The sequence below is a fragment of the Perlucidibaca aquatica genome, from assembly GCF_001676655.1.
In the GTDB taxonomy this organism is placed as follows: domain Bacteria; phylum Pseudomonadota; class Gammaproteobacteria; order Pseudomonadales; family Moraxellaceae; genus Perlucidibaca; species Perlucidibaca aquatica.
In genome coordinates this window covers 282524-338220 of sequence record NZ_LZDB01000001.1, presented here as the reverse complement: position 1 = coordinate 338220, position 55697 = coordinate 282524, and the positions used below count along the sequence as shown (strand labels likewise).

Here is a 55697-nt window from a genome sequence, read left to right as displayed (position 1 = left end):
CCCGGCTTTTGCTAGACCCTCAGTGACGCTGTCCTGTAAGGCCGTTGCCAGCGTTAGCAGTGATTTCGGTGGCAGTTCTTCGCCACCAATTTCAAACAGAAAATCTTGCGCGCTCATGCTTGCGCCTCCTTCTGAGCGGCCGATGCAGCCAACTGAGCTAAAACTTCATCGCGCAAGGCGGGTGTGGCCAGTGGGAAACCGAGTGCCGCACGGGCATCTAAATAGCTTTGTGCGATAGCGCGAGCCAAGGTGCGAACACGGAGGATGTAGCGCTGGCGCTCGGTCACCGATATCGCCCGACGGGCATCAAGCAAGTTAAAGGTGTGCGAGGCTTTCAAGACAAATTCATAGGCCGGCAGAGGAAGCTTCAACGCCATAATGCGATTGGACTCGGCTTCAAATAAATCAAACAGCTTAAAGAGCTCCGGCACATTGGCGTGCTCGAAGTTATAGGTCGATTGCTCCACTTCGTTTTGATGGAAGACGTCGCCGTAGGTCACTTTACCGAAGGGTCCATCTGTCCAGACCAAATCGTAAACCGAGTCGACGCCTTGCAGGTACATCGCCAAACGCTCAAGGCCGTAGGTGATTTCGCCGGTGACGGGGTAGCACTCAATGCCGCCTACTTGCTGGAAATACGTGAACTGAGTGACTTCCATGCCATTCAGCCAAACCTCCCAGCCCAGACCCCAGGCGCCCAGCGTAGGCGATTCCCAGTTGTCTTCAACGAAGCGAATGTCATGCACCGTGGGGTCCACGCCAATGCGACGTAAGGACTCCAAATACAGCTCTTGGATGTTGCTGGGGTTAGGTTTTAACACCACCTGAAACTGATAGTAGTGCTGCAGGCGGTTGGGGTTCTCACCGTAACGGCCATCCGCAGGACGACGAGAAGGCTGAACATAAGCAGCATTCCACGTTTCAGGGCCGAGGGCGCGCAGAAACGTCGCCGTGTGAAACGTGCCCGCACCCATTTCCATGTCATAGGGTTGCAGCAGTACGCAGCCTTGTTCGGCCCAAAAACTCTGCAGAGCCAAAATCAAACCTTGAAAGGTTTGGATGGGTTGTGATGTTTCACTCATGTTGTTAACCCTAAGCCGCCAGCTCTGGCTAGCATCCGCTGAGGCGCGGACACGTCTGCCAGCGCTTTAAAATTGAACGCTGGAGTATAGCTGAGCCTTAACATGAAAAAAGCCAGCAAAAGCTGGCTTCTTTCAAAACAAGTGTTCGCCGCGTAAGCGCCGCGATACCCGATTAGATGCTGGAAACGTCCAGCACAACGCGAGTCTTGCTGTCTAAGCGAACAACGCGGTCGCCGACCTTAACCAGTTCAGTGCCCTTGGGCTGCGCGCTCAGCTCTTTCACGAGGCTGGCATCGATTGCAGTAGCCTTGGTGGCGAGTTTGGCGTCTAGCTTAGCGCCAATCACGAGCTGCTTTTCATAGCCCTTAGGCAGGTCATTGCTGTTGGCACTGGCACCGAAAATAGCACCGAAGGCTTTGTTCGTGGCTTTGCTCACGCCAAAGTGCTTGCCCAAGGCAACGCGGTCTTTCAGCGAGATTTTCTGTTCAGCGGTTTGCTTGTAGCCGGCAACAGTGGCTTGAGTCGTGCCCATGCGAGCGGCGGCGTCTGCTTGTGCCTTTTCGGCAGCCGCTTTCGCTTCGGTTGTAGCAGCGGCGCTAGCGGTTTTGGCAGCTTCAGCGCTGGACTTGCCGCTGACCATGGCGCCTACACCTGCAGAAATTGCTGCATCACGGGAACTGGCAGCGGCTTTTGCAGCGGCCTCTTTGCTGGCCTTGAGGTCAAGTGCAGTATTCGCGGAAGCACCCGCATTGACGTTAACACCGGGTACAGAAACAGCCGCATTGGCCTGAACGTCTGCGGCTTGGGCAGTGGCGGCGAAAGAGGTTGCGAGAACGGCGGCAGTAATAAGGGAAATACGGGTCATGTGAGTCATCCTTTGATAAAAACTAAGTGGCGATGAAAACGCGCCTTATGTGTGGCGGTTTACGCAGCAATCAAACTTTTCTGCTTAAGGGCTCTGCGTCAAACACTATACCGCTCCAGCCATGGCGCTGGAACTGGCGGATATTGGCATGACTGCTCCCCTGTGGGTCGTTTAAGACATCGCGTAAATGCCGGCCAAAAAGGCAGAGCGTGTCTTCAGGGCTAAGTTGCTCGAGCATCCCGAGAGCGAACACGCGACACGCACCTTCGTTCTGCCCGGCGGCATTCGACACCGCGTGAGCATCCAGACCATTTTTGAAGGCGCTGGGTTGATACACATAATGTTCAGCAATAAAGGCCAGCGTATCTTCAAAGTCTAAAGTCTCGGCGCGTAAGCCGGTCAGTAATTCAGCCAATGTCATGGTGATGTCTCTGCGTAGGGTCGGTGTATTGCCGATAGCACGCGATGCCACCGGCTAAAATTGGATGACATTTGTTCTATCGGTTAAGACAGTCTCTGTCATAAAATACGATTTTACCCGCACATACGCTTATAAGAGGGATATCCATGTCTATTGATCACGCCGAACTCGAACTTTTCCGCGATAACGTCAAGCGCTTTCTCGAAAACGAAATTGCCCCTCACTATGTTCAGTGGGAAAAAGACAGTTGGATGCCTCGCGAATTCTGGAACAAGCTCGGTGAGAATGGCCTGCTCTGCGTTGACCAGCCGGAGCAATACGGTGGCGTAGGCGTGCCATTCCAATACTCCATGGTGATCCTCAACGAAATGGCCAAGTTGGGCCTGGCTTCGCTGGCCACCGGCGTCAGCGTGCATTCCGATATTTGCGCGCCGTACGTAGAGCATCTGGGTACACAAGCCATTAAAGACTATTGGTTGCCGCGCATGGCGTCCGGTGAGGCCGTATGTGCCATTGGTATGTCGGAGCCGGGCGCAGGCTCGGACTTGGCCGCAATCCGCACCACCGCTGTTCGTGATGGCGATCACTATGTGGTGAATGGCTCCAAGACGTTTATTTCCAACGGCCAACATGCCGACATCGTGGTTATGGCAGTGAAAACCGATCCCGCCAGTGGCGCAAAAGGTGTGTCTTTGCTGCTGATGGATACCAGCCTGCCCGGCTTCAATAAGGGTAAGAAATTGGAAAAGATGGGCCTGCATTCGCAAGACACCTCTGAGTTGTTCATGGATAACGTTCGCGTACCCGTCGACTGCCTGCTGGGTCAGGAAGGCAAGGGTTTTGCTTACATGATGAATGAGCTGCCACGTGAGCGTTTGAACATTGCCGTGATTGCGGTTGCCGCATCAGAAGGCACGCTGGAAGAAACCATCAAGTACGTTCAAGAGCGCAAAGCGTTCGGCAAACCTTTGGCTCAGCTCCAGAACACCCGTTTCACGCTGGCCACCTGCAAGACCGATATTCTGGCTGCCCGTGCCTTTGTTGATAACTGTGTTGATCTGCACGCTGAAGGCAAGTTGGACATCCCAACCGGTGCGGCCGTTAAGCTCTACACCACTGAGCTGCAAGGTCGCGTCGCCGACGCTTGCTTACAGATGCACGGTGGCTATGGCTACATGTTGGAGTACGGTGTTGCCCGTGCTTACGTAGATGCGCGAATTCAGCGCATCTACGGTGGCGCCAGCGAGATCATGAAGGAAGTGGTAGCGCGCGAGATTCTGGGCCGCTAATCCGCAGTTGTGATGCATAAAAAACCGGGCTCGTTAGCCCGGTTTTTTTATGGCGACTTAGCGCTGTGGCACTTTCATCAGCATGGCGAAATAAAAGCCGTCGTAACCATCGGGCTCGGGCAGTAGCTGCCGACCTTGCGGACGCCATTGGCCCGGCATGTCGCCACCTGGCAGTTGCAGCGGAATGCATTGCGCATCGGGCGTGCGTGCGAGGAAGCCGATGATCTGATCTTCGTTTTCGGCCTTGAGCAATGAGCAGGTGGCATACAGCAAACGACCACCCGGCTTCAGCGTGAGCCAAAGTCGTTGCAGCAGCTCGGCCTGAATGGCCACGGTTTGCGCAATATCAGTGGAGCGACGCAGCAGCTTGATGTCTGGGTGACGACGAATCACGCCCGTGGCGCTGCAGGGGGCATCGAGCAGAATGGCATCGAATTTTTCGCCATCCCACCAGCTGTCCAGATCAGCTGCTTCAGCGCAGGCTACGCGAATATTCACGCCGGATGTTGGGTGGTCGGTTGCAAAGCCAGCACGCGCTAAGTTCTCTTCCACCCGCACCAGACGCTGCGGGTCATTGTCGAGCGCGATTAGGCTATGCAGGGCCGGCTGAATTTCCAGCAGGTGCGCGGTTTTTCCGCCGGGTGCCGCACAGGCATCCAGGACACGCTCACCGGCCGCCGGCGCGAGAAAGCAGGCTGCGAGTTGGGCGGCTTCGTCTTGAACGGACAAATCGCCACTGGCCAGACCCGGAAGGCTATGGATGGGCACGGGTTCGGTTAGGCGCAAACCATCTGGCGAGAAATGCGTTGCCACGACGGGCAAGCCATCATCCACCAGATGTGCGAGCGCTGCCTCGCGGGTTTGACGACCCCGGTGCACACGCAGCGTGGTCGAGGCTGGGCTGTTGTTGGCGGCGATGATGTTGTCCATCTGTGCCGGCCAGTCTTTTTCCAGCGCGCGTAGCAGCCAGGCTGGGTGGGCATGGGTCATCAGCTTGGCGGCATGCACCAGCTCCGCTTCGCGACGCTGAAGGTTACGCAAAACGCCATTAATAAAGCCAGTGAGCTTATCCATGCCCAGTTGCCGGGCAGCTTCCACGGTTTCAGCCAGCGCAGCGTGATCCGGAATGCGCATGCCCAATAACTGGTGAGCGCCAAGCAGCAACAGCGCCTCAACCGTATGATCTTTGGTGGCGCGCTCGAGCAGCGGTTTAATCAGCGTGCGGTAATAAATGGCGTGGCGAGCGGTGCCCTGAACCAATTCTTGCAGCAAGCCCACATCTTCGCTGCGGCAGGCTTTCTGCGCCGGCGGCAAGGTGCTGCTCAACGAGCGCTCACCCGCGAGCGTCGGCGCTAAAGCTTGAGCGGCAAGCGCACGTACGCCCAATGAGCGCGGTTTAGCAGGAGCACGCGAGCGTGTGTTGGAGTAGTGACGCGGAGCGGTCATGAGCCAAAGCCTTTGCCGGGCTGTAAAGCGGCCGGTCGAGAGTTAAGTAGCAAGGATGCCGACATGGCTTTGCCACCCGCCATCTGTAAAGTATCGATGAGTAATACGGTGCCCTGGCCTGCAGCCACCGCCAATCCGGTTTTGTCGGCGCGCAAAATCATGCCGGGCGGGGCTGTGGTGGTTTCTTCTTTGCTCGCATGCGCCAACCAAATGCGCACGGTTTGACCCGCTAAGGTGCTGTGCGCGACGGGGACGGCGTTGAACGCCCGCGTGCGCCGAGCAATGTCTTGTGCCGGTAGCTGCCAATCAATCAGGGCTTCTTCCTTGCTGAGCTTAGCAGCGTAGGTCGCCAATGATGCATCTTGCGATTCCGCCGTTAGTGGCTCGCCATCGCGCAGGGCATCGGCTACAGCAAGTAAAGCATCGCCACCCAGCAGGGCCAAGCGATCATGCAGGCTGGCGCCGGTATCGCTGGAGGAAATCGGGCAAATGGCTTTGTAGAGCATGTTGCCCGTGTCTAGGCCGGCGTCCATTTGCATAATGGTAATGCCCGTTTCGCGATCACCCGCAAGGATAGCGCGCTGAATGGGCGCCGCCCCACGCCAGCGGGGTAGCAAAGAGGCATGAACATTGATGCAGCCCAAGCGCGGTGTGTCTAGCACGCGCTGCGGCAAAATCAGACCATACGCCGCAACAACCATTAGGTCGGCCTGCCACTCGGCCAGCTCCGCTTGCGCATCGGTATCTTTCAGCGAGCTGGGCTGGCGCACCGGTAAGTCATGGTCCAGCGCGAGCTGCTTTACGGGGCTGGCTTTTAGCTCACGGCCGCGACCGGCGGGGCGATCGGGCTGGGTGTAAACCGCCACAACCTCATGCTGGCCTTGCAGCAGCGCTCGCAGACTTTCGGCAGCGAAATCAGGCGTACCGGCGAAGATGATACGTAAGGAACTATCCAAAGCGATAAACCTGCTGGGAGATGCTCAAGCGTTGGCTCGATGCAGTTTCTCAAGTTTAGTTTTGATGCGATTGCGCTTTAACGACGACAAATAGTCGACAAACAATTTGCCATCTAAGTGGTCGACTTCATGCTGAATGCAAACCGACAGCAGGCCATCGGCCTCTAATGTAAAGGGCTTGCCTTGAAGGTCCTGCGCCGTGACACGAATGACGTCGGTGCGCTCAACCGTTTCGTAAAATCCGGGCACGGATAAACAGCCTTCATCGTAGGTTTTGGTTTCGGCACTGACTTTTTCAATCTGTGGATTAATCAGAATCTGCGGCGCCGACTGATCTTCGCTTAAATCCAACACCAGCATACGAATGTGGTGATTGACTTGTGACGCGGCCAGCCCAATGCCGGGCGCTGCGTACATGGTTTCCAGCATGTCTTTAGCCAGTTGCGCCAGCGCGTCATCAAATACGGTAACGGGCTTAGCCACCGTGCGTAAGCGTGTATCGGGAAACTCTAAGATGGGGAGCAGTGCCATTATTTTCCTCCGGCTGCTAGCGAAAACCGCGAACCGGTACTAGACCTATAGCAGGGCCATTTTGGCCGTTGACCACATTATAGCCATGGATGCCTCTGCCCGCTAACGCAGCGCAAGGGTTTCGTTGTGTCACAGGAGGTGACGGGTATGGAAGCTGCGGATGAAATCGCGCTGTATTTGTTGGTAGAGCAGCAGCCTGGCGCGTATCGAAAACTTGTGTCGGAGTTCGGATCAGCGGCCTTGGCATTGGCAGCCAGTGCACGGGCTTGGCGAGCGCTGGGCATAAACCCTAAGCACTGTGATGCTCGTGCTGCCTGGCCTCAGGGCATGGCTTGCGAAGCTATACGCCATCAGTGGCGCAAGAGTTTGAGCTGGTTAGAAGGTGAGCATCGCGGTGTGTGGCTGGATTCCGAGCGCAATCAGTTGCCTGAAGTCGCTTGGCCAAGGGCTTTTGCCGAAGTGCCTAAACGTCCTCCCCTGTTGTTCTGGCAGGGTGATGAAACAGTAATGGGCCTGCCACAAATTGCCGTGGTCGGCAGCCGCGCAGCCACGCGCACAGGATTGGCGACCGCACAGGCTATTGCCGCTGAGCTCGCACAAACAGGCTTGGTGGTAACCAGTGGTCTAGCCAGCGGCATCGATGGAGCCGCCCACGCTGGGGCACTGTCGGTACAAGGAAAAACCATCGCCGTGTTGGGCTGCGGCTTGGATCGCGTGTATCCAGCACGACATCAATCGCTTGCCGAGCGCATCACGGAAAGTGGCTTGTTGGTGTCTGAGTTTGCGCCCGGCAGTGCGCCCGAGCCGTGGTGCTTCCCACGGCGTAATGAAGTGATTGCGCTCTTGAGTATGGGTGTTGCAGTGATTGAGGCGGGACCGGCGAGTGGGTCCTTCATTACGGCGCAGGCAGCGAATCAGCTCAGTCGCTGTGTATGGGCAGTCCCAGGCCCTATCACCAGTTTGCAGTCGCGCGGTTGTCATCGGCTCATTCGTGACGAGCAGGCTCGTTTGGTCGAGTCTGCGCAAGACATCTTGCAAGATGCCCTGCCCGTTCTGCGCGACTGGTATGGGCATGCGCCAGAGCAGATTCAGCCTAAGTCACTAACGGGCAGCGTCAAACCGCCTGCGCCCAGTACCTTTGGCCAGCAAATACTGGCGGCAATGGAGTGGCAGGTCATGACGGTCGATAGCCTAATGGCTGAATCCGCTCAGCCTGCCGATCACGTCCTAATGGCACTCGGGGAATTAGAGATGATGGGTTGGATTGCGGCTGTACCCGGGGGATATCAGCGTTTGGCCTCCTGACCATCTTTACACTGCGTGATAGACTGAAAACGTCCTTATTAAACGGTGAATTATGGTCAGCTCGCCTTCAGCTATTCATCTTCAACAAGCCGTTAATGCCGTCCGCGCAGGCGGTGTTATTGCGTATGCCACGGAAGCCGTATGGGGTTTGGGGTGTGACCCGTGGAGCGCCGAGGCGGTCGCGAAAATATGGCAAATTAAACGTCGTGACCCAGGCAAGGGCCTCATTTTAATTGCTTCTCAATGGCAGCACGTAGCGCCGTTGCTCTCTCAGCTCAGTGCTGAACAGCTAAAGCACTTGCAGGCCAGTTGGCCGGGCCCGGTGACCTGGTTGGTGCCGGTTTCGGATAGCTTTCCGGTCTGGCTGAGAGGTAAGCATGAATCAGTGGCTCTGCGGGTGAGTGCACACCCTGGCGTGAAAGCCCTGTGTGATCAATTTGGCGGCCCGCTGGTGTCTACCAGTGCCAATCGTGCAGGCGCTCCGGCTGCCCGCAGCTTGTTTGATGTGCGTCAAAGACTCGGCGCCGAACTGGATTATATTTTGCCGAGCACCACCGGCAAGTTGGCGCGCCCCACTGAAATTCGAGACTTAGCCACCCTGCGGGTTATTCGTGCAGGCTGAAGGAACGTAAATGAACGCCACACATATTGAGGCTGTAAAAAGCTACTTGATGGAATTGCAGGATCGTATTTGTGCTGCGTTAGCCGAGGTAGATGGCGGAGCTTTTCGTGAGGACACGTGGCTTCGTGCAGAAGGCGGTGGTGGCCGCAGTCGCGTGCTCGAAAACGGCGCAGTCATTGAGAAGGGTGGCGTAAATTTTTCACACGTCATGGGTGAAAAAATGCCCGCCTCTGCCACAGCGCATCGGCCGGAATTGGCGGGTCGTAGCTTTCAAGCGATGGGCGTGTCATTGGTGATTCATCCACGCAATCCGTTTGTGCCGACCTCGCATGCCAATGTGCGATTTTTTATTGCCGAAGCTGAGGGCCAGGAACCGGTCTGGTGGTTCGGTGGCGGTTTCGATTTAACGCCGTATTACGGCAATGACAGTGATTGCCAACATTGGCATGAAACGGCCGCCATGGCGTGTCAGCCGTTTGGCGAAGATGTTTACCCGCGTTTAAAGCAATGGTGCGATGAGTACTTCTACATCAAGCACCGGCAGGAGCCGCGCGGTGTGGGCGGACTCTTTTTTGATGATTGGCAGCGCGGCGGGTTCGACTCCGCGTTTGCTTTTATGCGTAGCATCGGCGACGCCTACGTGCCCGCTTACCTGCCCATTTTGAAACGTTGCAAAGACCAGCCCTATGGTGAGCGCGAGCGCGAGTTTCAGCTCATTCGTCGCGGTCGCTATGTGGAGTTCAATTTGGTGTATGACCGTGGCACCTTATTCGGCCTGCAAACTGGTGGTCGTACAGAGTCTATTTTGATGTCGTTGCCGTCGGCAGTGAGCTGGCGTTATGACTGGCAGCCTGAGCCGGACTCGGCGGAAGCCATGCTGTATTCACGTTATTTGAAGCCGCGCCCGTGGTGGCCAGCCATTGGATTGGCATTGGATGGCTCAGAGGCCAATGCCCATGACTGATCGTTATGTCGTCATCGGTCACCCGATTGCCCACAGTAAATCGCCCGCGATCCATCAGGCCTTCGCTGCGCAGACGGGGCAGGATCTTCGTTATGACACTCTTTTGTCGCCGTTAGATGACTTCGCTGGCACATGGCAGGCCTTTCGTGCGGCAGGTGGTCGCGGTGCGAATGTCACGGTGCCATTTAAAGAAGAAGCGTGGGCGCTGTGTCAGCAGTTGAGTCATCGCGCAAGGTTGGCGGGCGCGGTCAACACCCTGAGTGTGACGGCAACGGGCGAGCTGTTGGGTGATAACACCGATGGCCTGGGTTTAGTTCAAGATATCTGTGTCAATGCTGGCTGGCCCTTAGCGAATAAACGCGTCCTGCTGTTGGGCGCGGGCGGCGCGGCGCGTGGCGTTATTCAGCCATTGCTGGCAGCGGGCGTTTCGATGTTGTGGGTCGCCAATCGCAGTGTGGAAAAGGCACAGACACTGGCCGCACTATTTGCTCAAGAAGGTGCTGTGCAGGCCCTCGCCCTCAGGGATTTATCGCAAGTACATGAGCCGGTGGATGTCATTATTAACGCCACCAGTGCCAGTTTGCACGGCGAGCGATTAGCGTTGCCCAGCTCGCTGGTTCATGCCGACACCGTGGCCTACGACATGATGTATGGTCGTGACACGGCATTTTTACAGTGGGCGCGAGAGCACGGTGTGCAGCACCGCCGCGATGGCCTCGGCATGTTGGTTGAGCAAGCGGCGGAAGCATTTTTTATTTGGCGAGGCATAAGGCCTCATACCCAAGAGATTTTACGGGCGTTGCGTCTGGAGCTGAAATGAATATGTTGTTGAATCCACCGCTGCTTCCGGTCTTTGCCGGGCTCACACCAGACTTGGTTGAGCCGGCATTAGATCAGCTATTAGCAGCGCATCGCGAGGCGATTGTGACGTTGGCAGATCAGGCCGCACCGACGTGGCAGTCGCTGGCGGTGCCGCTCGAAGCCTTAGACGACAAGCTCAATGCAGCGTGGTCGCCGGTATCGCAGCTTAATGCGGTGATGAACAGCGAGGCCTGGCGCGAGGCTTACAATGCCTGCATCCCCAAGCTTTCAGCTTTTGCAACCGAAGTCGGTCAGAACGAAACTTTGTTCCGTGCCTGGCAGGCCTTGCACGACGCTCCTGCGTTCGCTGAGCTTACGGTAGCCCAGCAGCGCGCAGTGAAGAATGCCCTGCGTGATTTCCGCATGAGTGGCATTGGTCTGCCAGCAGAGAAAAAACAGCGCTTTGCTGAGGTCACCGAAGCTCTATCGCGCCTGACCGCTAAGTTTGCCGATCAGGTATTGGATGCCACGCAGGCGTGGTCACTGAATGTCACAGAGGCCGAGCAGTTAGCCGGTCTGCCCGACAATGCGATGGCCCTGCTGCAATCCTTGGCGGAAGCTGCCGGCGAATCCGGCTGGCGCGTGACCTTAGACATGCCTAGCTATATCGCGGTGATGACGCATGCCCGCAACCGCGAGCTGCGCGAGCAGGTTTATACTGCCTATGCTACCCGAGCCTCCGAGCAAGGCCCGCATGCCGGCCAGTTTGATAACGGCCCGTTGATCACAGAGATTCTGGCCTTGCGTCAGGAGCAGGCGGAGCTGCTTGGCTTTGCCCATTACGCCGCGCTCTCGCTGGAGCCGAAAATGGCGGAATCGGTCGAGCAAGTGCTGGCCTTCCTACACGATCTGGCTGTGAAGGCAAAGCCCGGCGCTGAGCGTGATCTCGCGCAGTTGCGTGAATTTGCCCGCAGCGAGCTGGATATTACCGATCTGCAACCCTGGGACATGACCTACGCCAGCGACCAGCTCAAGCAACAGCGCTACGCCCTATCGCAAGAAGATTTGAAACCCTATTTCCCCGCGCCAAAAGTGATAGACGGTCTGTTTGCTGTGGCGCAGCGTCTGTTCGGCATCAACATCGTGCCGGCCCCGGAGCTGGAGAGCTATCACGCCGATGTCAGCACCTGGGCGCTGGTCGAGCATGGCGAAGTGCGTGCCTATTTCTATCTCGACCTTTATGCCCGTGCACACAAGCGTGGCGGTGCGTGGATGGCCGATGCTCGTGTCCGTCGCCGTCACGCCGATGGTACGCTGCAAAAGCCTATCGCCTTCCTCACCGGCAACTTCAATCCGCCCGTTGCCGGTCGCCCGGCCCTGCTCAGCCACGATGAAGTCACCACGCTGTTCCACGAATTCGGCCACGGCATCCATCACATGCTCACGGAAGTCGAAGTTGCGGCTGTGTCCGGCATCAACGGCGTGGCCTGGGATGCCGTCGAGCTGCCCAGCCAGTTCATGGAAAATTGGTGCTGGACGCCGGAAGGTCTGGCGCTGATCTCCAGCCATGTCGACACCGGCGAGCCCTTGCCGCAGCTCCTGCTCGACCGCCTGTTTGCCGCGCGCAACTTCCAGTCCGGCCTGATGACGCTACGCCAGCTCGAATTCTCGATCTTCGATCTGGAAATTCATCGTCAGCCCGGCATTGATTTCAGCGGCATGCTGCGCGTGCTGGAGCAGGTACGCGATATCACCAGCGTGCTGCGTCCGCCGCAGTGGAATCGTTTCCCGTGCAGCTTCACGCACATTTTTGCCGGCGGTTATGCGGCGGGCTATTACAGCTACAAATGGGCGGAAGTACTGTCGGCGGACGCCTTCTCTGCTTTTGAAGCAGAAGGCGTGTTTAATGCTGACACTGGTCGTCGCTTCCGTCAGGCCATTCTCGCGCAAGGCGGCAGCCGACCGGCGGCCGAGCTATTCCGCGAGTTCATGGGGCGTGATCCGTCCGCCGAGGCGCTGCTTCGTCACACCGGGCTGAGCGAAGCCGTGGAGGCCGCATGAGCATTCGCAAGCTCTTTATTGCCGGGGCTAAATGCCCTGGCTGCGAGCTCGAAGACAAACTTCAGCTCTGCACTGAGGACGGTCGCGAGTGGATTCAGTGCGTGCGCTGCGGATATACCGACACGCGCCCGCTCACCGTCACCATGAAGGAGCCGGATGAGCCGGATACGAATGGGGTTGTGCGCTTTACGCCCTGAGCCGTTGCCAAATCATCAGCACTAACAAAGCGCACAGGGCGGCCAGTACGATGGATGGTGCTAAAGGCAGGTGCGCGGGCATGCCCAGCCCAATCCCTACGGCGACGCTGAACATGCCGATGGCGCTGGCACGCAGGGCCATGGCGCCGGGGCTGCGGGCAATAAAGCGCGCTGCCGCCGCCGGAATCACTAGTAGTGCACTGATCAGCAACACACCCATGACCTTCGCCCCAGCGGCCACTACGCCCGCTAGCAGCAGCATGAGTAGAGGTCGCAGACGTTGCACCGGCCAGCCGTCGACTTGTGCCGTATCTTCATGGATGGCCAGTGCCACCAAGCCGGACCAATAGCGTGCCAAGATCAACATGACCAGCAGCAAGCCAGCAGCGATCGCCAGCAGCTGGTTGCCGGTTAAGTTGAGCAAGTTGCCGAACAGATAATCTTCCAGACTGTGACCGTGGCCATCGTCGCCGACTGCGGCAGTGAGCACGAGTGCCAGGCTGAGGCCGGCATAGGCCATGATCGCCAGCCAGGTATCGGCACCGTGCTCGGGCAAGGTCATCAGTCGGCTTAGTAGCAACGCCACCAGCAAACATACCGCCGTCACAGCAAGACCGATCGGCAGATCCAGCATCAGCGCTATGGCCACACCGAGCAGCGAGGCATGCGCTAGGCTATCGCCAAAATAGGCCATACGACGCCAGAGCAGGAGTGAGCCTAAGGGGCCCGCCGCCGCCGCCGTTAATAAGCCCCCAAGCAAGGGCCAGAGCCAATCAGTCATGTTGGCAGCTCTCGTTGCAGCGCGTGGCGTCGCCATGCAGGGTGTGATGGTGGTCGTGGTGGTGCGTATAAATCGCAAGGTCGCGACTTTCTCTCACGCCAAACAGGCGCTGGTATTCCGGATGACGGCTCACGGCTTCGGGGTGACCGGTACAGCAAACATGGCCATTCAGGCAAAGCACGCGATCGGTGGCGGCCATGACCACATGCAGGTCATGCGAAACCATGAGCACGCCGCAGTGATAGCGATCGCGCAGCGAGGCAATCAGCGCATAAAGCTCGGCCTGACCCGCCAGATCCACTCCTTGCACCGGCTCATCAAGCACCAGCAGATCGGGCTGACGCAACAGAGCTCGCGCCAGTAGCACGCGCTGCAACTCACCCCCGGACAGACTTTGCGCGGGCAGCCGCAGCAGATGCTCGGCGCCCACCTCGGCCAGAGCGGAGAGCATGAGTGGCTGGCTAAACGGCTTTCCTAGCGCTGCCGGCAACGCCAGAAAGTCGGCCACGGTCATGGGCAGATACGGATTTAACTTCAGCGTTTGTGGCAAATAACCCACGCGCAGATTCGGCGCTATCCAGCGTTGGCCGCCGCTGGGCTTGAGCAGGCCAAGCGCGATGCGGATCAGGCAGGATTTGCCAGCGCCATTAGGACCAATGATGGTAAGAATTTCGCCCCGGTGCAGCTTCAAATCAACGCCATCCAGCACCGTACGGCCTTCATGCTGCCAACGTATTTTGTTCAGGTCCAGCAGGAGGTTGCCTACACTCATGACGATTTGGCCTGGCAGTGATGGCAGATACCACTGAGCTCTAATGCGGATTGCAGCACAGTAAACCCAGCGGCCTCTGTAGAGACGTTGAGTGCCGATTGCAATGCGGGGTTATGCGTGATTTCTTCGGTATTGCCGCAGTGCTGACAAATCAGAAAATAGCCGGCATGGGCATCGCCCGGATGGGAGCAGCCGAGAAAGGCATTGAGGCTGGCGAGGCGATGAATCAGGCGATTTTCCAGCAGAAAGTCGAGCGCACGGTAGATCGTCGGCGGAGCCGGCTTGTGGCCTTCCTGCGTGAGCTGATCAAGCAGCTCGTAGGCGCCCAGCGGCTTGTGGCTGACCCAGATCAGCTCCAGCACGCGTCGGCGCAGCGGTGTCAGGCGAGCTCCGTTGGCTTCGCAGACGGCATCGGCTTGAGCCAGCGCGCTGCGGATGCATTGTGCATGGTCGTGGCCGAGCAAGGGCCGACGGCTGAGCGCGGCGGCATCGGGCGATAAGGGCGTAACACGCGTGAGGCGAGCCATGGCGACCTGGAAATGAGTGGCGGACCGCACCCGCGGGACACCGAAAATGGATTGCAACAGTGTAACATAACGATTGAATTTCACGGCTTTGAGCATTACGCATGAGCGCGCGCGCCCCGTTAGTCCTCGTTGATGGTTCCTCCTACCTGTATCGCGCCTATCACGCCTTGCCGCCTTTAATGACGCGCACCGGCCAACCCACCGGCGCGATCAAGGGCGTGGTCAACATGCTGCGCAGTTTGCTCAAGCAAGTTCATCCTAGCCATGTCGCGGTCATTTTCGACGCGCCCGGCAAGACCTTTCGCGATGACATCTTTCCCGAATACAAGGCGCACCGCCCGCCCATGCCCGATGACATGCGCGCTCAGATCGCGCCGCTGCATGCGCTGGTGAAGGCGCTGGGCCTGCCGCTAATCTGCGAGTCCGGTGTTGAGGCCGACGATGTCATCGGCACGCTGGCGCAGCAGGGTGCGGCGGCCGGCTGGCCGGTGCTGGTGTCCACCGGCGACAAGGACATCGCGCAGCTGGTCAATAGTCAGATTACCTTGGTCAACACCATGACCAGCGTGGTCATGGATGAAGCCGGTGTGTTCAACAAGTTTGGCGTGCGTCCGGATCAGATTATTGACTACCTTATGTTGGTCGGCGACAGCTCCGACGGAATCCCCGGCGTGCCCGGTGTCGGCCCCAAGACGGCGGTGAAATGGCTGACGCAGTACGACTCACTGCCCAATATCGAGGCCCATGCCGACGAAATTAAAGGCAAGGTTGGTGAGAACTTCCGCGCGCACATGGCCATGCTGGAAATGACCCGTGCGTTGGTCACCATTAAATGTGATGTCACGCTTTCCGTTACACCTGAGCAACTGGCCTTGTCGGCACCGGATACCGTTGTCTTGCGTGAGCTCTATGAGCAGTTGGAGTTTAGAAGCTGGGCCAATGAATTAGCAGCGTCGCCAATCGGTGCTGCCGCTCCGGGCGCAACGAGCTGGTCGCAACGTAGTTCAGATGAGCCTCAGCGCCCAGCCTATTCGCCAGCGTTTGCGTTAACGAGCGGCGCCAGTGCCGAACCTGAAAAGCCCGCCGCTTTACCGATGGCGGAAACCACGACGGTGGTGGTGAGCACGGAGTCGGAGCTCGCAGCATTAATTGCCGCGCTGAGCACGGTCGACAACTTTGCCTTCGATACCGAAACCACCAGCCTGGATTATATGCAGGCGCAAATTGTTGGCCTGTCGTTTGCGATTAAACCCGGTCACGCCTGGTATGTGCCGGTGGCTCACAGCTATGCCGATGCGCCCGCACAGCTGTCCCGCGAGCATGTGCTGCAAGCGCTCAAGCCGCTGCTCGAAGCTACCAAGCCGGGCAAGCTCATGCAGCATGCTAAATACGATATGCATGTGCTGGCGAATCATGGCATTGACCTGCAAGGCGTGGTTTTTGACACCATGCTGGCCTCCTATGTTTTGGATGCCACGGCCACCCGCCACAACCTCGGTGATCTTGCGAAGTACTACCTCGGGCGCGACTCCATTAGTTTTGAGGCCATCGCCGGTAAAGGTGTGAAGCAGGTTAGCTTTGATCAAATTCATATTGAGCAGGCTGCGCCCTATGCTGGCGAAGATGCTGACCTGACCCTGCAATTGGCGACCCTGCTGGCGACTGAGCTGGCAAAAATCCCCGCGCTGGACACGTTGTTGCGAGAGCTGGAGTTGCCCACGCAGCGCGTATTGCAACAGATGGAGCGCTTCGGTACCCGCATTGATCCCGCCCCGCTAAAGCTACAATCACTCACGCTGGCTTCACGCCTTCATTGGCTCGAGCAACAGGCCTACGAAATAGCCGGTGAGGAATTTAATCTCGGCTCACCGAAACAGCTCGGCCTGATTTTATTTGAAAAATTAGGCATTCCCGGTGGCAAGAAAACCGCCACGGGCCAGTACTCCACGGCGGAGGATGTGCTGGAGCAGCTAGACCATGATTTGCCCCGGCTCCTGCTAGAGCATCGCAGCCTGTCTAAGCTGAAATCGACCTATACCGACAAGCTGCCCGAAATGATTCAGCCCAGCACGGGTCGGGTGCACACGTCCTATCATCAAGCCGTGGCCTCGACGGGCCGGCTGTCGTCTTCCGATCCGAACTTACAAAATATTCCGATTCGCACGGAGGAAGGACGACGTATTCGTCAGGCCTTTGTAGCCAGCCCCGGCTATGTGCTGATGGCCGCCGACTACTCGCAGATTGAGCTACGCATCATGGCGCATTTGTCTGGTGACGAAGGTTTGCTACGAGCCTTCCGTGAGGGCATCGATGTGCATCGCGCTACGGCGGCGGAGGTCTTGGGCATTGCTGTCGAGGACGTGACTCACGAGCAGCGTCGAGCGGCCAAGGCAGTGAACTTTGGTCTGATCTATGGCATGTCCGCATTTGGTTTGGCAAAGCAGCTCAATATTTCCCGAGCCGATGCGCAGGACTATATCGGTCGATATTTTGCGCGCTACCCCGGCGTGCAGGACTACATGGAGCGCACGCGCGAGCAGGCGGCCAAACACGGTTATGTAGAAACCCTCTATGGTCGTCGCCTGATGCTAAAGGAAATCAATTCGAGCAAGGCAGTGATGCGCCAAGCCGCTGAGCGCGCGGCCATTAACGCGCCTATGCAGGGAACCGCCGCCGATATTGTTAAGCGGGCGATGTTGCGTGTGCAGGCTGCGTTAGCCACAGAAGGCTGTGATGCCAAGCTCATCATGCAAGTGCACGATGAATTGGTGTTGGAAGTTCGTGAAGCGCAGGTGGCCAAGGTCACGGCCTTGTTACACCGAGAAATGCCTGCGGCCGGTGATCTGGCCGTGCCCCTAGAGGTGCAAATTGGCGTGGGCAAAAACTGGGATGAAGCGCACTAAGGCGCCCGTGGTTAATCTGCGGAAATGATCTCGTCGCCTTCCGATGGCGCTTCGTCGGAGGGTAGCGGCATCTCTAGCCAGTCGGCCAGTTTCAAGCCGGCCTCCTCAATGCCCAATCGGCTGACCGAAGAAAACAGTTGGATGCTGGCATCAAAACCGAGTGCGGTCAGGCCACGGCGGACTTCCTGCAAGGCATTCATGGCCGGGCCGCGATTCAGTTTGTCGGCTTTCGTGAGCAGGATATGCACGGGCAGTGGCCGCTCCTGCGCCCATGTCAGCATGTGACGGTCAAACTCCATGAGCGGATGACGAATGTCCATCAGCAGAATGAGACCGCGTAAACACAGGCGTTCGCGCAGGTAATGACTGAGATGGCGCTGCCACTCAAGCTTCATTTTTTCCGGCACTTTGGCGTAGCCATAACCGGGTAAATCCACTAAGCGGCGTTCTTCATCGAGTTCAAAGAAATTGATGAGCTGAGTACGGCCCGGCGTTTTAGACGCGCGAGCCAGTTGGCGCTGCCGAGTTAGGCAGTTAATCGCGCTGGACTTGCCGGCATTTGAGCGGCCGGCGAAGGCGACTTCGTGACCGATATTGGGTGGGCACAAGGCGAGTGTGGGCGCACTGATCTGAAATTGCGCTTGCGCAAGTTTGCCTAGAATATGTTCAGCGTCCGTCATGGTTCGCGCTCAGCCGTAAAAGCGGATAGTTTATAGGGCTACACCGCGTATGGGCACTGCGTTATACTGCCAACACGAACTCTTTGCACCTGAGTACAGCGAATTAGCGTACTGAGATGCCTCTGTTGCATCCCTGTGGAGCGGCTATGTGGAGCTTGTCATGAAAAAGTTTCTGCTGATGTGTTGCGTTTCGTTTGTCGCGCTGACGGCTCAAGCAGCCACGACGGAACAGCGTTATGCGCAAGCGTGTGCAAGTTGCCACAATGCGGGAGTTATGGGCGCGCCGAAAAAAGGCGATGCTAATGCGTGGGGTGTGCGCTTGAAACAAGGTGACGCTGTGCTCTTGGCGCACGTGAAAAATGGTTACAAAATGATGCCGCCTAAAGGTCTGTGCAATGACTGCACCGATGCTGAGTTCAAAGCGCTCATCAAATTCATGTCTAAGTAAGTTTGATCGGAACAGTTCTTATGAAGAAGTTTCTTGCAACGGTTGTACTGTCATTTAGCGCGGTATCAGTAGCTCAAGCTGCCGTAGTAATGCCCAAGGGTGATGCGGCTGCCGGTCAGGGTAAGGCCGCAGTCTGTGCCGCCTGCCACGGTGCCGATGGCAACAGTGCTGCACCCACCTTCCCGAAGTTGGCTGGGCAAAACGCCAAGTACATCTATAAGCAACTGCATGACTTTAAGTCCATGCGCCGCAATAACGCCTTGATGTTGGGCATTGCCAGCGCACTCAGCGATCAAGACATGGCTGATTTGGCTGTTTACTTTTCTGAGCAGAAGCAGGCCGGTGGCGCAGCCAATCCAGAATTAGTGGCACGCGGTCAAAAGCTGTTTCGTGGTGGCAACAAGAGTGTTGGCTTAGCGCCCTGCTCTGGCTGCCATGGTCCAGCCGGTTTGGGTAACACCTATGCCGCCTTCCCGCGCATTGGCGGCCAACATGCTGACTACACCAAGGCTCAGTTGATGGCTTTCCGTGCCGCGGGTCGTGATGACAACACCGACATGAAGCGCGGAAATGACGGTGCCAAAGCAGGTGAACTGGGCCCAATGCAAATGATTGCAGCGAAGCTCTCAGATAAAGACATTGACGCGTTAGCATCCTATATTCAGGGTCTGCGTTGATTGTTTAGGTCATGAATAAGCCCCGCGAATGCGGGGTTTTTTCTGCCAGAAATTATCTTACGAGTGATCGCGTCATCCACACGAACAGTGTGGCGTTAAATAGCAGCATCTATGAACTGTTTAAGGAATAGAAAAATGAAGAAATGGTTGTTAGTGGCTTGTTTGGCGTTTTTACCGGCATGGGCCGTTGCCTCTACCGTAGTGGAAGGCAAAGATTACACCGTGCTCTCGAATCCCGGCGTTGCTCCTGCAAAAGGCCAATTCGAAGTTGTTGAGTTTTTCTGGTACGGCTGCCCGCATTGCTATTCGTTAGAGCCTCACGTGGCGTCATGGGTTAAAACCAAGCCAGCCAATGTGAAGTTTTCGCGCGTTCCTGCTGCGTTGAACCCCATTTGGGAAGCGAATGCCCGTGGCTACTATGTGGCTGAAGCATCGGGTGTTTTAGAGGCTAGCCACATGGCCTTGTTTGACGCTATCCAAGTGCGCAAAGAGCGTTTGTTTGATCAGGCCAGCCTGGCAGCGTTCTACGCGCGCTATGGCGTTAAGCCGGCGAACTTCAATAGCCTGTATCAATCCTTTGCGGTGAGTGCGCGTGTTGCACAGTCTCGTAATCTGGCGATCCGTTACCAGCTCAGTGGCGTTCCCGCCATGGTGGTGAACGGCAAATACCTCGTTAGCGGCGACAAGGGACGTGTGATTGAGGTGGTGAAAGCCTTGATTGAGCGTGAGAGCAAAGCCAAGTAATTAGGCGCCACTCTTCTCGGGGCGCCATTCCAGCGCCCCGAGCATGATTAAACGCAACTGTTTAGTTGTTCGTTGAATCAACACCTCTTCCGCTTCCTCGTTGGGCATGGCCAGTAAGTCCAACGCTAAGTGGATCACGGTATTCACAACCAAGTCTGCCAGCATCGCTAAGTCTTCAACCGGGAAGCGGTGAAATGCGGGCCAGTTCCTCAGGTCGGCAGCTAGCTCCGCAACAAACAGACGAATTTCAGCATGAATAGCCTGGCGAACCGCCGGTGGTCCGCCCGCACGCTCGCGCGCTAAGAACTCAAAATATAGCGGCTGTTCGCGAATAAAAACGACTAATGCTTGGACGGACTCTAAGATCGCGGCGCCGCCTTGGGCACTGAGGCGAACCTTGCGCATCATACGGCGTAAGGTTTGACATGACTCGGCTGCGATATTCAGGCCCAGCGCCTCCATATCGGGGAAGTGTCGATAAAACCCAGTGGGTACCAGCCCGGCCTGACGAGCCACTTCACGTAAGCTCAGCCCGGAAAAGCCTGCACCTTCGTGCATCAGGGTGAGCGCAGCCTCAATCAGCGCGTGGCGCGTTTGTAGTTTTTTTTCTTCGCGTAATGCCATGAGCCACAGTCCAAAAAGCGAGAGTGCATTCTAGCACCAGAGCGAAATGGCACCGAAGGTTTGCCTGAAGGGCGCCAGCTAAGTGAACGATTGTATATTTAATGCGGAGTTTCGCCATCCGCCTAGCGCGGATATTCGATCTGCGATAGCTGTACCGCGCTAATAAACACGGTAAAGTCATGCACTACGCTATTCAGGAGTCATCTCATGTCCTTATTAACCCGCATCGAAGCCCTTAAAGACCTCGTTCAAGAAGCTGTGGATAAAGGTGCGACCACCGTCGAGCAAATTCATCAAACGATTGCCGCGATGCCGCTTGATGCCCTAGAGAAGCGCGGTTTGTTAACCGATAAAACCACAGGGTTACGCGAAACTCAGGCAGCGACCATCGGTACGGTCTACGACGCCATTCGCCGAATTAATCAGGAAGTGGGCGAACTGGCCTCGGGCTTGATTGAAACCATCGAAGATCAGATCGCTGCTCAAAAGAACATCGGCAAAAAGTCCTGATAAACTTGCACGTTGGGTTTAGTCGTCTTTTTAGCTAATGGGAGCACTCGTCGTGCCGCGCAAACCGCATCTGTTAATTATTTTGGATGGTTTTGGTCATAGCGAAAGCAGTGACTCGAATGCGATTCGCGCCGCCAATATGCCCCATTGGCAAGCACTGCTGGCCTCCTGCCCGAATGGCCTCATCTCCGGCTCCGGTGAAGATGTGGGCCTGCCTGACGGCCAGATGGGTAACTCTGAAGTCGGTCACATGAACCTCGGCGCTGGCCGTGTGGTGTATCAGGACTTCACGCGCATCACTAAAGCGATTCGCGACGATGAGTTTGCGACTAACCCCGTTATTGCGGGTGCCGTTGCAAAAGCTGTTAGCCACGATAAAGCGGTTCACATTCTGGGCTTGTTATCGCCCGGCGGTGTGCACTCGCACGAAGATCATCTCCACGCCATGGTCGATGCGGCAATTGCTCAAGGGGCGCAACGTGTTTACGTGCATGCCTTCCTTGATGGTCGAGATACACCGCCGCGTTCGGCCGAGCCATCACTGGTCGCCATGGAGAAACATCTGCGTGCCACGGGCAAAGGTCGTGTCGCAACGATTATTGGCCGTTACTACGCCATGGATCGTGACAACCGTTGGGATCGCGTCGAGTCAGCCTATCGCCTATTGACCGAAGGCAAGGCGGAGCGTACGTGCGCAACGGCTGTAGAGGCCTTGCATGCCTCTTATGCGGCGGATGTAAGCGATGAGTTTGTAGCGGCGAGTGTGATTGCGGGCGCAAATGAAACAGCGGCAACCATTGATGATGGCGACGCCGTTATCTTTATGAATTTCCGTGCCGATCGTGCGCGTGAAATGACTAAGGCCTTTGTGGATCACGACTTCAAAGGCTTTACGCGTGTGAAAACGCCGGTGCTGGCAGATTTCGTCATGCTGACTGAATACAGTGCAGCCATTAAAGCGCCGGTAGCTTACCGTCCGACGTCGCTGGTGAACTCCTTAGGAGAATATTTGGCGAGTCTTGGCAAAACTCAGCTACGCATTGCCGAGACGGAAAAGTACGCCCATGTCACCTTCTTCTTTAGCGGCGGACGAGAAGAGCCCTATGACGGTGAAACACGTATTTTAGTGCCCTCGCCCAATGTCGCGACCTACGATTTGCAACCGGAAATGAGCGCCGCCGAAGTGACGGATAAGTTAGTCGCAGCGATTGCCAGTGGCGAACATGACGTCCTTATTTGCAACTATGCAAATGGCGACATGGTTGGTCATACCGGCGATTTCGATGCGGCCGTAAAAGCGTGCGAAACGCTAGACCAATGCGTGGGTCGTTTAGCAGAGGCCGTGCGTGCGGCGGGTGGCGATATGTTAATTACTGCCGACCACGGCAATGTGGAACAAATGCGCGATAACGAAACCGGTCAAGCGCATACCGCGCATACCTGCGAATTAGTGCCCTTTGTCTACCTCGGCCAGCGTCAAGGCGTTGAGATTGCTTCAGGCGGGGTTTTGTCTGACGTTGCACCGACTTTGTTACATTTGATGGGCCTGCCACAGCCTGCCGAAATGACCGGCCGTAATCTTGTGGTAACGGTCTGACCCAGCATTAAGGATGTTCCATGCGGTTATTTTCCATACCAGCGTTAGTTTTTGCGCTCTGTTGTAGTTTGCCTTTGACGGCTTGGGCCGAATCCACAGGCCAACTACGCGCACAAGCACAGTCAGCTAAGTCAGACTTGGCTTCAGTGCAGCGTGAAATTAAAACGGCGCAGAAAAAATTGCGTCTTACGCAAGCCGAGCGCAATAAACAACTGGCTGCATTGCAAAAAGCGCAACTCCAAATTAATGCGTTGGAAAAGTCGCTGGCGGCAAGCGCAAAGGAAAAGCGTCAGCGCGAAGATCGAATGGTGGTGCTGAAGCAGCGCCAAACCGAGTTATCCGCGGCCAAACGGGCCCAGTTGGCTCAGCTGAAAGAGGATGTGCAGCAATCGTATCGTGCCGGCCACGATGACTATTTCAAGCTGCTGTTGAATCAAGAAAATCCGGCTCTGTTTGCGCGCCAATTGCGCTATTTCGGCTACTTACAGAAGGCACGAAGTGAGCGCATTACCGAGCTGGATGGGACGTTGACCGAACTGGCAGCCCTCCAGGTAGAAGAGAAAGAGCAGATTGCGCGTCTTGAAGAGCTGGGAATCAAATTGACCCAGGAGCAAGCGCAACTGAATGTGGCAAAAGAGCAACGCTCGGCCGCACTCAAAATCTTGAATAGCGAAATTCGGGAACAAGATAAGAACTTAAAATCCTTAAAGCAGGATCAGGCCGCGTTGCAATCGTTGATGAGACGACTGGAGCGGGTAGCGCGTGAGCAGGAGCGTCAAGAGTTACAACGCCGCCGCAATGAAGAGCGCGCCGCGAAAGAAGCGAACAAAGGCTCAAATAAGGTCGTTAAGCCGGCACCGGCGGAAAAGGAAAAAGAAACGGTTTGGAGCCAAGAGCCAGACTATGCCTCTCCGTATCGCGGCAACTGCAGCTTGCCAGCCTCTGGCGGCATTCGAGCCCAATTTGGTTCGGCGCGTGGTGGTGGCCTGCGTTGGAACGGTATTGTCATTGCCGCACCCGCGGGTGCACCGGTTAAGGCCGTTAAGTCAGGCAAAGTACTTTATGCCGACTTCCTGCGCGGCTACGGCAAGCTGGTGATCCTTGATCATGGCAAGGGCTTTATGTCGCTCTATGGCTATAACCAGAGCCTGCAAGTCCGCGTGGGTGACAGCGTGTCGGCCGGCGAGGTTCTAGCTTCGGTGGGCTCAGGCACTGGCGATACGGAATCTGGCCTGTACTTCGAAACGCGTCTGCGCGGTCGTCCGAGTCAGCCGGGGAACTGGTGTAATTACTGATCATCAGTGGCCGGTTGGGCGGGAAACTGTTTTCTGCGGGCTAAGGTGCCCGCTGAAAACAGTTTCCCACCCACCGTATTGCTGCGGCGAGTTTTAGAGACGCATCGTGATGCCGCGCTCGGCCAGGTACTGCTTGGCCTGCGGGATGCTGTATTCGCCGAAGTGAAAAATGCTGGCGGCGAGAACGGCGTCCGCACCGCCTTCAAGAATGCCATCGGCCAGATGTTGCAGGTTGCCAACACCACCCGAGGCAATCACCGGCACATTCACGGCATCGGTAATGGCGCGTACCAGCGGCAAGTCATAGCCCGCCTTGGTGCCATCGGCATCCATGCTGGTTAGCAAAATTTCGCCCGCGCCATAGTCAGCCATGCGTACCGCCCACGCCACAGCATCTATGCCGGTTCGGTTGCGACCGCCGTGGGTGAAAATCTCCCAGCGACCCGGTTCGCCTGCAGCGGAGACGCGTTTGGCGTCAATGGCAGCAACAATGCACTGAGCGCCAAAACGCTGCGATGCCTCGGCAACAAACTCGGGCCGCTTAACGGCAGCCGAGTTAATGCTGACTTTATCGGCACCGGCGTTAAGCATGCGACGAATATCTGCCACTTCGCGAATACCGCCACCGACGGTGAGCGGAACAAACACCTGCGAGGCCATGCGCTCTACGGTCCGCGCCATGGTGTCGCGACCCTCAACACTGGCGGTGATGTCGAGGAAGGTAATTTCATCTGCGCCTTGCTCGTCATAACGGCGAGCGACTTCGACCGGATCACCGGCATCGCGGATGTCGAGAAATTTCACCCCTTTAACGACACGACCTTGATCAACATCGAGACAGGGAATAATGCGCTTGGCGAGGCTCATGCAGAAATACCGTGATTTAGCAGGCCGCGATTTTAGCATGGGTACTGGCAGGTCGCCTGCCCGACTATAATGCGCCCCACATTGATTCCTATTGAGCACTGCCCGTGTCGGCTAATTCTTCACATTACGACGTCATTATTATTGGTGGCGGTGCCTCTGGCCTGATGTGCGCGATGGCGGCTGGTCAGCGTGGACGCCGCGTATTGGTTATCGACAGCAGTAATAAAATCGGAAAAAAAATTCTGATGTCGGGCGGTGGTCGCTGTAATTTCACCAACTACTTTGTGGGGCCGGAAAATTTCCTCTCGGCGAATCAGCAGTTCTGCATCTCGGCACTGAATCGTTATACCCAGTGGGACTTTATTGCGCTGGTTGAAAAGCACCGTATTCCGTATCACGAACGCCTGCATGGCCAACTCTTCTGTGACGACTCGGCAAAAGACATTCTGGCGATGCTGGTGAGTGAGTGCGAACACGTTGGCGTTCACATCAAAACGCATTGCGAGATTCAGCAGGTGCAGGCATCAGAGAGCCTGCCCGCACGATTTGCACTAACCACCACGCAGGGCAAATACAGCGCAGAGTCGCTGGTGGTGGCCAGTGGCGGGCTGTCTATCCCTACCCTGGGTAGCAGCGGCTTTGGCTATGATCTGGCGAAGCAATTTGGTCATACCGTGTTGCCACTACGCGCTGGACTGGTGCCGTTCACCTTTAGTGATGGCATGAAAGCCGTGACGGAGCGGCTCAGCGGTCTCGCCGTACCGGTCAGCCTCAGCGCGGCAGACACGACGTTTACGGAGAATTTGCTGTTCACCCATCGCGGCTTGAGCGGACCTGCGGTGCTGCAAGTCTCGAATTACTGGCAGCTGGGTGAGAGCATCCACATTGATTTGATGCCGGGCGAAGCGATTGATGCGTGGTTAAAAGAGCAGAAGCGTTTGCACGCCAAGAGCTTGTTGCGCACCTTGCTCAGTGAGCGGTTGGCAAAAGGGCTGGTGCTGGAATTGCAGACGCTGCTGTGGCCGAGCTGGGCGGAAACACCTATGGCAGCCATTCCGGATGCGGCCTTAACCGCGTTGGCGCAACAACTTCAGGGTTGGACACTCAAGCCTGCGGGAACCGAAGGCTATCGCACGGCCGAAGTGACTTTAGGCGGTGTGGATACTCATGAGTTGTCATCGCGCACCATGGAAAGTAAGCGGCAGGCCGGGCTCTATTTCATTGGTGAGGTTGTGGATGTGACCGGCTGGCTGGGCGGCTACAATTTTCAGTGGGCATGGTCATCGGGCCATGCGGCAGGTCAATTTGTTTGAGGGTGGGCCATGAACGAAAAACGCTTTATTGATCCTCTGCAGGGCATCACGCTGGAGCACATGCTGACCCAATTGGTGGCGCGTTATGGCTGGGTGGAGATGGGTCGCGTCGTGGATATTCGTTGCTTCAACGACAATCCCAGCATCAAATCCAGTCTGACTTTTTTGCGTCGAACACCGTGGGCGCGTGAGAAAGTTGAAGAGCTATACCGCCGCAGCCTCTAAAATAAGGGCGCTGGTCGATCCGGCGATCTGTATTGGCCGAACTGCTTTACCCGAGATATCGAGAATCATCATGCTGCGATTAACTGACCTGAAGCTGCCACTGGAGCATAGCGACGACGCGCTGCGCGCGGCGATTCTGTTACGCCTGGGTGTGCGCGAGCATGAGCTGGTCAGCTACAGCGTCTATAAGCGCAGTTACGATGCCCGCAAGCGCGGTCATATCGTGTTGATTTACAGCCTCGATGTGTCTCTGACTCAAGAAGCCGCCGTACTCGATCGCTTGGCGGATGACCCCCATGTTGGGCATGCACCAGACACGACTTATCAATTTGTTACGCCCGCACCGCAAGGCGATTTCCTGCGCCCCGTGGTCATTGGCTTTGGCCCTTGCGGCTTATTCGTGGCGCTGATTTTGGCGCAGATGGGCTTTCGCCCTATCGTGCTGGAGCGCGGTAAAGCCGTGCGTGAACGCACTAAAGATACTTGGGGCTTATGGCGCAAGCGCGAGCTGCACCCTGAATCGAATGTGCAGTTTGGTGAGGGCGGCGCCGGTACGTTCTCTGACGGCAAGCTCTATAGCCAGATTCGTGACCCGCTGCATCATGGTCGTAAGGTGCTGACCGAGTTTGTAAAAGCAGGCGCGCCAGATGAAATTCTCTACGTGAGCAAGCCGCACATCGGCACCTTCAAGCTGGTCACGATGATTGAGAAGATGCGCGAAAACATCATTGCACTAGGCGGTGAAATTCGCTTCAGCGCACGGGTAGCAGACCTGCATATTGAGAACGGCCAGGTGCGGGGCGTGACGTTGGCGGATGGCGAACAGATCCGTAGCGACCATGTGGTGCTCGCGGTGGGCCACAGTGCACGAGACACTTTTCAGATGATTCATGACCGAGGCGTGTATGTCGAAGCGAAGCCGTTCTCTATCGGCTTCCGTGCCGAGCATCCGCAGTCGCTGATTGATAGCTGCCGCTTCGGCCCGCAGGCGGGTCATCCGATATTGGGCGCGGCCGACTACAAGCTGGTGCATCACGCCAAAAATGGCCGTTCGGTCTACAGCTTCTGTATGTGCCCCGGAGGCACCGTGGTGGCAGCGACCTCAGAGGAAGGGCGTGTGGTTACCAATGGCATGAGCCAGTACTCGCGTAACGAGCGCAACGCCAACAGCGCCATCGTGGTGGGCATTTCGCCGGAGGATTATCCCGGTAGTCCGCTCGCTGGTATCGACTTCCAGCGCGCACTGGAGTCGCAGGCCTTCGTGCTCGGTGGCAGCAACTACAACGCGCCGGGCCAACTAATCGGGGACTTCATTGCCAAGCGGCCATCGCGTGAGTTCGGCAGCGTGCAGCCGTCGTACAAGCCTGGCGTTACCTTAGGCGAGCTGGATGCCAGCCTGCCCGCTTATGCTATCGACGCCATTCGCGAAGCCTTACCCGCCTTCAATAAGCAGATTCGTGGCTATGCCATGCAGGACGCGGTGCTCACCGGCGTCGAAACGCGTACGTCCTCGCCGATCCGCATTAAGCGGGGTGACGACTTCCAGAGCATCAACACCAAAGGCTTGTACCCGGCAGGCGAAGGTGCGGGCTATGCCGGCGGCATTCTTTCAGCGGGTGTGGATGGCATCAAGGTCGCAGAGGCGGTGGCGCGGAGTTTGGTAGCGTAGGGCTGAATGAGGTGCTAACTTCTGTGAAATGAGCGCAGGCTCCGAGGTGAATGCCGATGCCAGTTGTTTTCAGATACAAGGGAGTTCGGTTTCACTTCTTCGCCAATGAAGGTGATCCGCGTGAGCCTCTTCATATTCACGCGGTTAGTGCGAACGGAGAAGCTAAGTTCTGGATGTATCCAGAGGTGCGTATTGCATACAGTGCTGGCTTTGACAGGCGTACTTTGAGTGAGATGATGGCAGTAGTTGCAGATCATCGAGAGCAAATTGAGAGGGCTTGGAATGAGCACTTTGGCAGCTAAAGAGCTTCGGTTCGACGAACACACCATGTGGGTTGAGCTTGATGATGGGCGTACTTTGGGCGTGCCGCTGGCATGGTTCCCGCGCTTGATGGCGGCCAGAAAAGAGCAGCTCGCCCAGTATTTTATCAGCGCATCTGGCAATGGTTTGCACTGGGACGAGCTTGATGAAGATATCAGTGTTGCGGGTCTGCTGGCTGGCCGTGGTGACCTGACGCACCAAGGGCAGTCGGCGGCATAGTCGCCTGACCTAACCCGCACATCGAAATGTGAGATTGATGCGCTGTTCGCCCAGCACTTCGTGCTGTCCTGCTTTCAGCGGCAATACCCCGTGAAAACGCAGGCGCGATGGCCCGCCCCAGACCAGCACATCGCCATGCTGTAACGGCACGCGCAAGGGTTTGTCGCTGCGTTGCATCCCGCCCAGCTGAAACATCGCCGGCAAGCCCAGCGACACCGACACGATGGGCTGGCTGAAGTCCTTCTCGTTGCGATCCTGATGCAGCGTCATGCGTGCGCCCGGCACATAGCGATTAATCAGGCAGGTATCGGGCGTGAAGTGAGCGTAGCCGGCCACAGCGGCTGCGGATTGCGCCAGTGCCAGCAGTGCATCCGGCAATGCTGGCCAAGGCTGCCCCGTTTCAGGATCGAGCTCGCTATAGCGATAACCCTTGCGGTCAGATATCCAGCCGAGACGGCCGCAGTTGGTGATGGCCACTGACATGCGAAAGCCGCCGGGCGTGATCAGATGGCGCAGAGCTGCTTCGATCGTGACGGCGTGGACGGCGTCCAGTACAGCCCCGGCCTCCGTCAGCGCAAAGCCATGCAGAAGAACCGCGCCAGGCCCCAGCGCTTCATGGTCCCGGCGGACGGGTTCGCCAAAGAGATCGTCGATCATGTTCACGACCGGGCTTCGCGCGCCAGCAGCTCGCGCTTGCGCTCAATGCCCCAGCGATAGCCCGAAAGTGCGCCATCCTGCCTAATGATGCGATGACAGGGGATGACCACCGCCAGCGCATTTGCCGCACAGGCACTGGCGACGGCGCGCACGGCCCGGGGCGATCCGATGGCGGCCGCCAGCTCGCTGTAACTCAGCGTACGGCCAGCCGGAATGGCGCGCAGAGCCTGCCAGACGCGCTGCTGAAACGCGGTGCCACGGATATCCAGCGGCAGATCGAGGCCAATCGCCGGCGCTTCGACAAAGCCGACCACCTGCGCGATGCGCCGCTCGAAGGCAGCATCGCCACCGAGCAGCTGCGCCTGCGGAAACCTGTCCTGCAAATCCTGCAGCAGTCGTTCAGGGTCATCGCCCAGCAGAATCGAGCAGATGCCCCGGCAGCTTTCCGCGACCAGAATGGCACCCAGCGAGCACGCGCCCACGGCAAACTGAATATCGGTATTGATGCCGCCTGCGCGCCAGGCTGATGGGGTCATGCCGAGCACGGCATCGGCTTGCTCGTAGAAACGGCCGCTAGAGCCATAGCCGGCCTCGTGCAGGGCATCCGTAATGGTGGGCTGGCGAGCCAGCTCGGTACGCATATGTTCGGCACGATGCCCGCGCGCATAAGCTTTCGGCGTTACGCCCGTCGCGGCCTTGAACAGCCGATGAAAGTGCCAGGCACTGACGCCCACATGCGCCGCCAGCGCATCCAGCGTTGGCGAAGTTTCTGCCGTCTCGATCAGGCGGCAGGCCTCCGTGATTTTTTGTCCGTGGTGTTCGGCAAGCTTGGCACGGCTGGTCATGATCTGGCTCTCGCAGTCATACATTGATAGGGCTGACTGTAGCCAGCCCCTGACGGCCCTGCACTCCGAAGCTTGCTATTTTGCCGAACGATAAGCACAGAAGCCGGGCTTAGGCCCCACCTTCGGATGCTGCCGGCAGGTATTTGGGCGACGTTCATAGACGGTGCAGCGGCGCGTCGTCGCATGCAGATAGAGACAGTCGCCGTTGCTGCGTTGCGCGAGCGTGAAGACTTCCTGTTTGTGGCTGAAGTGCCCGATGATTCGAGCCTTTTCCAGCCGACGCGCGATGAGCCGAATCGGCTCTCCCCGCTCAAACTCATCGACCACACCGAGGCGGATCAGGTCATCAAGTCGTACTTCTACCGGCAGTGTGCAGCAGCTAGCCCGGCAATCGTTACAGAGACCCTTGTGGTAACGATGCCAGGTTTCAAGTCGATCAATGTCGGCAGGTCGCAGGGGAATGCGATTCATGACGCACTGCGCTTAACTCATGGCGTGACTGACTTAGGCGTCAGCCAGCGCCTGCGCCTCGGCCAGATCCAGCGTGCCTTCATAAATGGCGCGACCGGTGATGGTGCCAATGACGCCATCGCCACGCACGCGCAGCAAGCCGCGAATGTCATCGAGATTGGTGACGCCACCGGAGGCGATGATGGGCAGGCCGGAGTCGCGCGCCAGCTTTGCGGTGGCTTCGACATTGACGCCCTGCATCATGCCGTCGCGGGCGATGTCGGTGTAGACAATGGCGCTGATGCCATCGGCCTTGAACTGACGCGCCAGATCAACCGCCTGCACGCTGGACACTTCGGCCCAGCCATCGGTGGCAACCCAGCCATCTTTGGCATCAATCCCGACAATGACGCGGCCCGGGAATGCCTTGCAAGCATCCCGTACGAAGCTCGGCTCTTTCACGGCTTTGGTGCCGAGAATCACATACGACACGCCGGCACGAACATAGGCTTCGATGGTTTCCAGCGAGCGAATGCCGCCGCCAATTTGCACCGGCAATTGCGGCCAACGCGTAGCAATGGCACGCACGATTTCGCCATTTACTGGCTCGCCGGCAAAGGCGCCGTTCAGGTCGACCAAATGCAGACGGCGTGCGCCCTGCTCAACCCACTGTGCTGCCACGCCGATGGGGTCATCCGAGAATACGGTGTCGTCTTCCATGCGGCCTTGCTTGAGGCGAACGCAGGCACCGTCTTTCAGGTCGATGGCGGGGATGATCAGCATCAGGGTCTCCAGTTGAGAAAGTTGTGTAGCAGACGCAGGCCGTCTTTCGCGCTCTTTTCCGGGTGGAACTGCACGGCAAACAGATTGCCCTCGGCGATGGCGCAGGAGAACGGCAGACCGTACTCGCACTCGCCGGCGCTCAGTTCGGGGCGCTCAGGCACGCAGTAATAGCTGTGCACGAAATAGAAACGCGAGCCGTCGGCAATGCCGTCCCAGAGCGCGTGTTGTTGCGATTGGCGGACATTGTTCCAGCCCATGTGCGGCACTTTCAGACGCTGCTCGCGCACCGCCGGCACACCGCTGAAAAAACGCACGCTGCCGGGATAGATGCCGAGGCCATCGACCCCGCCATTTTCATCCGAGCGACCGAGCAGTGCTTGCATGCCGACGCAGATGCCGAGCAGCGGCTTCTGCTGCACCAGCTCGCGCACCACGCTGTCGATGCCATGACGCTGCATCTCCGCCATGCAGTCGCGCATCGCGCCCTGACCGGGCAGCACGATGCGATCGGCCGCGCGAATCACCGCCGGATCATCCGTTACCGTGACGCGGGATGCGCCCACCTGCTCCAGCGCTTTCGCGACGGAGTGCAGGTTGCCCATGCCGTAATCGAGGACTGCTACTGAGGTCACAGCGCGACGCTCATTATAAAGAGCCTTTGGTCGACGGCATCTGGCCGGCCATGCGCGGATCGACTTCAACCGCCATGCGCAGCGCGCGACCGAAGGCCTTGAACAGCGTCTCGGCCTGATGGTGCGAATTGCGACCGCGCAGGTTGTCGAGGTGCAGCGTGACGTTGGCGTGATTCACGAAACCCTGGAAGAATTCGTAGAACAGGTCCACGTCGAACTGACCGATGTGGCTGCGCGTGAACTCGCAGTGCATCTCCAGACCGGGGCGGCCAGACAGGTCGATGACCACGCGCGACAGCGCCTCGTCCAGCGGCACATACGCGTGGCCGTAACGACGGATGCCGGTCTTGTCGCCGACCGCTTGTGCGAACGCCTGACCTAGCGTGATGCCGCAATCCTCGGCGCTGTGGTGGTCATCGATGTGGTGATCGCCCTCGCAGACCAGGGTGATGTCGATGAGGCCGTGACGCACCACCTGATCCAGCATGTGATCGAGAAACGCCATGCCGGTACGCAGGTCGCCTTGGCCGGTACCGTCGAGATTCACGGCGGCGCGAATCTTTGTTTCCTTCGTATTACGAACCACTTCCGCGCTGCGTGCGGTCATGCTGAACCCCATCGGCTTGTCGCCGGCTATATTGGAAGCGGCGATTATAGCCGCACTGGGGCCGACCTAGGTACACTCCGGTGATTACTCAGGAGTCATCATGCCAGTCATAACCCGTGCTCACGCCCTGCCCCTAGATGCTGACTTGCAGCAACGCATGCAAAAATTCGAACCGGAAGTGCCTTTACTCCCGTTGGATAGCGGCGCCACGCTCTATATCGGCTGGTTCAACGATAAGCCAGTGGCAGGTGCTTGGGCCTGTGGCGATACGCAAGGGCGGCAATTACTGCACTTTGGGATTCACCCCGCCACACGCGGGCGCGGCGTGTTACAGCGACTGGCCCATGATATGCGCGAGCTCGAGAATGCTTCGGGACGGCGGGTGCTCTCAGCGCAAGATTATTCAGCGCTGGATAGCTGACAAATTTACTGAAAAGTCGTTGTGGACAGGCCGGCGCTGGTTACAATGCCGGCCTGCGTTACGCGGGCGTCGTATAATGGTAATACCCTAGCTTCCCAAGCTAGAGCCGTGGGTTCGATTCCCATCGCCCGCTCCAACTTTTTCGTTGAGTCCTAGACCCACTTAGGCTGCCGCACGATGCATCGCATCAGCTGCCAGCATCGGATCGCCCGTCGCCACAAACGCATCCAACCATGCACGGTAGTTGTGTACGGTAGGAATGTGATTCGGGTGAAAGCCCGGCTTGTAATAGCTGCCGATCATGGGCAAGAGCCGTCCCAAAACGCCTTTGCGTGGACCGACTAACCAAGGCAAGCCCTTGGCATACATCGTCAGGCGTTCACGCGTGGAGTAGCCATCCATCTTTAACATATGCCACGGTGCAATCACGGTGTAGAGACTGAAACCTAAAGTGGCGTGAGTCATGGCCGTGACGCGAAGGCCATAGCCGACATTCGCCACTTTCTGCATCACATCAAAGGCCACGGCTTTGTGCTCCATTTCTTCAATGGCATGCCAAGCAAACATGGCGCGCACCCGCGAGTCGGCGCCTTCCAACATGTCTTTTTCAGCAAAAAACAAATCCGCCATCATGGCGGTGAAATGTTCTAAGGCCGCGGTCATGGCGATGTTGTACTCAGCGGAGAGCGTCTGTAAGCGATTTTCCGTGATCTCTTTGGTATGGCGCGTGAAACCATCAATGGAGATCCCTTGACGACGTAAGCGCTCGTTATAGCTGGTGTGTACTTGCCCATGCTGACCTTCCTGCATGGAAAAGTCCTTAACGGCTTGCAGCAGCACGGGGTCGGTGATGCGGTCACGGAAAGCCCGTACGGCAGAAATGAAATACCGCTCGCCATCCGGAAAGGTCGACTGTACGGCATCGAAAACGCGTGTTTTGAAGGCATCACCTGCCATCCAGTAGCGCGGAATGTCATCGGCATCTAACTGAAAGTCTAGGTTCTTACGAACAACGATATCTTCTTGGTATTCGGGCTTTGCCATGATGAGTGCTCCTAAGCCATTGGGCTGGAAATCATGGTATGGCTCACGAGGTTATGTTATGGATAAATACGCGACAAGAATGGATAAACAGACGACAGCATGGCGAATGAGATTGGGTTGCACTTTGTCAGTATTCTGACGCAAGCAGCTGCACGCAGTGGCAGTGATTTGCGTGCGGTATTGGTTGCGCTAAACATGGGGGTGCATACCCGCGAGGGGCGCGCAGAACGCTTTCCGCTCAATATTTTGGTGACGTTGTTTGAACAGCTAGAGGCAAGATCCAGCAAGCAGCGCTTTGTGTTTGCGTTAGCAGACGCGTTTAATTTTGATGATCAACCGGCTATTTCTGCACTATTAGCGAGTGCCCATGATCTTAGGCAGCTGCTTCAGCTTTTGCACTGGGTACCTGAAGTACTGCATCCGGATTTCGCCTTTACTGAAGCGGAAACGCAAGGCTATATGTATATTCGCCCCACCGTTCAGTCAGTGGATCCTCGTTTAAAGGATCATCCCTTATTAATTGAATTGATGTCCGCGGTAACTCTGCGGTTAGCCAAACGCATTGCACCGAGCTTACCCTTAGTGGAGCGCATTCATTTTGCTCATGATCCCGCTGGCGAGACGGCGGTGTATGAGGCCTACTTTGGCTGCCCGGTTATTTTTAACGCCAACGAAAACGTGCTGATAGGCCATGTGAGTCAATTTGAACAGCCTTTGCCTGGCAGCCTGCCACAGGCCTTCGAGCGCGCTGAGGAAACGGTGCGAGTGAAAATCTTGGGGAATGGGATTAGCCAAACGGTACACATGCAGGCGGAACAATTATTACAACAGCGATTGTCCTTACTCAGTGAAGGCTTGCCCGGATTAGCGGCGGCCATGCAGTGTCACCCCCGACGACTACAGCGTGAATTGCAGGCGGCGGGTACAAGCTATGCGGCATTACTTTCGCAGGCGCGCTTTGAGCGTGCGACGGTCATGCTGCGAGACCCCGCGTTGGACATTGAAAGTATTGCGCTGAAATTGGGTTTTAATGAGCGGCGCAGCTTCACCTTGGCGTTCAAGCGCTGGCAGGGAATGACGCCTTCTCAGTACCGACAACAGCAGAAGCCAATAAAAGCAGGAGCGCGTTATGACGAGCGCTAAAATTTGGTTCTGTGGCGATACGCACGGAGGCTTTGGTCATCTGATTGATGCCGTGCGGGCTCAGCAGCCATCGGCCATTATTTTGCTCGGGGATATTCAGACGGATTTGCCCTTGCATCTTCAACTAGCCGAGCTGGATGCGCTGACCCAGGTTTGGTTTATCCACGGTAATCACGATACCGGCAGCGTGACTCACTACGACAATTTATTCACTGGGCCTTGGGCTGATCGTAATTTGCACGGTCGCGTGGTTGAGATTGCTGGGCAACGTGTTGCCGGACTTGGCGGCGTCTTTCGCGGCCAAGTATGGTTTCCGCCGACTCCTTGGCGCTTCGTTAGTGAGGCAGCTTTGTTGGCCGCTTTGCCCGAGCGTGATCACTGGCGTAACGGCCTGCCGCTCAAGCATCGCAGCACCATTTTTCCATTAGCTTTGGCTCAGTTGGCCACACATCGTGCGGATATTCTGGTGACGCATGAGGCGCCCAGCGCACATCCACACGGTTTTTCAGCGCTGGATGAGCTCGCGCAACACTTAGGTGTGAAAGCTAGTTTTCATGGTCATCACCATGACAGTCGCGACTATCGTGCCGACTGGCCTCGTTTAGGCTTTCAGGCCTTTGGTGTGGGCTTTAGGGGTATTTGCGACGAGCAGGGAAATTATGTGCGCGTAGGCGATTAGCCTAATGATATTAGGACGGCTTACGCCATTGCACAGGTTGTTCGGCGCTTTCGGTAGGCGTACAAGCCCCACAGGTGTTACAGCCACTCCCGCAGCCCGCATTTGAGGAAGAACCGTTAGGACGATTGGGAGTGAACAGAGTCAGTACGCGCCACAGGCTCCAAGCCAGTAGGCAAGCCACAATTAACCACTGAATGACCACGTTAGCGCTCATGAGAAATACAACGCTAAGCGATAGGTAATGAACGAGGCCAAATAGGCCAGTCCAAAGAGGTAGCCAGTCATGATGCCGACCACTTTCCAAGAGCCGGTTTCGCGACGCACCGTGGCGAGGGTGGATAAACACTGAGGCGCAAAAATAAACCAGACCAGCAGCGATAGCGCTGTGGGCAGAGTCCACTGTGCCGCAATTAGCGAGCCGAGTTGGTTGGCCACCAGTTCTTCATTACCCGAGATGGCATAGACCGTTCCCAGTGCGGCTACGGCGACTTCACGAGCGGCGAGACCTGGCACCAGCGCAATGGAGATTTCCCAGCCAAAGCCGATGGGGGCAAAAACATGCGCCAAGAGCGCGCCTAGCTGGCCGGCGAAGCTGTAATTAATGGCGGGTAGGGTTGCGCCTTCCGGTGGGTATGGGAACGTTGCCATGAACCACAGCAGTATCGTCACTGCGAGAATGATGCCGCCGACGCGCTTAATGAAAATCATGGCGCGTTCTTTCAGGCCAATCAGTAAGCTCTTGGGGTCAGGCAGGCGATAGCTTGGAAGCTCCATCAGCAAGGCGTGCTCGCTTCGGTCTTTCTGTAGCCATTTCATGGCAGTGGCTACGAGCAAGGCACTAACGATGCCGCCGAAATACAGCAGAAACAAGACGATGCCTTGCAGGTTAAACAGGCCGGCAATGGTTTGCGATGGAATGAATGCGGCAATGAGTAGCGTATATACGGGTAATCGCGCCGAGCAGGTCATCAGCGGTGCCACCATGATGGTGGTGAAGCGGTCGCGTGGGTCAGAAATGCTGCGCGTGGCCATGATGCCGGGCACAGCGCAGGCAAAGCTCGACAGCAGTGGAATAAAGGCACGTCCAGTAAGACCCGCTTTGTGCATGAGATGGTCAAGCAAGAAGGCTGCTCGCGGTAAGTAGCCTGATTCTTCCAGCATTAAAATGAAGAAGAACAAGATCAAAATCTGCGGCAGGAACACCAGCACTCCGCCTACTCCGGCGAAAATTCCGTCATTCACTAGGCTGTGCAGAATGCCTGGGGGTATCCACTCGGTGGTGGCCTGGCCCAAAGCTGCGATGCCGAGTTCTATGCCGTTCATGAACGGTTCGGCCCAAGAGAACACGGCCTGAAAAATAAAGAACATGATGAGGGCCAGCCAAACTAGGCCAAAGACTGGATGTAGTAGTACGCGATCAAGCGTGTCATCGCGAGCGTCGGTATCGGTGGGCATGACCACGCTGGTGGAAAGCAAGCGACGGACCTCTGCATGCAGGTCGGCATCGGCCGCAAGTACCGCTGGCGCGACGGTGGGTAAGGATTGATCCAGCGCTGCCGAAACGGCTGCGATGCCGTCATGACGAACAGCAATGCATTCCACGACTTGCACGCCGAGATCGCGGGAGAGCTGTTCTGTATTAATGCGGATACCACGACGCTTGGCGGCATCCATCATGTTCAACACGAGCAGCATGGGGCGGCCCAAGCGTTGAACTTCCAGCACAAAGCGCAAATGTAAGCGCAGGTTGGTGGCATCTGCCACGCAAACAATCAGATCCGGCGGTGCTTCGCCAGCCTGTTCACCTAAGCAGATGGCACGGGTAATAGCCTCGTCCGGGCTGGTGCTGGTGAGGCTGTAGGCGCCGGGCAGATCCAGAACATGTAATGAGCGACCTGAAGGCAGAATGGCGCGGCCTTCCTTGCGCTCAACGGTGACGCCGGCATAGTTTGCGACTTTCTGACGCGTGCCTGTTAACTGGTTAAACAGCGAGGTTTTGCCACAGTTCGGGTTGCCAACTAGGGCGACGCGGTGCGCGAGATCGCCACTCATGCGTTGATCTCCACCAGTACGCGATCGGCCTCTGTGCGACGTAACGCGAAACGGGTAAAGCCAATTTGGACCAATATAGGGTCTTGGCCTACCGGACCGGTAGCCGTGAGACGTACAGATTCACCCGGTACAAAGCCAAGGTCTGCCAGGCGCTGAGCGATGGCATCGTTGCTATAAGCAGCTTCCACGCGCTGCACAGTGGCAGTGGTGTAGCGAGGCAGATCAGACAGGCGCACGGACACAGGAACTCTAAGTAAAGATGAGAATTATTCTCATGTTTCGAGCGCCAGCTGTCAAATAAACAATGGGCGCGCTACATTTCACGCACACGTATGAGGGATCAGGTCATGAAACGCATTTTGAAGGTCGTCGCAGGGGTTTTTGGCGCGCTATTGCTGTCGGTATCGGCGCTGGCGGCGTACATCGTGTTGGTACTTGATCCCAATGACTATAAGCAGGAATTGGCGTCGGCCGTGAAAAAGAAAACCGACATGGATATGGCGTTGACCGGGAAACTGGCTTGGCAACTCTATCCAAATATCGGCATTAAATTAGGTCAGACCACGCTAACTGACCCCCAGCTAAAAGAAACCTTGGTTGCGGTGCAAGAAGCGGCGGTGTCGGTGCAGCTTATGCCGTTGTTGGCTGGCAAGGTCAATGTCAATGCCGTGCTGCTGGATGGCGCCGTGGTGCGCTTCGTGCAGTACGCTGATGGCAAGACTAGCTGGGACCACTTGCTGGAAAAGCTGAAGAGCCCGGAAGAAGAAGAATCGAAAAAGGTCGCTTTTGAGATTGAAACGCTGGATGTGAAAAATACACAGCTGACGCTTGTCGATGAGAAGGCTGGCGTGACGCGCGTGGTATCGAAAGTCGCTGTGCAGGCTCACGATATTGATCCCGATAAAGCGTTCCCCATTAAGGCGCAATTCCAGTTCGCACAAAAAGATGCCGCCGGGAAAGTTTTGCAGGCGGATAATCAAATTGAAACGACGGTTGCGCTCAATCTTGACGCCAAACAGCATGTGCTGAGTGGGCTCAGCGTGAGCAGCCAACTCAGCGGCAATGCTCTGCCAGCGCCAGTAGATATCGTTGCCAAAGCAGAGGAAGTTAAGCTGGATTTGCCGGCACAGCAGCATCTGGTGAAAGCGTTGACGCTGGCGGTGGATTATCGCGATGCCAAACTGAAGCAACCAGCCACACTGAAATTCGCCGGCAATATCAATGCCGATCTTGCCAAGCAAATTATTCAGCTCAGCGGTATTTCGCTGGATGCGCAGTACCAGGATGCTGGCCGTCCTGCGCCGATCACCGCCAAATTGACCACGCAAGGCCAGGTTAATTTGGCCAGTGGTCAGGCCAGCCTGCCCAAGCTAAGCATCAATGCCACTTTGGCAGACACGTCATTGCCGAAAGCCCTGCCGGTGTCGGTCAATACGGCACTGGAAGCTAATTGGAAGACAGGCGATGTGCGACTGTCATCGTTAGTAGCTCAGCTGGCCGGTGTTCGGGTCGACAGTCAGGTCGCAGTGAAGCTGCCGGCGCTGGCGAGTGGCGCCAGCCCGATCAGCAAGGGCATGAGCATCAATGGTTCGCTGCAGACCAACACCTTCAATCCGCGACAGCTCATGGCAACGTTAGGCATGGCGGCGCCAGTCACAAAAAGTGCGAACGTGCTTCAGCGTGTCAGCATCAGCTCAGCGATTTCTGGTAATGAAACCCAGGTGCTGGCGAGTAATCTGCGAATCGCGCTGGATGGCAGCAATATCACCGGCGAGGCGGGTGTGCGTGAACTACCTAAGGCTAGACTCTATGCGCGCTTAAATCTCGACCAAATCAATGCTGACAATTATTTGCCGCCATCTGCTGCGCCTTCCGCTGCTAAGGCCGATGCCGAAACGACCAAGAAAGCGGTGGCTGGCTTGCTGCCGGTAGGCTTGTTGCGCAGTCAAAATATTGATGTGGCCCTGAGTGCCGGAGCTCTCGACATCATGACCTACCCCATCCGGCAGTTCCGCGTGGCAGCTACGGCGCGAGGCGGTGTGGTGAATGTCAGCGAGCTGCGCGGCAGCATTTATAACGGCAGCTTCAGCGTGCCCGCCACTATTGATGTGCGTGGCGCCCAGCCGGTGGTCAATCTCAGTCCAAACATCCAGAATATTGATCTTGGCCCTATCGCTAAATCGGCATTGAAGAAGGATGTATTCACCGGCCGCATGAACTTCAACGGCTCGGTGAAAGTGGTCGGCAACGATGCTGATGCGTGGATCAAAAGCGCCCAAGGCCCGAACACCCTGCGTTTAGATAACGGCTTGATTAAGGGCGTGAATGTCACCGATGCGCTGTTTAATGCCTTGGGTCAGTATCAAGCGCTGCTGCCGGCATTGACCGGCCGAGATGTTGCGACCCTAAAAAGCAAAGTGCGAGACACTGAAATCGTCAGCATGTTGGGCGAGACTAGCCTGAATCAGGGCGTAGTCAGCAACAAGTCCATGAAAGCCGATCTCAAGGACATTCAGGTCGGCGGCAACGGTACCTATAACTTGGTCACTCAAGATGTGGACTACCGATTCCAGCTTAAGCTCGACAAGAAGTACTGGGGCGCTAAGTACGCGAAAATGGCGGATTATCAGATCCCAGTTCGCTGTAATGGCAATCTCAAGGGCAGTCTGGCCACACTGTGCGGCCTAGACCAGCAGGGCATGCAAGGACTTGTCGCGCAGATGGCTCAAGCCCGTCTGAACGAAGAAGTGGATAAGGGCAAAGCCAAGCTTGAAACCAAGCTCAACGAGAAGCTGGGTGAGAAACTCAACCCGCAACAGCAAGAAGCCGTGAAGCAGATCTTTGACCTCTTCAAACGCTGAATTCGCAACGCGCGTACTGGATTGGTTCGACTGCCACGGCCGCAAGGATTTGCCGTGGCAGCAGGCCGTTACGCCCTATCGCGTCTGGGTCTCCGAGATCATGCTGCAGCAGACGCAGGTGGCTACGGTTATCCCCTACTTCGAACGCTTTATGCAGCGCTTCCCCACCCTGATGGATCTCGCCCAAGCCCCCTTAGATGATGTGCTTCATTTATGGACGGGCCTGGGCTATTACGCCCGTGGGCGAAACCTGCATAAGGCGGCGCGTCTGGCCGTTTCAGAATATGGTGGGGCATTGCCAGAAACGGTGGATGACTTGTGCACCTTGCCCGGCATCGGCCGCTCCACGGCAGGCGCGATACGCTCACTTGGTCATGGCCTGCCTGCCGCCATCCTCGACGGTAATGTGAAGCGAGTTCTTGCTCGGCACGAAGCGCTGGCAGGCGACCCTGCCAAAGCTGACGTACTGAAGCAGTTTTGGGCGGTGGCAGAGGCTTTCACACCGTTACAACGCACCGACAACTACAACCAAGCCATGATGGATTTGGGCGCGACGCTGTGTACACGCAGCAAGCCGGCTTGCGCTATTTGCCCTTTGCAAGACAGCTGCAAAGGCCTACACAGCGGGAACCCGACGCAATTTCCTCAGAAAAAACGTAAGTCTGCGGTGCCAGAAAAGTCAGTCCGGTTTTTGATTCGGCTCAATGAGCAAGGCCAAGTTTGGTTAGAGCAGCGCCCTGCGGTCGGCATTTGGGGTGGGTTGTGGGGCTTCCCTGAGCAAACGCTGGATGCGCCATTAGCCAACGCCGTTGAGCAGTGGCCGGCGTTTTGGCATGTCTTCAGTCATTTTCGACTGCATATACATCCCGCCATCGAACGTGTGAGCCAGGATAAAACGCCCGTCGTTAACGAGGCCTCTGGCCAGTGGGTTACACTGGCGCCCCCACCGGCGGCACTCCCTGCACTGGGTTTGCCGACCCCCGTCCAACAGCTATTACAACGCTTGCAAGCGCAACTGGAGAGCGAAAAATGACGCGATTGGTGCATTGCCGAAAATTGAAACAAGAACTTGAGGGCCTAGCCTTTCCTCCCTTTCCCGGCGCTAAGGGCCAAGCCATTTTCGATACCGTCTCTAAAGAAGCTTGGATGCAGTGGTTAAAACACCAAACCATGCTTATTAACGAAAATCATTTGAAGGTCATGGAACCCAGCGCGCGTCAGTTCCTTGAAGAGCAGCTTGAAAAGTTCCTCAGTGGCGATGATTACGAGCGCCCCAAAGGTTGGGTTCCAGAGAAATGAGTTCAAACCCAATACGCCCCTCCAGTGGCCCTACTTCGTTAACGGCGTTGGCTGCGGCTTATGCTTATATTGCTCCGACCAAAGTGCATTGGGGCGATATGGATGCGCTGGGCCATGTTAATAACGTGGTCTATTTTAAGTATCTGGAAAACACGCGCCTGACGATGATGGAATCGATGGGTATTTTCCCGCGGCTGTTTGAGGAAGGTACGGGCCTGGTAATTGCTGACGCGCATTGCCGCTATAAAGCACCAGTGGTGTATCCAGATACCCTGCATATTGGCGTGCGTGCTGAGCTAATTGGCGAAGACCGCGTACGTTTTCACTACGCCCTGTTTAGCGAAAGCCTGCAGCGCGTTGCCGCCGAGGCCGAGACCATCCAAGTCTGCGTGAGCCCGCAAACGGGTCGCAAGACGGCCATGCCAGAGTGGTTCCGGGAGTCGCTTTCTCGCCTTATCTGATGTGTGGATAGCAAAAAGGGGTTTATCTGTTTTGCGCGCTAAGATGCGCTCAAAACAGATAAACCCCTTTTTGTATGCAAGCATTTGTGGGCAACACTGCAGCTAGCGGTGTTTAAGCCTCAGGTCGTGCGTCGCCCTCAACCGGTCCGTAGGTGTGGAGAGAAAGTATCTGCGGCGGGCATCTTAGCCCGCTGTGGATGCTTTCTCTCCACACAGAGCTATCAGTTGCGGCCTGCGCGCTTGCGCTCGTTCTCAGTCAGATGACGCTTACGAATACGAATGCCCTGAGGTGTAACTTCGACCAGTTCGTCGTCTTCGATGAACTCCAGCGCTTGCTCCAACGTGAAGCGGATGGCTGGGGTCAGTACGATGTTTTCGTCAGTACCCGATGCACGAACGTTGGTGAGCTGCTTGCCCTTAGTCGGGTTCACGGCCATGTCGTCGCCACGAGCGCAAAGGCCGATGACCATGCCTTCGTAAACTTCGGTCTGCGGGCCGATGAACATGCGGCCGCGTTCCTGCAGGTTCCACAATGCATAGCCGAGAGCCGTGCCTTGAACCATCGAGATCAACACACCGTTCTGACGCTTGGCCACGTCGCCGGATTTAACCGGGCCGTAGTGCGAGAAGCTCGAGGTCATGATGCCGGTGCCGGACGTCATGGTCAGGAATTCGGAACGGAAGCCGATCAGACCGCGTGATGGCACGGTGGCTTCGATACGAATACGACCCTTACCGTCGAGAATCATGTTGGTCATGTCGCCTTTACGCGAACCCATTTGCTCCATGACGCCGCCCTGGTGCTGCTCTTCGACGTCAAAAATAACGTTTTCGAACGGTTCGCACTTAACGCCATCCACCACTTTAAAGATCACTTCAGGACGCGACACGCCCATTTCGAAGCCTTCGCGACGCATGTTTTCGATCAGAACCGAGAGATGCAACTCGCCACGACCCGAAACCTTGAAGCGGTCTGGGCTATCGGTAGGCTCAACACGAAGTGCAACGTTGTGGATCAGCTCTTTATCCAAGCGGTCCTTGATGTTACGCGAGGTCACAAACTTGCCTTCGCGACCGGCGAATGGCGAGTTGTTGACCTGGAAAGTCATGTTAACGGTGGGCTCATCCACGCTCAGCTGCGGCATGGCTTCCACGCAAGTTGGGTCGCACAGCGTGTCGGAGATGCCCAGTTTTTCAATGCCGGTGATGCAGACGATGTCGCCGGCTTCAGCTTCTGGCACTTCAATACGGTTCAGGCCGTGATAGCCCATGATCTGCAAGATACGACCGTTGCGCTTATTGCCTTCGTGATCAACCACCACGACCGGCGTGTTGGTCTTGACGCGGCCACGGGTGATACGGCCGATGCCGATAACGCCAACGTAGCTGTTGTAGTCCAGCGAGGAGATCTGCATCTGGAACGGGCCGTCGCTGTTGACGGGCGGCGGGCTAACGCGATCAATGATGGTTTGGAACAGGGCGGTCATGTCGGTGCCGAGTTTGTCTGCTTCGAAACCGGAGATGCCGTTCAGACCTGAGGCGTACACCACGGGGAAATCGAGCTGCTCGTCGGTGGCGCCGAGGTTGTCAAAGAGTTCGAAAACTTGGTCCATAACCCAGTGCGGACGAGCGCTTGGGCGGTCAACTTTATTCAGCACAACGATGGGCTTGAGGCCACGAGCGAAGGCTTTCATGGTGACGAAGCGAGTCTGTGGCATGGGGCCGTCAACCGAGTCTACGAGCAGGCAGACGGAGTCAACCATGGACAGTACACGTTCCACTTCACCACCGAAGTCGGCGTGACCTGGGGTGTCGACGATGTTGATGCGGTATTCCTGGCCATCACGGGCATCCGTCCAGCGGATGGCGGTGTTCTTGGCCAAAATGGTAATGCCACGCTCTTTTTCCAAGTCATTGGAATCCATCACGCGTTCTACGTCGTTGCCACGATCACCAAAGGTGCCGGACTGCTGCAGGAGCTTGTCTACCAGCGTGGTTTTGCCATGGTCAACGTGGGCGATAATAGCGATGTTACGAATTTGTTTGATGGACACAGTGGGTCTCGGACAGCGGTCAAAATTTGGGCGCGAAGTATAGCCGATATTTGCTTTCAGTTGTTGTGACGGTTTTACCCTGAGCCCGAAAGCAAAAAAGGCCGCTCAATGAGCGACCTTTTTTGGTTCAGTCAGTGGCTGCCGAAGCAGCGCGAGACTTACTTCTTGATGATGACCTTTACTTCACCTTGAGCCACCGCAACAACGCGACGGTTCTTGGTCTGGCCTTCAACTGTTTTGTTGTCAGCTACTGGCTGCGAAGCACCGTAGCCCTTAGCGGAAACGCGATCTGCAGCGATACCGTAAGTTTTGGTCAGCACGTCAGCCACGGCGTTTGCACGGTCTTGGCTGAGCTGATCGTTGAGCTGAGCGCTACCACGTGAGTCAGTGTGACCCTGTACTTCAACTTTGGCTGTTGGGTATTCTTTCATCAGCTTAGCAACGGCTTCAATTTCAGCATTGAAGGCTGGCTTAACAATCGACTTGTTGGTGTCAAAGAGAACGCGAATTTCTTTGGCCACTGTTTCAGTCAGCATTTTTGGGCAGCCATTGGCATCAACCACAACCGTGGTTGGTGTGCCTGGGCACTTGTCGATGCTGTTAGCAACGCCATCTTTGTCGTCATCGCCATCTACCGCTGGAGCGACAGGAGCCAGAACAGCTGGAGCAGCAGCAACAGCCTTGGAGCCGCCGAATGCGTAGAGCACACCAACCGAAGCGATGCCGTCTACGTTGTTCTGCTGGGAGTCTTCAACGTATTGAACGCCACGGATTTCGCCACGCAGGGACAGGTTGTTAGCGAGTTGGTAGAAAGCACCAACGGCAGCGTTAACGATCGTGGTGTCAAATGTGCCGTTAGCTAAACCAGCATTTTCAACTTTGATACGCGACTGACCACCACCGACCAGTACATAGGGCTGGAAGTTGTTAGCGGCGTTAAAGCGGTAGTAAGCATCGAGTGTGGTGTTCTGGAAGCGAGCATCGCCGGCAGAATTTTCCAGATCAGCTTGGGTTTGGCCAAAGCGGGCTTCCAAGCCAACGTTTGGATTTACACGGTAACCTAAAGCGATAGAACCTGTGTTGGTGCCGTCTTCAAGGCCATTGTCGTTATCAAACATGTGGTAGCCAACCATCGGGCTAACAGTGAATTCGGCATGAGCTGCCATGGCAGACGAAGCCAAAATTGTGGCCACAGCGAGTTGATGCAATTTCATAGTCATTTAGTCCTTTTGCAGGTTGTATAATGCGGGGCAAGGGTAAGAACCTTCGCCAAATTCGTCAAACAAAATCCGACGAGGTAGATAAAACGCCACCAAACCCTTGTCGTTTACACACAAACTGTAACATAAGCGAGATTTCAACGTAATGAATCATTTGCAGCGGTTTCAATTTCTCGACGGTGCTGTGCGCGGTGAGATATGCCAGCTGAGCGAGGCCTATCAAGCAGTGCTGTCGCGACATGAATATCCTGCGCCGATTAAGGGATTACTGGGCGAGGCATTAAGCGGCGTTGCACTCATTGCGGCGAATCTAAAATTCGAAGGTTGTTTGATTCTGCAAATACAGGGCAATGGCCCGATGTCCGTGCTCATGGTTGAGTGTAATCACTTGGGCGAGCTCCGTGGCATTGCTCGCTATGATGAAGCAGAAATGGCCTTGCAGACAGACCACAGCTGGACTGCTTTAGCGGGCCAGGGGCAACTGATTCTCACGATAGATCCCGAAGACGGCGAACGTTACCAAGGCATCGTGGCATTAGAGGGCGAGTCCTTAGCCGCGGCGCTGGCCGGCTACTTTGCTCAGTCTGAACAATTACCGACCTACTTCAATTTAGCCGCCGATGGCCAGCACGCAGGCGGCCTCATGTTGCAGGTGTTGCCGCAAATGGATGAGAGTCAAGACGACGACTTGTGGGGTCGAGCGCAGGGACTGGCACAAACGCTAAAGAAAGAAGAGTTATTAGGTCTTTCGGCCGAAGAGGTGCTCTATCGACTCTTTCATGAAGAGCAGGTGGAGCTCTATCCCGAGGCTGAGTTGCGGTTTCACTGCAGTTGTTCGCGGGAGCGTAGCGGAAATGCCCTGCGTGCCATTGATTTGGATGAGTTGCTTGAAATTGCGGATGAGCAACAAGGCCAAATTGAGGTGGACTGTCAGTTCTGCCGTCAAAAATATGTTTTCGACAGTATCGACTTACGCCAATTGCATCTGCCTGCCACGGATGCACCCAATAGTGTTCAGTAAGGCCTAGCGCGACAGGCGCAGATGCGCTTTTAAGGGCAGCTCAATTAGCAGCTCCAAGCCGCCATCACTGGCATTGCTTAACTGAATACGGCCTCGGTGTTGTCGCACAATACGCGCGACAATCGCCAGTCCCAAGCCCGAGCCTTGAGTGCTTCGCGCCTGATCACCCCGCTGAAAGGGCTGCATGAGCTCTTCTGCCCGAGCCATGTCGATTCCCGGTCCGTGATCTCGGCAACGCAGACAGATGCGATCCGCTAAGGCCCACGTTTTTACTTCAAATGGCCCCGCGCCGTAGCGCAGGGTGTTCTGCATGAGATTGGCCATCACCCGCTTAAATGAAAGTCGGCGCAGAGCAATAAGCGGGAGCGGTTGCAGGTCCAGAACCACGGTTAATTGGCTATGGACTTGATGCGCCACTTCTTGCAGCAACTCGTTGAAATCAACCTGCTCTACTGGCTCTTCAGAGCCATCGCGCATAAAGGCAATGAACTGGTCGAGGATGGCATCCATGTCTTCGATATCCAGAATCATGCCTTCGGCAAGATCAGGGTCACGCAGCATTTCCGCGGTGAGACGTAGTCGCGTTAGCGGTGTACGCAGGTCGTGCGAAATACCTGCGAGCATGACCGTGCGCTCGCGCTCAGCTTGTCGAATCTGGTCGGTCATCAAGTTAAAGGCGCGATTGACGGCCCGAATTTCGCTGGGCCCACTATGAATATCCAGTTGCGTACTATGCAAACCGCGCCCCACGCGAATCGCAGCAAGCTGCAAGCGTTTCAGCGGGCGGTTGAGCTGCCTTGCCAGCACAATAATGGCCATGACGGATAATAAAGGTACGCCAAGGATCCAACCTAAGATAATGGCTGGGCTGTATTGCTGAATAAAGCGCAATTCCTCAGAGACCCACATCGGCGTTTGGGTCGGCGCTTTAATCCACAACGTTGGTATCGGTTTAAATTCAAAATAAACCTGCGCCGGTGCATTCAGCTCACTTTCTAATTGCTTTTGAAATCGATCAGTAAAAATCTCGGCAAACCATTTCTCGGAAGGTCGCGGAAACTTCGCAGGATCACGGATGACATTTAGATTGCCAAACTGTTTTAACTCAATGTCGATAATTTCAGGGGAAGGTGAGCCCGTTGCATCGGCATTACGCAGCAAGTCCACGCGAATGGCTGACGTATGCGCATGCTGTTTGATCTCGGGCAGATATAGGTTCTGCCAGAAAAATGCAATCGACAGCACCTGACTGACCAGCACCACAATGCCGATAACCAAGGTCGTGCGCATGAAGCTGGAGCGCGGCTTCAGGTTTTGAATCCAGCCTTTCTTGGGTAATACCACCGACGCTTGCTTCATATCAGCCTTGGCCATCCGGCACAAAGACATAGCCTATGCCCCACACGGTTTGGATGTAGCGGGCGCGTGCGGGGTTTTCTTCAATCATGCGGCGCAGACGCGAGACCTGAACATCAATCGAGCGCTCCATAGCGCCCCATTCGCGACCACGAGCGAGCGACATGAGTTTGTCGCGGGTGAGGGGTTCGCGGGGATGCTGCACCAGCGCTTTGAGTACGGCGAACTCGCCGGTGGTGAGGTTAACCGTTTCGCCATCACGGGTGAGTTGGCGGGTCGAAAGGTCGAGGCTCCAAGGGCCAAAATTGACGGTCTCGGCGGTGTGTGATGGCGCTCCCGGCAGTTCGCGAGACTGTCGGCGCATGACGGCCTTCATCCGAGCCAACAGCTCCTGCGGATTAAACGGTTTCGGCAGGTAGTCATCGGCCCCAGCTTCAAGACCGCTGATGCGATCGCTGTCGGCGCCACGGGCGGTGAGCATGATAATGGGCGTGTTGTTGCCGGCATCCCGTAAGCGTTTGCAGATGGTCAGGCCATCTTCGCCAGGCAGCATGAAGTCGAGCACGATGAGCGCGAAGAGTTCGCGAGCCAGCGTGCGGTCCATCTGGATGGCATCGGCGACGGTACGTACGGCATAGCCCTGATCTTCGAGAAAACGCTGGAGCAGGTTGCGTAGTCGCACATCGTCATCGACGACGAGGATTCGGAGTTGTTCTTTCGGCGATTCGCTGCTGGCGGATTCCATGCGTGTCCTCGGGCAAGCTCAGCGGATGTAGGTTGGCTTAGAGTGTACGCAGCACTCGTGCATTTGCCTATGTCAGCGCGGCAGATGTCGCGCGAGCCATTCTGCGTATAATCCGGCTCTCTTCAAGCGTCCTTGCGGCGCTGCTTATTGATTTGCCGAGTGTGTACATGTCATCGATTGCCCAACAGATTGCCCGCGAATTATCCGTCCGTACCGAGCAGGTCGAAGCCACCATTACGTTGCTGGATGGCGGAGCCACTGTGCCCTTTATTGCGCGCTATCGTAAAGAAGTGACCGGTGAGCTCGATGATACGCAGCTGCGTAATCTCGAAGAGCGTCTGCTGTATTTGCGTGAGCTGGAAGATCGCCGCGCCGCCATCCTGAAAAGCATTCAGGAGCAGGGCAAACTCGATGACACCTTAAAGGCACAGATTCTCGCGGCCGACACCAAGTCGCGTCTGGAAGACTTGTATTTGCCCTTTAAGCCCAAGCGCACCAGCAAAGGCCTCCAGGCCTTGGCCGCTGGCATCGGTCCATTAGCGGACATGCTGTTAGCAGAGCCCACGCGCGTGCCGGAACAGGAAGCGCTGGCCTTCATCAAGCCGGTGGCGGACGAAGGTGGCGTGGCGTATCCGGATGTGAAGGCGGTGCTGGAAGGCGCGCGCCATATTCTTATGGAGCGCTTTGCTGAGCAGGCCGATCTGCTGGCCACGCTGCGTCAGTATTTGAAAGACAGGGCGTTGATCAGCGCGCGCGTCATCGTCGGCAAGGAAAACGAAGGCGCAAAGTTCCGCGACTATTTTGAGCATGACGAGAAGTGGGCGGATGCGCCGTCGCATCGTGCGCTGGCGATTTTTCGCGGCCGTAACGAAGGCTTCCTGAGCATGAGTCTGACTCTGCCGGATGCGGCCGAGAGCGTGGTGCATCCCTGCGAGGCGGTGATTGCCTCTGCCGTGGGTATTTCTGATTTGGGTCGTCCGGCTGATGCGTGGTTACGTGAAGTGGTGCGCTGGACCTGGCGTGTGAAGCTGCTCACGCATCTTGAAACCGAGTTGCTGACCGAGCTGAAAGTGCGGGCCGAGGAAGAGGCTATTCGCGTCTTTGCGCGCAATATGAAAGATTTGCTGATGTCGGCGCCGGCCGGTCTGCGTCCGACGTTGGGGCTGGATCCCGGCCTGCGCACGGGTTGCAAAGTGGCGGTGGTGGACGGCACCGGCAAGCTCGTGGCCAATACCACCATCTTCCCGCATGAGCCACGCAAGGACTGGGATGGCTCGCTGCATACGCTGGCCAAGTTTTGCGCTGAGCATAAAGTTGAGTTGGTGGCGATTGGTAACGGCACGGCATCGCGCGAGTCCGACAAGCTCGTGGCCGAACTCATGAAGAAGCATCCTGAGCTGAAGCTGACCAAAATTGTGGTTAGCGAAGCCGGTGCATCGGTGTACTCGGCGTCTGAATTGGCGGCGCGCGAGTTTCCAAATCTGGATGTGACCTTCCGTGGCGCGGTATCCATTGCGCGACGCCTGCAGGACCCACTGGCGGAGCTGGTGAAGATCGAACCGAAGGCGATTGGCGTTGGTCAATATCAGCACGATGTGAATCAGGTGAAGCTGGCGCGCATGCTCGATGCCGTCGTGGAAGATTGTGTGAACGCGGTTGGCGTGGATGTGAATACGGCCTCCGCACCCTTGCTGGCTCGCATCGCCGGTCTGAATGCAACGCTGGCGCAGAACATCGTGAATTTTCGCGATGCCAATGGCGTCTTTGCCTCGCGTGAAGCCCTGTTGCAGGTGCCGCGTTTTGGCGAGCGTACCTTTGAACAGGCTGCGGGCTTTTTGCGCGTGTCCGGTGGCAGTAATCCATTGGATGCCTCAGCCGTGCATCCCGAGTCCTACCCGGTGGTGCATAAGCTGCTGGCAAGTACGGGAAAAAGTCTGCCAGAGCTGCTCTCCGATCCCCGCTACTTACGTGCGGTGAATGCTGAGCAGTTTGTCGATGAGCGTTTTGGTTTGCCGACCGTGCGTGACATTTTGCGTGAATTGGAGAAGCCGGGCCGTGACCCTCGCCCCGAGTTCAAGGCGGCGGTGTTTAGCGAAACGGTCACTGAAATTAGCGACCTTAAGCCGGGCATGGTGCTGGAGGGCGTGGTGACGAATGTCACGGCGTTTGGCGCATTCGTGGACATTGGCGTGCATCAGGATGGACTGGTCCACATTTCCGTGCTGTCCGATAAATTCATTAAAGACCCGCATGAGGCGGTGAAGGCGGGCGACATCGTGAAGGTGAAAGTGGTGGAGGTGGACGTGGCGCGTAAACGCATTGCCCTATCCTGCCGCTTAAATGACACGCCGGTGCCGGCGGCTCGCGCCGGTCGTGATGACGGCAAGCCCGCCTCGCGTGGTGCCCAGCCGTCCCGAGGCGGTCAACGCGCTGCCGCACCGACATCCGCCGGTCAGGTTGGCGGTACACTCGGTGACCTGTTCCGCAAAGCAGGCGTGACCCGATGACGATGGCATGGCGAGGGAGACATTGATGGATGCCGCACTGATGCAGCAATTAGCTTGGTTAGAGCGCGAACCTGAGTGTCTGCAAGGCATGCAGCGCGGTCTTGAAAAAGAGGCGCTGCGTGTTCAGCCCGATGGCTGGCTGGCACAGACGCCGCATGCCGCCGCATTGGGCTCTGCCCTGACGCATCCCAACATCACCACGGACTACTCGGAAGCACTCATCGAGCTCATCACGCCGCCCTGCGACAGTATCTCCACGGCACTGGGCTGGCTTGATGACGTGCATCGTTATGTCTATGCCAACATCGGCAGCGAGCGCCTCTGGGTTAACTCCATGCCGTGCAAGCTCGGCCCGGACAATAATATTCCGCTGGCGCAGTACGGCAGCTCCAACATCGGCCGCATGAAGACGCTGTACCGACACGGCCTGGGTCTGCGCTATGGCCGTCGCATGCAGACCATCGCCGGCATTCACTACAACCTGTCGTTCCCCGATAGCTTCTGGCAGCGCTGGCAGCAGCAGGCGGGCGATACCCGCTCGCTGCAAGATTTCAAATCGGAGAAGTACCTGAGTTTGGTGCGTAACTTCCAGCGCCATAGCTGGTTGCTACTCTACCTGCTGGGCGCGAGTCCGGCGGTCTGTGGCACTTTCCTAGAAGGTCGCGATCACGGTCTCAAGGCCATGCCGTCGGGCACCTTGTATCTGCCGGATGCCACCTCACTGCGCATGAGTTCGCTGGGTTATCAGAACGATGCCCAGTCGGATCTGCAGGTGTCTTATAACGCCTTGGGTGAGTACATTCATGACCTCGATCGCGCCATTCGCACGCCGTATGCGCCCTATGTGGCGGCGGGCGTGGTCAAGGATGGCGTGTATCAGCAGATCAACGCCAATATCCTGCAGATCGAGAACGAGTATTACGGCCTGATTCGGCCTAAACGCACCATTCGCAGTGGCGAACGCCCGACACAGGCGCTGGCGCGTCGGGGTGTGGAATATGCCGAGCTGCGTTGCGTCGATCTCGACCCATTCGAGCCACTGGGCATCAGCCGTGATAGCGCACATTTTCTCGAAGTGTTTGCGCTGCATTGCCTGCTCAGCGACAGCCCCTTATTCACGGATGACGAATACCGTCGATTGCCATTGAATCAGCAGGCCATGGTTGAGCGCGGACGCGATGCCACATTGCGCCTGCAAGGCAAGGCCGGCGAGGCCGATTTCCGTAGCTTGGCTGCTGAGCTTTTTGGCGAGTTACTTCCTGTAGCACAGTTGCTCGATGCGGCGCACACCACCGGTGGGTACTCTTCAGCGCTTGCCTTGCAAATCGATAAGCTTAAAGAGCCTGCCATGACCGGATCGGCCATGGTGCTACGCAGCTTGCAAGATCACGAAGGCTGCTTCTATAGCTTTGCTCAGGACTGTGCCGATCGCATGCGTGAGCGTTTCTTGGCGCGTCCTTTGCCGGATCAGCGTATGAAAGAACTGCAGGCGCTGGCAGCAAAGTCTCTGGCCGATCAAGCGGACATGGAGGCTTTGCCACAATTGCCGTTTGATGACTTTTTAGCGGCGTATTTCGCCTGAATCTACTCATGAGGTGTGACATGCCGAAACTGCCGAATGCGCGCATTTGCAATGCCTTGGTGGCACTGGTGGCACTGGTTGCCATGCTGGTGGCGCTGTACTTGCAGCATTACCAAGGCCTTGAACCCTGCCCGCTCTGTGTCTTTCAGCGCGTGGCCGTGATCGGTGTTGGCGTGATGGCGTTGATCGCTGCCGTGCATGGTCCGCAGGCTTGGGGGCAGCGCGTCTATGCGGGCGTGATGTCCTTGAGTGCAGTCGCAGGTGTCGTGGTCGCCGGTCGCCATGTCTGGCTGCAACACTTGCCGGCGGATCAAGTGCCCTCTTGCGGGCCCGGCCTAGACTTTTGGATTGCCGCTTTGCCTTGGCAGCAAGTGGTGCAGCAGGTCTTTCAGGGCTCGGGTGAGTGCGCCAAAGTCGATTGGACCCTGCTAGGCCTGAGCCTGCCCATGTGGACGCTGATGCTATTTATTGGCTTGCTGCTGGCGGCATTGGTGCAACTGGTGCGTCGCCCGAACTAATTTTTCAGCTGACCTAGCGCAGTGTTCTAGGCTGTCCTATACCTGATGCAGGGAAGCTCGGGAGCAGGACAGGATGTCATTAGCGACGGTGGAAACGTGCGCCAGTCTTGGCTTAGCGGCCCCACGCGTACGTGTTGAAGTTCACTTGTCGGCCGGCTTGCCCGGTCTCGCCATTGTGGGCATGCCCGAAGCGGTGGTGCGTGAGAGTAAAGACCGTGTTCGATCGGCGCTGCTAAACAGTGGTTTTGACTTCCCTCCGCAACGCATCACCATCAATTTAGCGCCGGCCGATTTGCCCAAAGAAGGCGGGCGATATGACTTGCCCATCGCGCTTGGCTTGCTGGCAGCCAGCGGTCAATTGCCCGCAAAGGCCCTAGAAAATCTGATCGTGATGGGCGAGTTGGCATTATCCGGCGAACTCACCGCGGTGAATGCGGTGCTATCGGCCAGCTTGGCCAGTGCTTCCACCGGGAAGACCTTGGTCGTACCGCAAGCCAACGCACGTGAGGCGCGTCTCAGCACCCAAACCACCGTTCTCGCCGCGTCGAATTTGTCGCGATTGATTCGGCACCTGCGCGGTATAGAGCCGATTTCTGACGACGCTAGTGAGGCCGAGGGCGTCAGCGAAAGCCAGGTCATGCACCCTGATTTAGCGCAGGTTTGCGGGCAACACTTGGCGAGACGGGCTTTAGAAGTTGCCGCAGCAGGCGCGCATTCGATTTTGTTTTATGGGCCGCCGGGTGCAGGAAAAACGCTGATGGCATCGTGCTTGCCCGGGTTGCTGCCGCCGCTTTCTCCTGACATGCGGTTGCAGTCGGTAGCCTTGTATTCCTTGCGTGGACTGTCGCGCGAGAACGATAGTTCGCCGCCCTTTCGATCGCCTCATAGTTCGTCATCAATGGCTGCATTGATTGGCGGAGGCATGGCAATTCCACGTCCTGGAGAAATTAGTCTGGCGCATGGCGGCGTATTGTTTCTGGATGAATTGCCCGAGTTCAATCGACAGGCGCTAGAGGCACTGCGTGAGCCCTTGGAGTCAGGCGAAATTGTGTTAGCAAGAGCGCGCCAGCAGCTACGTTATCCGGCCCGATTTCAGTTAGTAGCGGCAATGAACCCCTGCCCTTGTGGGCAGCGCGGGCAGTTGGGCGGCAGTTGCCGTTGTACGCCGGAGCAAATAGCCCGCTATCAAGCCAAGTTGTCAGGACCGTTATTGGATCGTGTGGATCTCCGCGTGCCCGTACAGGCAGTGCCATTATCGGCCTTGGCCACCGCAGCCCAAGCCCAAGAAAGCAGTGCCGAAGTGCGGGCGCGAGTGAGTGCGAGTCGGCAGCGACAATTGCAACGCCAAGGCTATGCCAATGCCTATCTGCCGGGGCATGAGCTTGGTCAGGCGTTAGCGTCAGAGGTGACTGAGTTTGCCCAGGCTGCGGGCGAGCGTTTAGGTCTATCAGCCCGCGCCTATCACCGCGTGTTGCGGGTGGCGCGAACCATTGCTGATCTCGCAGACGAAGATCGCGTTAGCACAAGTCACCTAGCCGAGGCCTTGTGCTATCGCGGGAGTGTGCTTGCAGACTAAGTTTCAAAGAGTGCCGATGTAGAAATCACGCTGAATGTTGGCGGCGTTTTCCGGCACGTTGGCGTAATGCGAGAAGTCGGTTTCGCCGAGATGCCGCAATACATCTTCATCCAGCCAGCAGACTTCATGGCTAAAGCGGTCACTTTGATTCAGCAAGGCAAAAGCGGCATCGGCCATGATGGCTGGCTTGCGAGCCGCCGCCAGTCCCGATTCGCCGGCAGTCATACCGACGGCTGCGGTGGCAATCAGGGTGGCTGGCCACAGGGTATTTACCCGAATGCCGCGTGGCTTGGCTTCCTGAGCGAAGCCTAGGCTGAGCAGTGTCATGGCGTACTTAGTGGATGTGTACGGTGCGAAGGCTCCGAGCCAGCCAGGATCGAGATTGATCGGTGGGCAGAGATTAAGCACTTGCCCTTGGCGTGCGCTGAGGTGCGGCAGGCATTCACGCATCGTAATGAATGGCGAGCGTGTA

Annotated in this window: 58 protein-coding genes and 1 tRNA gene (2 of these 59 running past the window's edge); 32 read left to right on the top strand and 27 right to left on the bottom strand. The window is 56.8% G+C overall.

The genetic code is table 11. The features are described from left to right. The 4 genes from glyS to A8710_RS01680 form a co-directional block, all read right to left on the bottom strand. Positions 1-117, bottom strand: partial view of a glycine--tRNA ligase subunit beta gene (gene glyS / locus A8710_RS01695; RefSeq protein WP_068857694.1) — the start only. Its footprint begins 1935 nt before the window's first position; the window shows 117 of its 2052 coding nt (coding positions 1-117); it begins with the start codon at positions 115-117; its stop codon lies off the left edge, out of view. Continuing rightward, a complete protein-coding gene (gene glyQ, locus A8710_RS01690) occupies positions 114-1082 on the bottom strand; it encodes a glycine--tRNA ligase subunit alpha (protein WP_068857693.1) in 969 nt (322 codons plus the stop codon). The genes glyS and glyQ overlap by 4 nt, the downstream gene beginning before the upstream one ends. A gap of 172 nt (positions 1083-1254) precedes the next feature. Beyond that, positions 1255-1947, bottom strand: coding sequence for a hypothetical protein (locus A8710_RS01685; RefSeq protein WP_068857692.1), 693 nt, complete (start codon positions 1945-1947; stop codon positions 1255-1257). A gap of 70 nt (positions 1948-2017) precedes the next feature. Further along, positions 2018-2368: a HopJ type III effector protein gene (locus tag A8710_RS01680; RefSeq protein ID WP_068857691.1), complete on the bottom strand. Its 351-nt coding sequence runs from the start codon at positions 2366-2368 to the stop codon at positions 2018-2020. A gap of 146 nt (positions 2369-2514) precedes the next feature. Between A8710_RS01680 and A8710_RS01675 the strand changes: the two genes are divergently transcribed. Then, positions 2515-3657, top strand: a complete 1143-nt coding sequence (locus A8710_RS01675; RefSeq protein ID WP_068857690.1) for an acyl-CoA dehydrogenase family protein — start codon at positions 2515-2517, stop codon at positions 3655-3657. A 57-nt stretch (positions 3658-3714) separates the two neighbouring features. Here the strand turns inward: A8710_RS01675 and rsmB are convergent, their stop codons facing one another. From rsmB to def, 3 genes are read right to left on the bottom strand one after another with little or no spacing between them, the layout of a single operon-like run. Next, complete coding sequence (gene rsmB, locus A8710_RS01670; protein WP_068858128.1) at positions 3715-5043, bottom strand: 16S rRNA (cytosine(967)-C(5))-methyltransferase RsmB; 1329 nt, start codon at positions 5041-5043, stop codon at positions 3715-3717. 56 nt (positions 5044-5099) lie between these two features. Next, positions 5100-6059, bottom strand: coding sequence for a methionyl-tRNA formyltransferase (gene fmt, locus A8710_RS01665; RefSeq protein WP_068857689.1), 960 nt, complete (start codon positions 6057-6059; stop codon positions 5100-5102). Between the two features lie 24 nt (positions 6060-6083). Then, positions 6084-6590, bottom strand: a complete 507-nt coding sequence (gene def / locus A8710_RS01660; protein ID WP_068857688.1) for a peptide deformylase — start codon at positions 6588-6590, stop codon at positions 6084-6086. A gap of 147 nt (positions 6591-6737) precedes the next feature. Between def and dprA the strand changes: the two genes are divergently transcribed. The 6 genes from dprA to A8710_RS01630 are packed head-to-tail and all read left to right on the top strand — an operon-like array spanning position 6738 to position 12540. Next, complete coding sequence (dprA, locus tag A8710_RS01655; protein ID WP_068857687.1) at positions 6738-7895, top strand: DNA-processing protein DprA; 1158 nt, start codon at positions 6738-6740, stop codon at positions 7893-7895. 52 nt (positions 7896-7947) lie between these two features. Then, the gene (locus tag A8710_RS01650; protein WP_068857686.1) at positions 7948-8517 is read left to right on the top strand and encodes an L-threonylcarbamoyladenylate synthase; all 570 of its coding nucleotides are present in this window, start codon (positions 7948-7950) and stop codon (positions 8515-8517) included. Between the two features lie 10 nt (positions 8518-8527). Beyond that, entirely contained in the window at positions 8528-9481 is a 954-nt protein-coding gene (gene hemF, locus A8710_RS01645; protein WP_068857685.1) for an oxygen-dependent coproporphyrinogen oxidase, read from the top strand. Next, positions 9474-10301 carry a shikimate dehydrogenase gene (gene aroE, locus A8710_RS01640; protein WP_068857684.1) on the top strand — a complete coding sequence of 276 codons (828 nt, stop codon included), beginning with the start codon at positions 9474-9476 and terminating at the stop codon, positions 10299-10301. The genes hemF and aroE overlap by 8 nt, the downstream gene beginning before the upstream one ends. Beyond that, a complete protein-coding gene (locus tag A8710_RS01635; protein ID WP_094078660.1) occupies positions 10298-12343 on the top strand; it encodes a M3 family metallopeptidase in 2046 nt (681 codons plus the stop codon). Before aroE ends, A8710_RS01635 begins: the two co-directional genes overlap by 4 nt. Then, positions 12340-12540 (top strand): YheV family putative zinc ribbon protein, encoded by a 201-nt coding sequence (locus A8710_RS01630; RefSeq protein WP_068857682.1) that lies wholly within the window; start codon positions 12340-12342, stop codon positions 12538-12540. Before A8710_RS01635 ends, A8710_RS01630 begins: the two co-directional genes overlap by 4 nt. Here A8710_RS01630 and A8710_RS01625 read toward each other — a convergent pair. Genes A8710_RS01625 through A8710_RS01615 form a run of 3 tightly spaced genes read right to left on the bottom strand, consistent with a single transcriptional unit; the run spans position 12530 to position 14620 of the window. Continuing rightward, positions 12530-13321, bottom strand: a complete 792-nt coding sequence (locus A8710_RS01625; RefSeq protein WP_068857681.1) for a metal ABC transporter permease — start codon at positions 13319-13321, stop codon at positions 12530-12532. The two genes, A8710_RS01630 and A8710_RS01625, sit on opposite strands and share 11 nt — an antisense overlap. Continuing rightward, positions 13314-14093 (bottom strand): ATP-binding cassette domain-containing protein, encoded by a 780-nt coding sequence (locus tag A8710_RS01620; protein ID WP_068857680.1) that lies wholly within the window; start codon positions 14091-14093, stop codon positions 13314-13316. The genes A8710_RS01625 and A8710_RS01620 overlap by 8 nt, the downstream gene beginning before the upstream one ends. Next, positions 14090-14620 (bottom strand): Fur family transcriptional regulator, encoded by a 531-nt coding sequence (locus A8710_RS01615; RefSeq protein WP_068858127.1) that lies wholly within the window; start codon positions 14618-14620, stop codon positions 14090-14092. The genes A8710_RS01620 and A8710_RS01615 overlap by 4 nt, the downstream gene beginning before the upstream one ends. A gap of 101 nt (positions 14621-14721) precedes the next feature. On the opposite strand from A8710_RS01615, the gene polA reads away from it, so the two are divergent. After that, the gene (gene polA / locus A8710_RS01610) at positions 14722-17523 is read left to right on the top strand and encodes a DNA polymerase I (RefSeq protein WP_068857679.1); all 2802 of its coding nucleotides are present in this window, start codon (positions 14722-14724) and stop codon (positions 17521-17523) included. An 11-nt stretch (positions 17524-17534) separates the two neighbouring features. Here the strand turns inward: polA and yihA are convergent, their stop codons facing one another. Beyond that, positions 17535-18203 carry a ribosome biogenesis GTP-binding protein YihA/YsxC gene (yihA, locus tag A8710_RS01605; RefSeq protein ID WP_068857678.1) on the bottom strand — a complete coding sequence of 223 codons (669 nt, stop codon included), beginning with the start codon at positions 18201-18203 and terminating at the stop codon, positions 17535-17537. Positions 18204-18363: 160 nt separating this feature from the next. Between yihA and A8710_RS01600 the strand changes: the two genes are divergently transcribed. The 3 genes from A8710_RS01600 (at position 18364) to A8710_RS01590 (ending at position 20072) form a co-directional block, all read left to right on the top strand. Then, positions 18364-18651, top strand: coding sequence for a c-type cytochrome (locus tag A8710_RS01600; protein WP_068857677.1), 288 nt, complete (start codon positions 18364-18366; stop codon positions 18649-18651). Between the two features lie 20 nt (positions 18652-18671). Continuing rightward, on the top strand, positions 18672-19328 hold the full coding sequence (locus A8710_RS01595) for a c-type cytochrome (protein WP_068857676.1): 657 nt from the start codon (positions 18672-18674) through the stop codon (positions 19326-19328). Positions 19329-19463: 135 nt separating this feature from the next. Beyond that, complete coding sequence (locus A8710_RS01590) at positions 19464-20072, top strand: thiol:disulfide interchange protein DsbA/DsbL (RefSeq protein ID WP_068857675.1); 609 nt, start codon at positions 19464-19466, stop codon at positions 20070-20072. Here the strand turns inward: A8710_RS01590 and fabR are convergent, their stop codons facing one another. Then, positions 20073-20696 carry an HTH-type transcriptional repressor FabR gene (fabR, locus tag A8710_RS01585; protein ID WP_068857674.1) on the bottom strand — a complete coding sequence of 208 codons (624 nt, stop codon included), beginning with the start codon at positions 20694-20696 and terminating at the stop codon, positions 20073-20075. 207 nt (positions 20697-20903) lie between these two features. On the opposite strand from fabR, the gene A8710_RS01580 reads away from it, so the two are divergent. Genes A8710_RS01580 through A8710_RS01570 form a run of 3 tightly spaced genes read left to right on the top strand, consistent with a single transcriptional unit; the run spans position 20904 to position 24098 of the window. Beyond that, the gene (locus A8710_RS01580; RefSeq protein ID WP_068857673.1) at positions 20904-21206 is read left to right on the top strand and encodes a hypothetical protein; all 303 of its coding nucleotides are present in this window, start codon (positions 20904-20906) and stop codon (positions 21204-21206) included. Between the two features lie 52 nt (positions 21207-21258). Next, positions 21259-22803, top strand: coding sequence for a 2,3-bisphosphoglycerate-independent phosphoglycerate mutase (gene gpmI, locus A8710_RS01575; protein WP_227512978.1), 1545 nt, complete (start codon positions 21259-21261; stop codon positions 22801-22803). Between the two features lie 20 nt (positions 22804-22823). Further along, positions 22824-24098 (top strand): murein hydrolase activator EnvC family protein, encoded by a 1275-nt coding sequence (locus tag A8710_RS01570; protein ID WP_068857671.1) that lies wholly within the window; start codon positions 22824-22826, stop codon positions 24096-24098. Between the two features lie 93 nt (positions 24099-24191). Here the strand turns inward: A8710_RS01570 and hisF are convergent, their stop codons facing one another. Then, a complete protein-coding gene (gene hisF, locus A8710_RS01565) occupies positions 24192-24965 on the bottom strand; it encodes an imidazole glycerol phosphate synthase subunit HisF (protein ID WP_068857670.1) in 774 nt (257 codons plus the stop codon). A gap of 104 nt (positions 24966-25069) precedes the next feature. On the opposite strand from hisF, the gene A8710_RS01560 reads away from it, so the two are divergent. From A8710_RS01560 to A8710_RS01540, 5 genes are all read left to right on the top strand, one after another. Then, the gene (locus tag A8710_RS01560; protein ID WP_198341586.1) at positions 25070-26278 is read left to right on the top strand and encodes a BaiN/RdsA family NAD(P)/FAD-dependent oxidoreductase; all 1209 of its coding nucleotides are present in this window, start codon (positions 25070-25072) and stop codon (positions 26276-26278) included. 9 nt (positions 26279-26287) lie between these two features. Next, positions 26288-26503, top strand: a complete 216-nt coding sequence (locus A8710_RS01555) for a VF530 family protein (RefSeq protein WP_068857669.1) — start codon at positions 26288-26290, stop codon at positions 26501-26503. A gap of 70 nt (positions 26504-26573) precedes the next feature. Continuing rightward, positions 26574-28172, top strand: a complete 1599-nt coding sequence (locus A8710_RS01550) for an NAD(P)/FAD-dependent oxidoreductase (RefSeq protein WP_068857668.1) — start codon at positions 26574-26576, stop codon at positions 28170-28172. A gap of 50 nt (positions 28173-28222) precedes the next feature. Further along, entirely contained in the window at positions 28223-28474 is a 252-nt protein-coding gene (locus A8710_RS12555; protein WP_406609579.1) for a DUF4160 domain-containing protein, read from the top strand. Further along, positions 28455-28712, top strand: a complete 258-nt coding sequence (locus A8710_RS01540) for a DUF2442 domain-containing protein (RefSeq protein ID WP_068857667.1) — start codon at positions 28455-28457, stop codon at positions 28710-28712. Before A8710_RS12555 ends, A8710_RS01540 begins: the two co-directional genes overlap by 20 nt. 9 nt (positions 28713-28721) lie before the next feature. Here the strand turns inward: A8710_RS01540 and alkB are convergent, their stop codons facing one another. The 6 genes from alkB to hisB form a co-directional block, all read right to left on the bottom strand. Then, positions 28722-29369, bottom strand: coding sequence for a DNA oxidative demethylase AlkB (gene alkB, locus A8710_RS01535; protein WP_068857666.1), 648 nt, complete (start codon positions 29367-29369; stop codon positions 28722-28724). Positions 29370-29371: 2 nt separating this feature from the next. After that, on the bottom strand, positions 29372-30214 hold the full coding sequence (gene ada / locus A8710_RS01530; RefSeq protein ID WP_227512977.1) for a bifunctional DNA-binding transcriptional regulator/O6-methylguanine-DNA methyltransferase Ada: 843 nt from the start codon (positions 30212-30214) through the stop codon (positions 29372-29374). A 75-nt stretch (positions 30215-30289) separates the two neighbouring features. Then, positions 30290-30685 carry a YkgJ family cysteine cluster protein gene (locus tag A8710_RS01525; protein WP_068857664.1) on the bottom strand — a complete coding sequence of 132 codons (396 nt, stop codon included), beginning with the start codon at positions 30683-30685 and terminating at the stop codon, positions 30290-30292. 33 nt (positions 30686-30718) lie between these two features. Further along, positions 30719-31447: a 1-(5-phosphoribosyl)-5-[(5-phosphoribosylamino)methylideneamino]imidazole-4-carboxamide isomerase gene (gene hisA, locus A8710_RS01520; protein WP_068857663.1), complete on the bottom strand. Its 729-nt coding sequence runs from the start codon at positions 31445-31447 to the stop codon at positions 30719-30721. Beyond that, on the bottom strand, positions 31447-32079 hold the full coding sequence (hisH, locus tag A8710_RS01515; protein ID WP_068857662.1) for an imidazole glycerol phosphate synthase subunit HisH: 633 nt from the start codon (positions 32077-32079) through the stop codon (positions 31447-31449). The genes hisA and hisH overlap by 1 nt, the downstream gene beginning before the upstream one ends. A 13-nt stretch (positions 32080-32092) precedes the next feature. Then, positions 32093-32686, bottom strand: coding sequence for an imidazoleglycerol-phosphate dehydratase HisB (gene hisB / locus A8710_RS01510; protein ID WP_068858124.1), 594 nt, complete (start codon positions 32684-32686; stop codon positions 32093-32095). 100 nt (positions 32687-32786) lie between these two features. Here hisB and A8710_RS01505 point away from each other — a divergent pair, with 100 nt between their 5' ends. Both A8710_RS01505 and A8710_RS01500 read left to right on the top strand, forming a co-directional pair. After that, the gene (locus tag A8710_RS01505) at positions 32787-33107 is read left to right on the top strand and encodes an acetyl-CoA sensor PanZ family protein (RefSeq protein WP_068857661.1); all 321 of its coding nucleotides are present in this window, start codon (positions 32787-32789) and stop codon (positions 33105-33107) included. 62 nt (positions 33108-33169) lie between these two features. Further along, positions 33170-33243 (top strand) — tRNA-Gly (locus A8710_RS01500). Positions 33244-33269: 26 nt separating this feature from the next. Here the strand turns inward: A8710_RS01500 and A8710_RS01495 are convergent. After that, positions 33270-34151 (bottom strand): metal-dependent hydrolase, encoded by an 882-nt coding sequence (locus tag A8710_RS01495; protein ID WP_068857660.1) that lies wholly within the window; start codon positions 34149-34151, stop codon positions 33270-33272. A gap of 99 nt (positions 34152-34250) precedes the next feature. Between A8710_RS01495 and A8710_RS01490 the strand changes: the two genes are divergently transcribed. Both A8710_RS01490 and A8710_RS01485 read left to right on the top strand, forming a co-directional pair. Next, on the top strand, positions 34251-35294 hold the full coding sequence (locus A8710_RS01490; RefSeq protein WP_068857659.1) for an AraC family transcriptional regulator: 1044 nt from the start codon (positions 34251-34253) through the stop codon (positions 35292-35294). After that, positions 35281-35973, top strand: a complete 693-nt coding sequence (locus A8710_RS01485; protein WP_068857658.1) for a metallophosphoesterase family protein — start codon at positions 35281-35283, stop codon at positions 35971-35973. Before A8710_RS01490 ends, A8710_RS01485 begins: the two co-directional genes overlap by 14 nt. A 210-nt stretch (positions 35974-36183) precedes the next feature. On the opposite strand, the gene feoB is transcribed toward A8710_RS01485, so the two are convergent. Together feoB and A8710_RS01475 are read right to left on the bottom strand one after the other, a co-directional pair. Next, positions 36184-38025 (bottom strand): ferrous iron transporter B, encoded by a 1842-nt coding sequence (gene feoB / locus A8710_RS01480; protein ID WP_068857657.1) that lies wholly within the window; start codon positions 38023-38025, stop codon positions 36184-36186. Further along, on the bottom strand, positions 38022-38261 hold the full coding sequence (locus A8710_RS01475) for a FeoA family protein (RefSeq protein ID WP_068858123.1): 240 nt from the start codon (positions 38259-38261) through the stop codon (positions 38022-38024). The genes feoB and A8710_RS01475 overlap by 4 nt, the downstream gene beginning before the upstream one ends. Positions 38262-38372: 111 nt before the next feature. Between A8710_RS01475 and A8710_RS01470 the strand changes: the two genes are divergently transcribed. The 4 genes from A8710_RS01470 to A8710_RS01455 are packed head-to-tail and all read left to right on the top strand — an operon-like array spanning position 38373 to position 42646. Further along, complete coding sequence (locus A8710_RS01470; protein ID WP_068857656.1) at positions 38373-40886, top strand: AsmA family protein; 2514 nt, start codon at positions 38373-38375, stop codon at positions 40884-40886. Beyond that, a complete protein-coding gene (gene mutY, locus A8710_RS01465) occupies positions 40867-41919 on the top strand; it encodes an A/G-specific adenine glycosylase (RefSeq protein WP_068857655.1) in 1053 nt (350 codons plus the stop codon). The genes A8710_RS01470 and mutY overlap by 20 nt, the downstream gene beginning before the upstream one ends. Continuing rightward, positions 41916-42185, top strand: a complete 270-nt coding sequence (locus A8710_RS01460) for an oxidative damage protection protein (RefSeq protein ID WP_068857654.1) — start codon at positions 41916-41918, stop codon at positions 42183-42185. Before mutY ends, A8710_RS01460 begins: the two co-directional genes overlap by 4 nt. Then, positions 42182-42646, top strand: a complete 465-nt coding sequence (locus tag A8710_RS01455; RefSeq protein WP_082968585.1) for an acyl-CoA thioesterase — start codon at positions 42182-42184, stop codon at positions 42644-42646. Before A8710_RS01460 ends, A8710_RS01455 begins: the two co-directional genes overlap by 4 nt. A 221-nt stretch (positions 42647-42867) precedes the next feature. Here A8710_RS01455 and typA read toward each other — a convergent pair whose 3' ends face one another. Together typA and A8710_RS01445 are read right to left on the bottom strand one after the other, a co-directional pair. Continuing rightward, positions 42868-44700, bottom strand: coding sequence for a translational GTPase TypA (gene typA, locus A8710_RS01450; RefSeq protein WP_068857653.1), 1833 nt, complete (start codon positions 44698-44700; stop codon positions 42868-42870). Positions 44701-44858: 158 nt separating this feature from the next. Then, positions 44859-45914: an OmpA family protein gene (locus tag A8710_RS01445; RefSeq protein WP_068857652.1), complete on the bottom strand. Its 1056-nt coding sequence runs from the start codon at positions 45912-45914 to the stop codon at positions 44859-44861. Between the two features lie 151 nt (positions 45915-46065). Here A8710_RS01445 and hslO point away from each other — a divergent pair, with 151 nt between their 5' ends. Next, positions 46066-46941, top strand: coding sequence for an Hsp33 family molecular chaperone HslO (hslO, locus tag A8710_RS01440; protein ID WP_068857651.1), 876 nt, complete (start codon positions 46066-46068; stop codon positions 46939-46941). A gap of 3 nt (positions 46942-46944) precedes the next feature. On the opposite strand, the gene A8710_RS01435 is transcribed toward hslO, so the two are convergent. Both A8710_RS01435 and ompR read right to left on the bottom strand, forming a co-directional pair. After that, positions 46945-48330 (bottom strand): ATP-binding protein, encoded by a 1386-nt coding sequence (locus A8710_RS01435; RefSeq protein ID WP_082968583.1) that lies wholly within the window; start codon positions 48328-48330, stop codon positions 46945-46947. Continuing rightward, the gene (gene ompR, locus A8710_RS01430) at positions 48302-49042 is read right to left on the bottom strand and encodes an osmolarity response regulator transcription factor OmpR (protein WP_068857649.1); all 741 of its coding nucleotides are present in this window, start codon (positions 49040-49042) and stop codon (positions 48302-48304) included. Before ompR ends, A8710_RS01435 begins: the two co-directional genes overlap by 29 nt. Positions 49043-49209: 167 nt before the next feature. On the opposite strand from ompR, the gene A8710_RS01425 reads away from it, so the two are divergent. From A8710_RS01425 to A8710_RS01410, 4 genes are all read left to right on the top strand, one after another. Beyond that, positions 49210-51549 (top strand): Tex family protein, encoded by a 2340-nt coding sequence (locus A8710_RS01425; protein ID WP_082968582.1) that lies wholly within the window; start codon positions 49210-49212, stop codon positions 51547-51549. A 25-nt stretch (positions 51550-51574) separates the two neighbouring features. Then, the gene (gene gshA / locus A8710_RS01420) at positions 51575-53131 is read left to right on the top strand and encodes a glutamate--cysteine ligase (RefSeq protein WP_094078659.1); all 1557 of its coding nucleotides are present in this window, start codon (positions 51575-51577) and stop codon (positions 53129-53131) included. A gap of 20 nt (positions 53132-53151) precedes the next feature. After that, on the top strand, positions 53152-53649 hold the full coding sequence (locus A8710_RS01415; protein ID WP_068857648.1) for a disulfide bond formation protein B: 498 nt from the start codon (positions 53152-53154) through the stop codon (positions 53647-53649). A 73-nt stretch (positions 53650-53722) separates the two neighbouring features. Further along, complete coding sequence (locus tag A8710_RS01410; RefSeq protein ID WP_068857647.1) at positions 53723-55225, top strand: YifB family Mg chelatase-like AAA ATPase; 1503 nt, start codon at positions 53723-53725, stop codon at positions 55223-55225. Positions 55226-55228: 3 nt separating this feature from the next. Here the strand turns inward: A8710_RS01410 and A8710_RS01405 are convergent, their stop codons facing one another. Further along, positions 55229-55697: the 3' portion of an SDR family oxidoreductase gene (locus A8710_RS01405; protein WP_068857646.1), read on the bottom strand. 374 nt of this gene lie beyond the right edge of the window; only the last 469 of its 843 coding nucleotides appear in the window; the start codon falls outside the window, past its right edge — the gene reads right to left on this strand; the stop codon is at positions 55229-55231.

Excerpts from the sequence above, each read along its gene's own strand:
- A8710_RS01445 (WP_068857652.1), bottom strand. The coding sequence starts at position 45,914 with ATGAAATTGCATCAACTCGCTGTGGCCACAATTTTGGCTTCGTCTGCC.
- A8710_RS01630 (WP_068857682.1), top strand. The coding sequence starts at position 12,340 with ATGAGCATTCGCAAGCTCTTTATTGCCGGGGCTAAATGCCCTGGCTGC.
- A8710_RS12555 (WP_406609579.1), top strand. The coding sequence starts at position 28,223 with ATGCCGATGCCAGTTGTTTTCAGATACAAGGGAGTTCGGTTTCACTTC.
- A8710_RS01435 (WP_082968583.1), bottom strand. The coding sequence starts at position 48,330 with ATGTCTTTGTGCCGGATGGCCAAGGCTGATATGAAGCAAGCGTCGGTG.
- hslO (WP_068857651.1), top strand. The coding sequence starts at position 46,066 with ATGAATCATTTGCAGCGGTTTCAATTTCTCGACGGTGCTGTGCGCGGT.
- A8710_RS01570 (WP_068857671.1), top strand. The coding sequence starts at position 22,824 with ATGCGGTTATTTTCCATACCAGCGTTAGTTTTTGCGCTCTGTTGTAGT.
- A8710_RS01635 (WP_094078660.1), top strand. The coding sequence starts at position 10,298 with ATGAATATGTTGTTGAATCCACCGCTGCTTCCGGTCTTTGCCGGGCTC.
- fabR (WP_068857674.1), bottom strand. The coding sequence starts at position 20,696 with ATGGCATTACGCGAAGAAAAAAAACTACAAACGCGCCACGCGCTGATT.
- A8710_RS01595 (WP_068857676.1), top strand. The coding sequence starts at position 18,672 with ATGAAGAAGTTTCTTGCAACGGTTGTACTGTCATTTAGCGCGGTATCA.
- ompR (WP_068857649.1), bottom strand. The coding sequence starts at position 49,042 with ATGGAATCCGCCAGCAGCGAATCGCCGAAAGAACAACTCCGAATCCTC.
- def (WP_068857688.1), bottom strand. The coding sequence starts at position 6,590 with ATGGCACTGCTCCCCATCTTAGAGTTTCCCGATACACGCTTACGCACG.
- A8710_RS01490 (WP_068857659.1), top strand. The coding sequence starts at position 34,251 with ATGGCGAATGAGATTGGGTTGCACTTTGTCAGTATTCTGACGCAAGCA.
- A8710_RS01620 (WP_068857680.1), bottom strand. The coding sequence starts at position 14,093 with ATGAGTGTAGGCAACCTCCTGCTGGACCTGAACAAAATACGTTGGCAG.
- gshA (WP_094078659.1), top strand. The coding sequence starts at position 51,575 with ATGGATGCCGCACTGATGCAGCAATTAGCTTGGTTAGAGCGCGAACCT.
- hisA (WP_068857663.1), bottom strand. The coding sequence starts at position 31,447 with ATGCTGATCATCCCCGCCATCGACCTGAAAGACGGTGCCTGCGTTCGC.
- A8710_RS01425 (WP_082968582.1), top strand. The coding sequence starts at position 49,210 with ATGTCATCGATTGCCCAACAGATTGCCCGCGAATTATCCGTCCGTACC.
- yihA (WP_068857678.1), bottom strand. The coding sequence starts at position 18,203 with ATGACGGACGCTGAACATATTCTAGGCAAACTTGCGCAAGCGCAATTT.
- ada (WP_227512977.1), bottom strand. The coding sequence starts at position 30,214 with ATGACCAGCCGTGCCAAGCTTGCCGAACACCACGGACAAAAAATCACG.
- feoB (WP_068857657.1), bottom strand. The coding sequence starts at position 38,025 with ATGAGTGGCGATCTCGCGCACCGCGTCGCCCTAGTTGGCAACCCGAAC.
- A8710_RS01485 (WP_068857658.1), top strand. The coding sequence starts at position 35,281 with ATGACGAGCGCTAAAATTTGGTTCTGTGGCGATACGCACGGAGGCTTT.
- polA (WP_068857679.1), top strand. The coding sequence starts at position 14,722 with ATGAGCGCGCGCGCCCCGTTAGTCCTCGTTGATGGTTCCTCCTACCTG.
- A8710_RS01410 (WP_068857647.1), top strand. The coding sequence starts at position 53,723 with ATGTCATTAGCGACGGTGGAAACGTGCGCCAGTCTTGGCTTAGCGGCC.
- A8710_RS01505 (WP_068857661.1), top strand. The coding sequence starts at position 32,787 with ATGCCAGTCATAACCCGTGCTCACGCCCTGCCCCTAGATGCTGACTTG.
- A8710_RS01590 (WP_068857675.1), top strand. The coding sequence starts at position 19,464 with ATGAAGAAATGGTTGTTAGTGGCTTGTTTGGCGTTTTTACCGGCATGG.
- alkB (WP_068857666.1), bottom strand. The coding sequence starts at position 29,369 with ATGATCGACGATCTCTTTGGCGAACCCGTCCGCCGGGACCATGAAGCG.
- A8710_RS01455 (WP_082968585.1), top strand. The coding sequence starts at position 42,182 with ATGAGTTCAAACCCAATACGCCCCTCCAGTGGCCCTACTTCGTTAACG.
- aroE (WP_068857684.1), top strand. The coding sequence starts at position 9,474 with ATGACTGATCGTTATGTCGTCATCGGTCACCCGATTGCCCACAGTAAA.
- A8710_RS01625 (WP_068857681.1), bottom strand. The coding sequence starts at position 13,321 with ATGACTGATTGGCTCTGGCCCTTGCTTGGGGGCTTATTAACGGCGGCG.
- A8710_RS01580 (WP_068857673.1), top strand. The coding sequence starts at position 20,904 with ATGTCCTTATTAACCCGCATCGAAGCCCTTAAAGACCTCGTTCAAGAA.
- A8710_RS01470 (WP_068857656.1), top strand. The coding sequence starts at position 38,373 with ATGAAACGCATTTTGAAGGTCGTCGCAGGGGTTTTTGGCGCGCTATTG.
- A8710_RS01555 (WP_068857669.1), top strand. The coding sequence starts at position 26,288 with ATGAACGAAAAACGCTTTATTGATCCTCTGCAGGGCATCACGCTGGAG.
- dprA (WP_068857687.1), top strand. The coding sequence starts at position 6,738 with ATGGAAGCTGCGGATGAAATCGCGCTGTATTTGTTGGTAGAGCAGCAG.
- A8710_RS01615 (WP_068858127.1), bottom strand. The coding sequence starts at position 14,620 with ATGGCTCGCCTCACGCGTGTTACGCCCTTATCGCCCGATGCCGCCGCG.
- A8710_RS01525 (WP_068857664.1), bottom strand. The coding sequence starts at position 30,685 with ATGAATCGCATTCCCCTGCGACCTGCCGACATTGATCGACTTGAAACC.
- glyQ (WP_068857693.1), bottom strand. The coding sequence starts at position 1,082 with ATGAGTGAAACATCACAACCCATCCAAACCTTTCAAGGTTTGATTTTG.
- hisB (WP_068858124.1), bottom strand. The coding sequence starts at position 32,686 with ATGACCGCACGCAGCGCGGAAGTGGTTCGTAATACGAAGGAAACAAAG.
- A8710_RS01495 (WP_068857660.1), bottom strand. The coding sequence starts at position 34,151 with ATGGCAAAGCCCGAATACCAAGAAGATATCGTTGTTCGTAAGAACCTA.
- A8710_RS01415 (WP_068857648.1), top strand. The coding sequence starts at position 53,152 with ATGCCGAAACTGCCGAATGCGCGCATTTGCAATGCCTTGGTGGCACTG.
- A8710_RS01540 (WP_068857667.1), top strand. The coding sequence starts at position 28,455 with ATGAGCACTTTGGCAGCTAAAGAGCTTCGGTTCGACGAACACACCATG.
- A8710_RS01600 (WP_068857677.1), top strand. The coding sequence starts at position 18,364 with ATGAAAAAGTTTCTGCTGATGTGTTGCGTTTCGTTTGTCGCGCTGACG.
- A8710_RS01550 (WP_068857668.1), top strand. The coding sequence starts at position 26,574 with ATGCTGCGATTAACTGACCTGAAGCTGCCACTGGAGCATAGCGACGAC.
- A8710_RS01675 (WP_068857690.1), top strand. The coding sequence starts at position 2,515 with ATGTCTATTGATCACGCCGAACTCGAACTTTTCCGCGATAACGTCAAG.
- hemF (WP_068857685.1), top strand. The coding sequence starts at position 8,528 with ATGAACGCCACACATATTGAGGCTGTAAAAAGCTACTTGATGGAATTG.
- A8710_RS01685 (WP_068857692.1), bottom strand. The coding sequence starts at position 1,947 with ATGACCCGTATTTCCCTTATTACTGCCGCCGTTCTCGCAACCTCTTTC.
- A8710_RS01680 (WP_068857691.1), bottom strand. The coding sequence starts at position 2,368 with ATGACATTGGCTGAATTACTGACCGGCTTACGCGCCGAGACTTTAGAC.
- A8710_RS01650 (WP_068857686.1), top strand. The coding sequence starts at position 7,948 with ATGGTCAGCTCGCCTTCAGCTATTCATCTTCAACAAGCCGTTAATGCC.
- A8710_RS01460 (WP_068857654.1), top strand. The coding sequence starts at position 41,916 with ATGACGCGATTGGTGCATTGCCGAAAATTGAAACAAGAACTTGAGGGC.
- hisF (WP_068857670.1), bottom strand. The coding sequence starts at position 24,965 with ATGAGCCTCGCCAAGCGCATTATTCCCTGTCTCGATGTTGATCAAGGT.